This window comes from Siminovitchia sp. FSL H7-0308 (assembly GCF_037980985.1).
GTDB classification, from domain to species: Bacteria; Bacillota; Bacilli; order Bacillales; family Bacillaceae_C; genus Siminovitchia; species Siminovitchia thermophila.
On the sequence record NZ_CP150282.1, the window covers coordinates 3633304 to 3690974 of the forward strand.

At 40.2% G+C, this 57671-nt stretch carries 44 protein-coding genes and 4 pseudogenes (1 of these 48 running past the window's edge); 12 read left to right on the forward strand and 36 right to left on the reverse strand.

The features are described from left to right. Positions 1–82: 82 nt before the first annotated feature. Positions 83–1435: an aspartate aminotransferase family protein gene (locus MHB50_RS17150; protein ID WP_339164923.1), complete on the reverse strand. Its 1353-nt coding sequence runs from the start codon at positions 1433–1435 to the stop codon at positions 83–85. Positions 1436–1624: 189 nt separating this feature from the next. Here MHB50_RS17150 and MHB50_RS17155 point away from each other — a divergent pair, with 189 nt between their 5' ends. After that, the gene (locus MHB50_RS17155) at positions 1625–3274 is read left to right on the forward strand and encodes a PucR family transcriptional regulator (protein ID WP_083717638.1); all 1650 of its coding nucleotides are present in this window, start codon (positions 1625–1627) and stop codon (positions 3272–3274) included. A gap of 113 nt (positions 3275–3387) precedes the next feature. On the opposite strand, the gene MHB50_RS17160 is transcribed toward MHB50_RS17155, so the two are convergent. The 7 genes from MHB50_RS17160 to MHB50_RS17190 form a co-directional block, all read right to left on the reverse strand. Continuing rightward, positions 3388–4176: an ABC transporter substrate-binding protein gene (locus tag MHB50_RS17160; RefSeq protein ID WP_340084287.1), complete on the reverse strand. Its 789-nt coding sequence runs from the start codon at positions 4174–4176 to the stop codon at positions 3388–3390. Between the two features lie 32 nt (positions 4177–4208). After that, positions 4209–4931 (reverse strand): amino acid ABC transporter ATP-binding protein, encoded by a 723-nt coding sequence (locus tag MHB50_RS17165; protein ID WP_339164926.1) that lies wholly within the window; start codon positions 4929–4931, stop codon positions 4209–4211. A 2-nt stretch (positions 4932–4933) separates the two neighbouring features. Next, complete coding sequence (locus MHB50_RS17170) at positions 4934–5590, reverse strand: amino acid ABC transporter permease (protein WP_077112988.1); 657 nt, start codon at positions 5588–5590, stop codon at positions 4934–4936. Between the two features lie 483 nt (positions 5591–6073). Then, positions 6074–7396: a TIGR00366 family protein gene (locus tag MHB50_RS17175; RefSeq protein WP_077112987.1), complete on the reverse strand. Its 1323-nt coding sequence runs from the start codon at positions 7394–7396 to the stop codon at positions 6074–6076. A 680-nt stretch (positions 7397–8076) separates the two neighbouring features. Further along, the gene (locus MHB50_RS17180; protein WP_340084288.1) at positions 8077–9546 is read right to left on the reverse strand and encodes a sodium:solute symporter family protein; all 1470 of its coding nucleotides are present in this window, start codon (positions 9544–9546) and stop codon (positions 8077–8079) included. 263 nt (positions 9547–9809) lie between these two features. Beyond that, positions 9810–10259, reverse strand: coding sequence for a hypothetical protein (locus tag MHB50_RS17185; protein WP_077112984.1), 450 nt, complete (start codon positions 10257–10259; stop codon positions 9810–9812). 113 nt (positions 10260–10372) lie between these two features. After that, positions 10373–11374 carry a membrane dipeptidase gene (locus MHB50_RS17190; RefSeq protein WP_340084289.1) on the reverse strand — a complete coding sequence of 334 codons (1002 nt, stop codon included), beginning with the start codon at positions 11372–11374 and terminating at the stop codon, positions 10373–10375. Between the two features lie 149 nt (positions 11375–11523). Between MHB50_RS17190 and MHB50_RS17195 the strand changes: the two genes are divergently transcribed. The 3 genes from MHB50_RS17195 (at position 11524) to MHB50_RS17205 (ending at position 14295) form a co-directional block, all read left to right on the forward strand. Next, positions 11524–12423 (forward strand): LysR substrate-binding domain-containing protein, encoded by a 900-nt coding sequence (locus MHB50_RS17195; RefSeq protein ID WP_339164929.1) that lies wholly within the window; start codon positions 11524–11526, stop codon positions 12421–12423. A 197-nt stretch (positions 12424–12620) separates the two neighbouring features. Beyond that, a complete protein-coding gene (locus tag MHB50_RS17200) occupies positions 12621–13613 on the forward strand; it encodes a zinc-dependent alcohol dehydrogenase family protein (protein WP_339164931.1) in 993 nt (330 codons plus the stop codon). Positions 13614–13983: 370 nt separating this feature from the next. Next, the gene (locus MHB50_RS17205) at positions 13984–14295 is read left to right on the forward strand and encodes a DUF6241 domain-containing protein (RefSeq protein ID WP_340084290.1); all 312 of its coding nucleotides are present in this window, start codon (positions 13984–13986) and stop codon (positions 14293–14295) included. Positions 14296–14298: 3 nt separating this feature from the next. On the opposite strand, the gene MHB50_RS17210 is transcribed toward MHB50_RS17205, so the two are convergent. Further along, positions 14299–15420: an FAD-binding oxidoreductase gene (locus MHB50_RS17210; protein ID WP_340084291.1), complete on the reverse strand. Its 1122-nt coding sequence runs from the start codon at positions 15418–15420 to the stop codon at positions 14299–14301. A 114-nt stretch (positions 15421–15534) separates the two neighbouring features. Beyond that, a complete protein-coding gene (locus MHB50_RS17215; RefSeq protein WP_268920972.1) occupies positions 15535–15669 on the reverse strand; it encodes a hypothetical protein in 135 nt (44 codons plus the stop codon). 832 nt (positions 15670–16501) lie between these two features. Between MHB50_RS17215 and MHB50_RS17220 the strand changes: the two genes are divergently transcribed. Continuing rightward, positions 16502–16756 carry a hypothetical protein gene (locus MHB50_RS17220; RefSeq protein WP_340084293.1) on the forward strand — a complete coding sequence of 85 codons (255 nt, stop codon included), beginning with the start codon at positions 16502–16504 and terminating at the stop codon, positions 16754–16756. Here the strand turns inward: MHB50_RS17220 and MHB50_RS17225 are convergent. Then, positions 16737–17009, reverse strand: coding sequence for a YesK family protein (locus tag MHB50_RS17225; protein ID WP_340084294.1), 273 nt, complete (start codon positions 17007–17009; stop codon positions 16737–16739). The two genes, MHB50_RS17220 and MHB50_RS17225, sit on opposite strands and share 20 nt — an antisense overlap. A gap of 297 nt (positions 17010–17306) precedes the next feature. On the opposite strand from MHB50_RS17225, the pseudogene MHB50_RS17230 reads away from it, so the two are divergent. Further along, positions 17307–17747: pseudogene (locus MHB50_RS17230) on the forward strand (transposase); the annotation flags it as partial. Positions 17748–17854: 107 nt separating this feature from the next. After that, a pseudogene (locus MHB50_RS17235) lies at positions 17855–18007 on the forward strand (DinB family protein); the annotation flags it as partial. 876 nt (positions 18008–18883) lie between these two features. On the opposite strand, the gene MHB50_RS17240 reads toward MHB50_RS17235, so the two are convergent. Continuing rightward, the gene (locus MHB50_RS17240; protein ID WP_340085356.1) at positions 18884–19345 is read right to left on the reverse strand and encodes an Lrp/AsnC family transcriptional regulator; all 462 of its coding nucleotides are present in this window, start codon (positions 19343–19345) and stop codon (positions 18884–18886) included. Positions 19346–19689: 344 nt separating this feature from the next. Here MHB50_RS17240 and MHB50_RS17245 point away from each other — a divergent pair, with 344 nt between their 5' ends. The 3 genes from MHB50_RS17245 to MHB50_RS17255 all read left to right on the forward strand — a co-directional run bounded on the left by MHB50_RS17245 (position 19690) and on the right by MHB50_RS17255 (position 23231). Further along, complete coding sequence (locus MHB50_RS17245) at positions 19690–20778, forward strand: hypothetical protein (RefSeq protein WP_340084295.1); 1089 nt, start codon at positions 19690–19692, stop codon at positions 20776–20778. Between the two features lie 7 nt (positions 20779–20785). Next, positions 20786–21769 carry an agmatinase gene (gene speB, locus MHB50_RS17250; protein WP_340084296.1) on the forward strand — a complete coding sequence of 328 codons (984 nt, stop codon included), beginning with the start codon at positions 20786–20788 and terminating at the stop codon, positions 21767–21769. 403 nt (positions 21770–22172) lie between these two features. Further along, positions 22173–23231, forward strand: coding sequence for a response regulator (locus tag MHB50_RS17255; RefSeq protein ID WP_340084298.1), 1059 nt, complete (start codon positions 22173–22175; stop codon positions 23229–23231). A gap of 103 nt (positions 23232–23334) precedes the next feature. Here the strand turns inward: MHB50_RS17255 and MHB50_RS17260 are convergent, their stop codons facing one another. From MHB50_RS17260 to MHB50_RS17320, 13 genes and pseudogenes are all read right to left on the reverse strand, one after another. Then, positions 23335–24921 (reverse strand): glycosyltransferase, encoded by a 1587-nt coding sequence (locus MHB50_RS17260; protein ID WP_340084299.1) that lies wholly within the window; start codon positions 24919–24921, stop codon positions 23335–23337. Between the two features lie 27 nt (positions 24922–24948). Beyond that, positions 24949–26661, reverse strand: a complete 1713-nt coding sequence (locus MHB50_RS17265; RefSeq protein WP_340084300.1) for a hypothetical protein — start codon at positions 26659–26661, stop codon at positions 24949–24951. 111 nt (positions 26662–26772) lie between these two features. Next, positions 26773–28181 (reverse strand): annotated as a pseudogene (locus MHB50_RS17270) (YSIRK signal domain/LPXTG anchor domain surface protein); the annotation flags it as partial. 81 nt (positions 28182–28262) lie between these two features. After that, a pseudogene (locus MHB50_RS17275) lies at positions 28263–29285 on the reverse strand (adhesive domain-containing protein); the annotation flags it as partial. 1530 nt (positions 29286–30815) lie between these two features. After that, the gene (locus MHB50_RS17280) at positions 30816–31208 is read right to left on the reverse strand and encodes a rhodanese-like domain-containing protein (RefSeq protein WP_340084301.1); all 393 of its coding nucleotides are present in this window, start codon (positions 31206–31208) and stop codon (positions 30816–30818) included. 18 nt (positions 31209–31226) lie between these two features. Next, positions 31227–31646, reverse strand: coding sequence for a MarR family transcriptional regulator (locus tag MHB50_RS17285; RefSeq protein WP_340084302.1), 420 nt, complete (start codon positions 31644–31646; stop codon positions 31227–31229). A 344-nt stretch (positions 31647–31990) separates the two neighbouring features. Then, entirely contained in the window at positions 31991–32749 is a 759-nt protein-coding gene (locus tag MHB50_RS17290) for an aldolase/citrate lyase family protein (protein WP_340084303.1), read from the reverse strand. A 54-nt stretch (positions 32750–32803) separates the two neighbouring features. After that, positions 32804–34546 (reverse strand): L-arabinonate dehydratase, encoded by a 1743-nt coding sequence (gene araD / locus MHB50_RS17295; RefSeq protein ID WP_340084304.1) that lies wholly within the window; start codon positions 34544–34546, stop codon positions 32804–32806. A 47-nt stretch (positions 34547–34593) separates the two neighbouring features. Next, a complete protein-coding gene (locus MHB50_RS17300; protein ID WP_340084305.1) occupies positions 34594–35577 on the reverse strand; it encodes a tripartite tricarboxylate transporter substrate binding protein in 984 nt (327 codons plus the stop codon). Continuing rightward, positions 35570–36991: a tripartite tricarboxylate transporter permease gene (locus MHB50_RS17305; RefSeq protein ID WP_340084306.1), complete on the reverse strand. Its 1422-nt coding sequence runs from the start codon at positions 36989–36991 to the stop codon at positions 35570–35572. Before MHB50_RS17305 ends, MHB50_RS17300 begins: the two co-directional genes overlap by 8 nt. A gap of 95 nt (positions 36992–37086) precedes the next feature. Then, positions 37087–37587, reverse strand: coding sequence for a tripartite tricarboxylate transporter TctB family protein (locus MHB50_RS17310; RefSeq protein ID WP_340084308.1), 501 nt, complete (start codon positions 37585–37587; stop codon positions 37087–37089). 201 nt (positions 37588–37788) lie between these two features. After that, positions 37789–39111, reverse strand: a complete 1323-nt coding sequence (gene gabT, locus MHB50_RS17315) for a 4-aminobutyrate--2-oxoglutarate transaminase (protein ID WP_340084309.1) — start codon at positions 39109–39111, stop codon at positions 37789–37791. Between the two features lie 411 nt (positions 39112–39522). Next, a complete protein-coding gene (locus MHB50_RS17320; RefSeq protein ID WP_253191908.1) occupies positions 39523–41001 on the reverse strand; it encodes an MDR family MFS transporter in 1479 nt (492 codons plus the stop codon). A 1015-nt stretch (positions 41002–42016) separates the two neighbouring features. Here MHB50_RS17320 and MHB50_RS17325 point away from each other — a divergent pair. Beyond that, positions 42017–45091, forward strand: a complete 3075-nt coding sequence (locus MHB50_RS17325) for an ATP-binding protein (protein ID WP_340085357.1) — start codon at positions 42017–42019, stop codon at positions 45089–45091. A 377-nt stretch (positions 45092–45468) separates the two neighbouring features. Here MHB50_RS17325 and MHB50_RS17330 read toward each other — a convergent pair whose 3' ends face one another. The 5 genes from MHB50_RS17330 to MHB50_RS17350 form a co-directional block, all read right to left on the reverse strand. Beyond that, a complete protein-coding gene (locus MHB50_RS17330) occupies positions 45469–46950 on the reverse strand; it encodes an amidase (protein WP_077112975.1) in 1482 nt (493 codons plus the stop codon). 255 nt (positions 46951–47205) lie between these two features. Beyond that, the gene (locus MHB50_RS17335) at positions 47206–48270 is read right to left on the reverse strand and encodes an NAD/NADP-dependent octopine/nopaline dehydrogenase family protein (RefSeq protein WP_083717634.1); all 1065 of its coding nucleotides are present in this window, start codon (positions 48268–48270) and stop codon (positions 47206–47208) included. Between the two features lie 373 nt (positions 48271–48643). Then, positions 48644–49351, reverse strand: a complete 708-nt coding sequence (locus MHB50_RS17340) for a GntR family transcriptional regulator (RefSeq protein ID WP_077112974.1) — start codon at positions 49349–49351, stop codon at positions 48644–48646. 29 nt (positions 49352–49380) lie between these two features. Beyond that, positions 49381–50850, reverse strand: a complete 1470-nt coding sequence (gene argH, locus MHB50_RS17345; protein WP_077112973.1) for an argininosuccinate lyase — start codon at positions 50848–50850, stop codon at positions 49381–49383. A 206-nt stretch (positions 50851–51056) separates the two neighbouring features. Next, on the reverse strand, positions 51057–51254 hold the full coding sequence (locus tag MHB50_RS17350; protein WP_077112972.1) for a helix-turn-helix transcriptional regulator: 198 nt from the start codon (positions 51252–51254) through the stop codon (positions 51057–51059). A 163-nt stretch (positions 51255–51417) separates the two neighbouring features. On the opposite strand from MHB50_RS17350, the gene MHB50_RS17355 reads away from it, so the two are divergent. Next, on the forward strand, positions 51418–51774 hold the full coding sequence (locus MHB50_RS17355; RefSeq protein WP_077112971.1) for a helix-turn-helix domain-containing protein: 357 nt from the start codon (positions 51418–51420) through the stop codon (positions 51772–51774). A gap of 585 nt (positions 51775–52359) precedes the next feature. On the opposite strand, the gene MHB50_RS17360 is transcribed toward MHB50_RS17355, so the two are convergent. The 6 genes from MHB50_RS17360 to MHB50_RS17385 form a co-directional block, all read right to left on the reverse strand. Then, on the reverse strand, positions 52360–53853 hold the full coding sequence (locus MHB50_RS17360; RefSeq protein ID WP_340085358.1) for an OPT/YSL family transporter: 1494 nt from the start codon (positions 53851–53853) through the stop codon (positions 52360–52362). 98 nt (positions 53854–53951) lie between these two features. Next, positions 53952–54077, reverse strand: coding sequence for a hypothetical protein (locus tag MHB50_RS17365; protein WP_268920969.1), 126 nt, complete (start codon positions 54075–54077; stop codon positions 53952–53954). 32 nt (positions 54078–54109) lie between these two features. Next, on the reverse strand, positions 54110–55201 hold the full coding sequence (locus tag MHB50_RS17370) for an aminopeptidase P family protein (protein ID WP_340084310.1): 1092 nt from the start codon (positions 55199–55201) through the stop codon (positions 54110–54112). Between the two features lie 294 nt (positions 55202–55495). Continuing rightward, positions 55496–56209: an aspartate/glutamate racemase family protein gene (locus MHB50_RS17375; RefSeq protein ID WP_339164942.1), complete on the reverse strand. Its 714-nt coding sequence runs from the start codon at positions 56207–56209 to the stop codon at positions 55496–55498. A 21-nt stretch (positions 56210–56230) separates the two neighbouring features. Beyond that, entirely contained in the window at positions 56231–57493 is a 1263-nt protein-coding gene (locus MHB50_RS17380) for a cytosine permease (RefSeq protein ID WP_340084311.1), read from the reverse strand. Between the two features lie 75 nt (positions 57494–57568). Further along, positions 57569–57671: the 3' portion of an IclR family transcriptional regulator gene (locus tag MHB50_RS17385; RefSeq protein ID WP_340084312.1), read on the reverse strand. Its footprint extends 653 nt past the window's final position; the window shows 103 of its 756 coding nt (coding positions 654–756); its start codon lies beyond the right edge, outside the window; its stop codon occupies positions 57569–57571.

The following is a 57671-nucleotide window of genomic DNA, read 5'->3' on the forward strand; positions in this document are numbered from 1 at the left end:
CTTTCCGATGTTACTCGCCAATTTCCAACTTACTCTCCACTTTCAGAATTTACTTCCGATTCCTAGAATGATCAGGACTTGCTCAATTTCTTGCAAAGGCCCCCAGAAGTTCCCTTTCTACCTTCCGAAGCGCCGCCGCAAATCTCGTGACCAACTCTTCCACTTCTTCTTTTCTAATGGTAAGAGGCGGTGATAAAATGATCGCGTCACCGGTAATCCCATCTACACCAGCGTTCGCTGGATAAACGAGGAGCCCCTCTTCGAAGTTGGCCCTTACGATACGATTAACGAGGTCACATTCTCGGGAAAAAGATTTTTTCGTTAGCTTGTCTTCCACAAACTCAATGCCGACAAATAATCCTTTCCCACGGACGTCACCAATGATTTCACTCGTTTGCGCCAATTCAGTTATTCGCTTTTTTAAATAAGCACCCATACGGGCGGAATTTTCCACAACATTATATTTTTCCATATATTGCAAGACTGCCAGCGCGGTTGCCGCAGACTGCGGGTTGGCACTGAAAGTATGGCCGCTCATGATGCTTTTCGAACCGTTTAAAATCGGCTCCATTACTTTTTCACTCACGACAGCCGCAGCGATCGGCGTATATCCCGCCCCCATACCTTTTCCGGTCGCCATAATATCCGCCGTGATCCCGAAATGTTCCATTCCGAACATCTTTCCAGTTCTGCCTACACCTGTCATCACTTCATCGGCTATAAATAAAATGTCATATTCATCACAAACGGCTTTCATTTTCCGAAAGTATTGATCAGAAGGAGTCAAAGCACCGCCCGCAGCACCGACCAGCGGTTCAGCGATAAAAGCGGCGATATGTTCTTTGCCGACCCGCCATATTTCTTTCTCTAATTCCTCCGCATAATCGTCGTCACATTCCTCTATCGTTCTGCCATTGGCATCCCGATAATAGTAAGGCGCCGAAACAGATGGATAGTTTTCCAGCATAGGCTCAAAACGTTCTCTTCGCTGGATATGGCCAGACATGGACAAGGCTCCCATCGTAATGCCGTGATAGCTCATCCATCTTGAGATAATTTTATTTTTTGTGTTCCTTCCTTGTTCCTGCCAATATTGAATGGCAATTTTCATTGCCGTTTCCGTCGCTTCAGAGCCGCTGTTCACAAAAAAAGACCAGTTTAAATCTCCTGGTGATATATCGCTCATTTTTTTCGCTAACTGTTCCGCCACTTCCGTGGTAAATTGCGAACGGTAAACGAAAGAAACCTTTTTGGATTGCTCCGCCATAGCGTTAATCACTTCTTGTACACCATGTCCAATGCTGGCGGTGACAGCTCCCGAAGAACCGTCAATATATTGCTTCCCTTGATCATCATATAAATAAATCCCTTTTCCATGCGTAATGAAAGGGTATTCGTCATGTAAGACAGGCTTAATTAAATATGTTCGTTTCATATGTTTTCCACCTCAATCTTCAGTTCAATTTCACATATATTTTCATCATGTTGGAAAACGTTTACTTCGCAAAAGTGATAATATATGTATAATAAATTATAGCTAACGCCATCTGGACTATCCATTCGACTAAAATGTAAAAAACATCGGGCTTCATTGTACTTTGTGTATAAAAATGAAAAGTAGGAGTTGTCTAAAATAGCGATCAGCATTCATAAAGCACTGCAACTGCCCGTTATGAAAAAGACAAGGTTAGTGGCAGGCCATAAGGGGATTGAAAATAATATCAAGTGGGTCACCATCGTTGAGGTGCTGGAAGATATCGGCAGGCTCCAGTACGGAGAATTTTTAATCACAACGGGCTTTGGACTATTGGAAAATGAGGAGCGGATGGAAGCTTTTCATCGTTTGCTCAAATCAAAATTACTGTCGGGAATCGCCATCTATACGAGTTTTTATATGAAAGAAATCCCAGCCAGTTTTATTGATCTGGCCGATCAAAATGATCTGCCTTTAATTGAAATTCCCACAGATATAAACTTTTCCGAAATTACGAAAGCCATTTTGGAGCAAATCGTCAATAACCAAATGCACCTGCTCGAGCAATCGGAAAATATCCACCGGGAACTGACGAACCTTATCTTAAATGACCAAAGTTTAACCGATGTCACGCTCCGGCTGTCTCAATTAACCGCAGCAAACATTCTTATATACAATGAGTTTTACGACATTATTTATGCCAATCAAAAGGATGAATTCCCTGTCAACAAAACCAACATTTCCCTGAATGGCCGACAGGTTAATATATCAAAACATTTATTGGCCAGTTTAGAAAAAGAAGCCACAGTGAACGAAACAATTGAACAGCATATTTTCACCATTTACCCCATCATAGCCAAACAGTCCTGTTACGGCTGGATCGTCATGATAAAGCTGGAAGAAAGCTGGCAAGAGCTTGACGATATTGCGATTGAACAAGCCGCACCGATTTATGCTATGGAATTTTTGAAACAGCAAGCGATTGAAGAAACACATTTACGCATTCAAAGTAATTTTTTAGACGACATTTTCAGTCAAAATTATATAAGCGAAAGAAACATGATTGACCATGGATTGAAGCTGAATTACGACCTTTCGTTACAACAGGCTGTTTTTCATTTGGCATTCAAGAATTCTGAAACCATTGATGACAACTTAATAGACAGGCTATATCATTTAACCGAACAAATCCTTGTTCAGAAAAAGAAACAGCACTTGATCCAGTCAAAATTACATTCGATTATCTTTTTAACGAATGTAACGGGAGAAACGAAAGAAGACAAATATAAATATTGTATTTCTTTGGCAGACGACATATTGAAAAATTGGCATTACTATTTTCCAAATGTTGAATTGGTGATCGGGATTGGAACAGACTACAATCAAGTGGATGAATTAGAGAAAAGCGCACGGGAAGCACGGTATGCGTTCAGATTGTGTGATTTAATCGGTACGGAAGCGCAAATTGTCCATTATCAGGATTTGGGAATGTATGATCTGTTGTTGAAAATGAGGAGAAACGGGATCCATTTAACATCCATCTATAAAGACCATATTAGCGGGCTGCTCAGTGAAACGGATAAAGAAATTGATCTGATTGAGACGTTGGACAGCTATTTTAAAAATAACCAAAGCATTCAAAAAGCGGCGGCAGAACTGTATATTCACCGTCATACGTTAAGATACAGGCTCAATCAAATCGAAGTCAAAACCGGGCTTGATATAAAATCGACGGAAGATCTGATGAAATTAAAGCTTGGTATTATGGCATATAAGCTGGTTGCCATATTGGATAAATAAAAGCATTAAGGGAAATTTGACAGCCAAGCTCAAAGGCTTCACGATAAACCCCTTTATTTAGCGAAGTAAAGGACAATACATACCGTTAATGAAAGCATGTATTGTCCTTCTTGTCATTTTTGGGAAATATCTTCACCAAAGTATTTTTCACTGATTTCGCCATAGGTTCCGTTTTCTTGAATTGATTTTAAAGCCTCGTTTACTTTTTTCAATAATTCTTCATCATCTTTTTGAATGGCTATCCCCATTTGATCTAAATAAATGGGTTCACCAACTTGTTTAATTTTCAAGTTATTTTGGTTGACAGCATACATTCCAACAAGTCGATCCGTGATGACGGCATCAAGACGCCCCTTTACCAACAAATCCTGCAGCGCGGTAACATCACTGTCGTATGTTTTGACATCATCTGTATATTCTTTTGCATTTTCTTCAAAAGTACTGGAAACGACCACACCTATCGTCTTTCCTTTTAAATCATCCGCGTTTTTAATGGAATCATTGTCTTTACTGACGAAAATTTGAGCACCTGACTCATAATAAGGGTCTGTAAAATTCACTTCTTTCAATCTTTCATCTGTAATCGCCATACTTCCGATAATGGCGTCAAATTTATCTGTTTGCAAAGCGGCGATAATGGTTTGCCAGGGATTCGTCACCGGCTTGGGATTCATGCCCATTTCTTCTGCAATCGCCGTACCAATTTCCACATCAAACCCGACCAACTTATTGTTTTCGGTATAGTTGAAAGGCGGATATAGACCGCTCGATGCAAAGACAAAATCCTCTTTTTGCTTATTTTCGGTACCGCTTGCCGCTTTTTCGCTACTTTCCTTTGTACCGCAAGCAGCCAGTCCTACCAATAGAATTGCCATCATTATTACGAAAATTGATCTTTTCACGATTGTTCCCTCCCTAAAAAAATGAATGTATGTTACAATACTTTTCCTAAAAATTGTCTCGCTTTTTCGCTTTTTGGATTTGTAAAAAATTCTTCAGGAGTGCTTTCCTCTGCGATGACTCCTTGATCCAAAAATACAATTCGATCCGCCACTTCACGTGCAAAGCCCATTTCATGTGTGACAACAACCATCGTCATGCCATCTTGCGCCAATTCTTTCATGACGTGTAATACTTCTCCCACCAGTTCGGGATCAAGCGCTGATGTAGGTTCATCAAATAGCAGTACACGAGGATTCATGGCCAATGATCGCGCAATCGCGACCCTCTGTTTCTGTCCTCCCGACAGCTTATCAGGATAGACATGAGCCTTGTCCGCCAAGCCGACCTTTTCTAACAGTTCCATTCCCTGCACGGCGGCTTTTTCCTTTTCCATCTTACGGACAATAACAGGTGCTTCGATAATATTTTCAATAACTGTTTTGTGGGGAAAGAGATTAAAATGCTGAAAAACCATCCCAATTTCTTCGCGTATTTTATTTAAATTCATATTGGCCGAATCAACTTTACTATCTTTAAACCAAATTTCACCGTCATCTTTAACTTCCAAATAATTCAAGCATCGAAGGAGAGTACTTTTTCCTGATCCGCTTGCTCCGAGAATAACAACGACTTCCTGACTTTTAATTTCTAAATCAATTCCTTTGAGGACGTGTAAATCCTTAAAGTACTTATGCAAGTTTTCAACTTTTATCATACTTATACTCTCCCCGTGTCTAGGTGTTTTTCAATTTTGTTCGTAATGAGTGTGAAAATAACGATCAAAATTAAATAATAAATCCCTGCAATCGTGTAAAATTCAAGCTGTCTAAATGTGGTGGCCGCCTGGCTCATGGAAAGATTGAAGATTTCTGTAATTCCAATAAATGCTACAAGTGAAGAGTCTTTTAAACCGATAATAAATTGGTTCCCCAACGAAGGTATGGAACGCTTGAACGCCTGAGGAAAAATAACGCGCCTCATTGCTTGCTTTTTCGTCATGCCAAGAGATTCTGCAGCTTCCATTTGTCCCTTATCAATAGACTGGATGGCCCCCCTGAAAATCTCGGCAATATACGCGCCGCTGTGAATCGCCAGCGCAATCGCCCCGGCCCAAAATGCCGATAAAACCACAATTTGCGTAATTCCGAAATATAGCCACATGATTTGAACGATGAGCGGCGTTCCACGAATCAGACCAATGTAAATGTTTGCAAGCCACGACAGCATTTTCTTATGAGAGATTTTCATAAGTGCGACGAACAATCCAATTACGCTAGCCAACACTAACGAAACAACGGTAATTTGCAAAGTTACGAGAGCAGCCTGCATAAAGCCGCTAAATGTCGATATGAAACTATCCATAAATTGACCCATGATCACATACATCCTTTTTTGATTTCTTATAGGAAAACGATAGCGCATACATTACAGAGGGAAAAGTGAAGACGCTAGCATTCCAAAAACATATTTATATATTACCAACAAGATGATAACGATTTCATTATCCAATTCATCATAATGTAGAGAGTCTTTTTATACGTGCTGTATAAGTGGCATATGAAAAAAAAGATATTTGTAGTATTTTGGAAATTTGGCGAGGATTTTTAAATTTGGGTGAGGATTTCCTTAATCTGGATAGTATACCGCTCAAAGTGAAGTGGACATAGCTTGGATGTGGATAGGATTTCTAATTTATGGAAAAACCACGTATGGCTGTAAGGTTTGGGAAGGATTTTCACTTTCTCGATAGTATCCATGCCAAGTCGGAGAGTATTTCTTCTGAAAAAATCACGCCGCTCAAGGTTCTAAATAAAAGAAGGTTCGGCCAAAAGCTGAACCTCCCACTCTGGGTTATGCTTAATATAAAAAGTAAATCAAAACACTTGTTACAGCTCCAACCAATATGCTCAGCAAGATACAATAGCCCATAATATCGCGAATATGAAGTCCCACAACTGATAGAATGGGCAATGCCCAAAATGGTTGGATCAAGTTTGTCCAGCCGTCTCCCCATGCGACCGCCATCGCCGTTTTGGAAGGATCTACTCCAAGTTCAATTGCAGCTGGGATCTGCAAAGGACCTTGCAATGCCCATTGTCCGCCTCCGGATGGTGCAAATATGTTTACCAAACCGGCCACCCAATAACTGAAAACATTGAACGTCTCGGGTGTTGCAACGGAAATCATCCCATTAATCAGCAGTTGCCCTAACCCAGAGCTTGTCAATATCGCAATAATACCAGCGTAGAAAGGGAATTGGAGAATAATAGGTGAAATCGACTTTGACACATCCATAAAAGCTTTTGCATATTGCCCCAATGAACGATGTAATAATAAGCCGAGTGATAAAAAGAACAGATTAATAATGTCCAAGTCCAAGTCTCGTCCGCCTGCAAAAGAAATAATTGTATAAAAAATGCCAATTGTTCCAATCAATATTCCCAAAATAGGAGTGTATTCCAGTTTCAAGGCTGGCGTTAATTTGCTTGTATCAGTTTCCTTACGAGTAGATGGCCGCTCTTCACCATCTTTGAGTTGATAACGAATCATATTTTTCTTTGGAGACATTAAGATAATAAAAATCGACATGGTCACCACAAGCGATAAAAAGATAATGATTGTGGAAGAGTGAAATAATGTCTCTGATGTGGGAATAACCCCCATCACTTCTTCCAAAAAGTGACCTTTTGTTGCAATTGTTAATCCAATTGAGCTGGAAATTCCTCCTGGAAACAATATAGTGGCTGAGTAAGCGGAAGCTACGAGCAATGGAAAATGAGCGTTTTCATTTCTTTTCCCAATTTCTCTAGCGATAATCGCGCCGACTACAACGGCCAAGCCCCAGTTAATGTAATAGGCACCTGCTGAAACAAGAAAAGTGATCAAGTAGGCTTTCCAAGGTTTGTTTGCCAATTTCGCAAGGTTAGCCAAGCCTCTGTTCATAATAGGTACTGAAGCTAAAGTCATTCCAGTCATTAATAACAGGGCCATTTGCATTGTAAAAGCCAAATAGGCCCAAAATCCATCTCCCCAAGCTGAAACAATCTTGCCGGATTCAGTTGGATTCATTAACAAAGCAATGAAAAAAACGAATACAGTCATAAGAACAGCAATCACAAAAGCATCCGGCAAATACCGTTGAACAACTTTTGCAAAACGATCAGCTACACCTGCTAACATATTTTTCCCCCTCCATTTTCTAGTTTAGATTACATCATAAGATAAACTTTTATAATGCGTAATTATCTGAAAGTATGAAAGGGAAAAGATTTCTTATACGCGATGTATAGAATGTGACTAAAACACATCCTCATCTCCAAAAAGTTCTTATTGCAATAATAAATAAGCTCCCCGGTATTTCAACTGATAAGAGGCCGGAACAGAACCCTAAAATGAGTAAACCGCATGGAATCAAGTTTAAAAACCTGAATTCCATGCAATTTTATTGTCACGATTTTTACGAATATCAATCAGCTTTCAACTTATGTCCCACCCCCTCCTTTTTGATGTATAACTGAATATTCTTCTTTATCTGAATCTATAGACATATCTATTTCCAGTTCCCTTTCCAATGGAAAGTTCGAGCGATTCCCGCTCAGTCCAACGTTTTATTCCATATTTCCAAGCCAATTGATTGATCCCATCTTGATTTGACACATATAGATGCAAGTCTTATTTACTTTAAAAAAACCACTTGCCAATTCCTCACAATCATTCAAGCCGACCACAGGTTATTAAGAAGATAGTAACAGCAGCTATGACAGGCAGTGCCTTTTCCAATGCAAGCTGAAACTCTGATCCACCTTTCACTGCGGACAGCTTTGAAACACGTTTACTGGCTAAGCGTTAAAAAGTAAACTTCAAGAGTGGGCATTTTTATGGTATCCATCCATTTTTTTCAAAACATGTTCTGAATTTTTCTTAGTCCTGAGAGATACAACATACATAATGATAAATGATAATGGTAACGAAATTAGAATCTCGGAGTTTTGCGGCAGTTCGAAAAGTGTAAATGCAACTAAAAAGCTAATTGCCCCTGAAAGCATTCCGGCGATGGCTCCCGATGTATTGGCTTCTTTCCACCATATTCCCAGCAATAATGGGACGAAAAAGGCAGAAGCCATTAGCCCCAGAGCCGCTGTATAAAAGACCATTAAAAATGCCGGGGGATTTAGTGACAGTAACATGACAGCAATCCCAATGACCCATGTTAGTATGACGGAAACCTTTAATATTTTCTCCTTTCCTGCGTTGGGATTTATCACTCCACTGTATAAGTCATAAGCAACCGCGCTGCTTAGCGCCAATAATAATGAGTCTGTTGTTGACATAATCGCGGCTAATATGGCTGCAACGATGATTCCCATCATGACAGGCCCAAAAAACTTTTCCGCAATGAGAAGCATCCACATGTCTGAAGAATAATTCTCCATAACGGATTGTCCCAAATTTGCAACATGCGGAACGACTGTGTAAGCCGGAGCGATGACAACAAAAGCATACACGAGTGTTGTATAATTTAATGTTAATTTCGCAGACTCCGCATTATCAGATGTAAATATACGCATAATCAAGTGCGGGGTTACACTAATAGCGGCAGCCCATGTAACAAATGCCCCTATATAGGTTAAAACGGAAAATGATTCACCGAAGGTTCCCAATGTCGGATTTATTTCAGCCGCATGAGCTATAAAATCGGTCCACTTCATTGGTAAATGGGCAATTCCTGCTACAATAATGGCCAATGTTAACAGTAATGTTAGGCCTCCCTGAAGAACATTTGTCCAAGTGACAGCCAACATTCCTCCCAGCGAAACATAAAAAATAAAAACAAGTGCAATAATGACCAAGCCCCATTCGTAAGGCCAGCCCGTGATATATGATGTAACGAGACCTCCCGCTTTCATTTGTGACATTAAATACATTCCTGAACCAACAATGATGATCACTGGAATCAAAACTTTTAAAAAGACACTTCCTTCATATCGGTCAATGAGAAACTCGGAAATTGTAATTTTTCCGGAATTTCTCAATGGCTTTGCCACTAAAAGGCCAGCTAACATAAATCCTACGGAGCATCCAATTCCAAAAGAAGTAATATATGGAAGTCCCAGCTCCCATGTCGTTCCTACACTTGCCATAAAAGTTCCGCCGCTGCCGGCTGCCGAAAGCAGCGCTATCGAATTAACTACCGGCCCAATTCTTTTTCCAGCCGCATAATATTCATCAATTCCCGAATCAGAAGATGATACTTTTTTTTGCGTAATAAGACCGAGTACCACTAAAAAAATGAAATAAATCATAACAATAATCAATTCAGTCATTCTCATAAACCTTACCTCCCTTTCTAATCCTTCTCATTGGGAGAACCTTTTTTTAATAGAAAGAAAATAGGAATTCCAACCGCCGGTATGAGAAATTGTAAAAGTTGTGCTCCCCACACCCAAGATGAAATATTTAAAATTTTCTGGTGATAAGTCCATGGTAAAAATAAAATAATGATATATATAATCATCCCTATCAAAAAGATCTTTTCATAGGTTGGCAGCGAATACCAACTCCCTTTATTTTTCATATATGATTCACACTCCTTTTATTGACCAAAGTCATCAATCCGTTTCCATTTATACTTGGTAATGAGCTGTAACAAAACGGCAAACCGAAAACGGGGATGTGATGTAATGTGCCATGGATCACTTGGCGCATTGTGGACAAAGCTTTTCATTACTGAATAAAAGCTCCCTTTAGACTGCTTTTTAAACTTGCATGACAGTAATGTGATTCCACTGTGTTGCTTTGATATCCCCATCACATTTGTAAAAAGCCTTGTTAAAGGATCCGCAGAAACATAAATAAATTGAATATGAAAATCCGGAGTGCGGATCAAGATTTTTTCATGTTGATCATCATACATAAAATGGGGATGAGATGTAGATATTTGATAGGAAATACCTCTACTTTCCAAAATTTCCTTAAAAAGGCGAACAGATTTTTCTTGGGAAAGTCCCATATACACTTCCCATCTTTTTACAGTTGATAGCATCACACCACATCCAAATTGGTTATTTGGTAAAAAACGCCACATTTAGTTTTAAACACAGGATCGCTCAAGTGTCTAGAGCATATCCTGTGCTTTTTGTCCAAAGAACAAATGCTTTATTTCCAAACTTGCTTAATGACCCTTGCAAAATTTCCTCCGATAAATTTATCTACATCATCATCACTATATCCTCTTTTTTTCAATCCCATCATGACATGATCCAATTCTTTAGATCCTTTAAAATCCTTCGCATGTGCCAATGAAAAATCTTCACTTACACTTGAATAATATTTCCCTACTACTTCCGGATATAATGTAGCTTGTTCCAGCACACCAGGAGTATCAATCTTATCATCTGGAGGTGCATCGCTGCCGTACCCAACGTGATCGATTCCTGCCAAATCAATCACATATTCAACATGATCTAAATAATCATCGAGAGTCGGCTGTTGATTGATCTCGCCTTTCCAACAAAGTGGCGCCCAAGGGGTTAAACCCATCACACCGCCTTTTTCAGCAAGCAACTTTATTTCTTCATCGGTTTTATTTCGCGGAATATGACTGATTTTCTTAACATTGGCATGAGAAAACACTACCGGGCTTTCACTCTCCTGAATAGCGGAAAGTGTTGTTAATTTGCTCGAGTGAGATACATCTATTAACATACCTAACCGATTCATTTCATGAATCATCTCTCTGCCAAAATCGGTTAAACCACGGTCAATTGTTTCCGTGCAACCGGAACCAATATAATTTGCTTTATTATAAGTAAGTTGTACGACTCTTACACCCATTTCATAAAAAGCACGTAAATTATTTAAGGAATTACCTATGGGATAAGGTTCTTGAAAAGTTAAAATGATAGATTTTTTTCCGGCAGCGGCATTCTTTTGCAGTTCAGCATATGTTCTTGCCACACCTAATGTCTTTTCCTGCTGATCAACGACATTATATATGTTAGCAATAGAACGGATTGTTTCCGAAAATCCTTCAAATGAAAGCAATGTTAGAAAGAAAGCATTCATTTTAGACTTTTGGACCGATTCCGAACACCCCTCAAAATCACCTACTGGATACATGCATCCATCAATAACCAATTGTTGATTGTCTGATTCCATCACCATTCCTCCTTCTCAACTTGAACAGAACACACTCTAGCTTTTGCTAATTTTGTTTATTATAGAATGCCATTATTAATATGTACAATATTCAAATAGTTTTGTTATGATATAAAATAAATATAGTTCAAAAGAAATGAGGCATCGTTATGGAACTTCGACATTTAAAATATTTTGTCACAGTTGCCGAAGAATTGAACTTTACAAAGGCGGCAAGCCGTTTAAATATGAGCCAGCCGCCTTTAAGTCAGCAAATTAAGCAATTGGAAAACAGTATTGGTGTAAAATTATTGGAACGCAGCAATCGAACAGTGGAATTAACGGATGCAGGAAGAGCTTTTTTGGAGAAAGCGTATAAAATACTCATAGATATAGAAAAAGCGCGTGAATACACAAGGAAGATTTACAAAGGGGAAAAAGGACAATTATCAATTGGATTCACCGATTCAGCACTCTATGACCTGATTCCCATTATCCAATCATATCAAAGCGTGAATACGGAAGTAGATATAACGATGCATCAAATGAGCACCGTTGATCAGCTTAAAGCATTACAAGAAGAGGAAATCCATATTGGATTCATTTGTACCCCTATTCAAAAAAGCAACCTTCATATCATTCCTATTCGCAAACAAAAATTCGTTGTAGTCCTTCCAAAGTCGCATAAGTTAGCCCAATCAGATTCACCCATTAACATTCAGGAATTAGTAGATGATACATTTATAGTTACCCCCAGAAAAGTGAGCCCTGTTTACTATGATACGGTTATGTCTATCTTTCATAAGATGAGTTTTGTTCCAAAGTTGACCATAACGGCACATATTTCAACGGCGGTTATTGCTTTAGTTTCATCAGGATTAGGAATTGCACTGATTCCTTCTTCCATGAAAAATCTCCAAATTGCAAGTGTCGTCTTTAAGGAACTGGATTTTAGTCCCACTATAGAAACATCTGTAGTATGGCGCTTCAATGAAAAGTCTCATATCGTCAACAGTATTGTCACATTGCTTAAGCAGTATATTGCAGAAAACACATCCAAACATAGGTGATAAAAACGTTTTTATTGGCAAGCTATTCCGGTATTTTTTTCTCAAATCGGCTCTGGTACTTTACCAAAAAGCCGACCAATGTGCCCAAAACGCGCCCAACTTTATTGAAAAGCCTCTGCCATCTTTTTTGCAACTACACACTTTCATTTATTCGTTTTGTAAAGTGAAAAGATATTTGATAGAAGGAGAAAAAGCCCTTGAATGCAAAGTGTATAACATACAATGAATTTGGCAATCCGAAAGACGTATTAAAAATCGAATATAAAAGCATTGATCCCCCCAAAAATGACGAAATCCTTGTTCGTATGCTCGTTCGGCCCATCAATCCTTCTGACTTAATCCCGATTAAAGGGGCATACGCCCATCGAATTTCACTGCCGGATATACCTGGCTATGAAGGAGTTGGCATTGTAAAAGATGTCGGGTCATTTGTATCCCGGCACCTCATCGGAAGGCGCGTGTTACCTTTACGGGGAGAAGGCACATGGCAGGAGTTTGTCAAAACATCGGCGGAATTGGCTGTTCCCGTTCCTGACTCCATTGATGATATGACCGCATCGCAAGTATATATTAATCCCGTTACGGCTTGGGTCGCTTGTACCGAAGTTTTACGTTTAAAACCAAATGACATTTTACTTGTAAACGCCTGCGGTTCCGCCATCGGTCATATGTTTGCCCAGTTTGCAACCATATTGGGTTTTCGCTTAGTTGCGATCACCAGAAGCAACCAATATACCGAAGACCTTCTCCAGCTTGGGGTCTCCCATGTAATAGATACTTCCAGAGAACCGCTGTATGAGACAGTCATGGACATAACAAAGGGGATGGGGGCGAATGCGGCTATCGATTCAATCGGAGGCAAGGCTGGAGAGGAACTGGCATTTTGTGTTCGACCTAATGGCCTATTTTTAGCGATTGGCCTTTTATCAGGCATCCAAGTAAACTGGAAAAACATTTACAATGAAGCCAAATTGCAAGCAACAATGTTCCATTTACGAAACTGGAATAAAAAGGTGTCAATCGACAAATGGCAACAAACCTTCCAATTGTTATTCAAACTCTTGGAGGACCGGAAATTGCGCTTGGCAAAAGTGCATTCCCAACACGATTTATCGAATATAAAGCAGGCTATTGATGCTACGTTAGAACCTCGTAAAGGAAAAGTGTTTTTAACGAGTGATAAAAATTAACGGGCGCCCTCATGTTGGTCATGAACATTTTTTCGAAGATGCTACTGGATAACTGAAAACAATTATTCTAAGGAATCGGAGAAGGGCTTTATGAAAAAGGTATTGCTCATTGTAGCTGTTTCGGTAAGTGTAGTACTGCTTTCTTTATATGGAAGCTACCAGTATTTGGTACATAATCATGAAAAAAAGAACTGAAAATGAAGAAAAAAGCAGAAACGGCAGGTGTCCCCAGCGAAGAATTTATCGAGCAAACGCAATCAATTGGTGGTATAAGCTATAAGGTTTAGCTTGGTGAAAACCCAACACAAGAGGCCGTCATTGCTGTGTTGCATAAAATGACTCACCTCAGCAAAGTAAGAGCCGAACAGAAGTGGGGGCTATCCCTGAAACGATTAACGATGTGCTTGCAATCGTCTCAAAGAGCCATTTTGAAAGAAAAGAAGAATGTCTTGCCCTACTTGATGGAGACTTTTCAAGAGGCGACGAAGATCATAACTACCTTTGGAGTTATCAAGGTGTACGATCGGTAAAGTATATCATTATGTCGGAAAATGAAGAACAAGAGTTTATGAGAGATAATGTTAAAGAAGCAGGAACTACAAAAAAGATTGACCATATGATACAGGTAAAACAAAAAACAGCATTTGCCCAAATAGAGACAACTGCTGTCTTTTATGTATAGCTTTTACACCGTGACTTTTCTCAACGGATTAAAGGGGGTAAGATCCAAGTCCAGTTCATTGCCAAGCACAAGATTAGCCGCTGTTAGTCCGACATACGGCCCCATCGTCAAGCCCGAAGCACCCAAACCATTGGCAATAACGAGCCCCTCCATAGAAGGAACAAGTCCAATCAAAGGTGAAAGTTCTTTGCCAAATGGCCTAAACCCGATTCTGATTTCCTTCAATGTGCCGTTGGCAAGACCGGGAGCGATTGACAATGCTTTATCAAGCACTTCTTTTACACCAGATGCCGTAACACGGTAATCGAATCCCGCTCCTGTTTCCCTTGTTGCTCCCACGACTACTCTGGAATGATCAAACGAAACGAGATAATGATCATTTTGCGGGAGAATGACGGGCCAATTGGAAGTGTCGTGTCCTGGAACTTCTAAATGGATGATTTGTCCCCGTTGCGGTACGATGGATACATCTATCCCCAAGGGCTCCAGCACTTTGGAAATCCACGCTCCTGCTGTCACGACAACAGCGTCGGCGGAAATGAATTGACCTTTCACACGGACACCAACCACTTTACCATCTTTTGCTTCCAGATCGGCTTCTCCTGATTGGTAAAGGGCACCATGCTTTTGGGCTGCTCTGTTCAGCGCGTCTCTCATCAACTTCCCGTCTACCCGTGCGGCGCCTGTAACATATACAGCCCCGAGACCGCTGTTTAAAGGCGGAAAAAGCGCTTGTGCCTCGGCAGGGGACAAACGGCGAATTTCACCCACTTCCGGAGTTTCCGATTGCCGTTTTCTAACCATTTGTTCGATTGTATCCAGTTTCCCTTCATCACTATTTACGGCCATCGCTCCCACTAAACGATAGCTGATATTCGTTTCACCATCTTGTCCCAGCATGGATATAAGTGAAGGATAGTAACACGCCCCCGCATTGGCAAGCGTATACAGATCCGGATGGTTGTCATCTCCGCTTGAAATCCAAGGGCAGACAATCCCGGCTCCCGCTGCTGTCGCCTGGCCTTCATGTAGATAATCCACAACCACAACCTCCACGCCTTCCCGCGCTAAATGGTAGGCCGTGCTTGCTCCTACAATACCCGCGCCTACAACGATTACTTTCATTTGTTCACGCCCTTTCCCATTTCATGTTGCATACTCTAAGCCAGATCGTGCTTCAGCTACGACCTTACGGCTGAAACAAAGCGATTAATGTCAGATGCCTGACTAAAAAACCTGTTATTGCTTGACCAATAGATGCAATAATTCACTCGCATCTTTTAACAACTGGTTGAGTGAAGCGCCTTCTTCCTGTCCTTTTTCATAAACGAGTTGCAAAACCTCTTTAAGAATCATTTGTGACTCATCGACCATGCAAACGCACTCCCTTCTAATGAAGTGGTCCTTGTTCATTATAAAAGAATAAGAGATTATTCACAGTTTATTCATCTTGGCTTGACTTGGAACAGAAGACCCATCACCGCTTACATTATATATAAAAAAGGAGAAAATGACTAAATAAAAAGCAATGAAGCAAATTGATCACTACGATTGTTAAAAATTTCTCCCAATCTTGTTTTAGTTTTTGCAATTTAATTACACCTATTGAAATATAGCAACAATATTGAGGTGAAAAATGTAAAGAAAGACATCTCGTGTTCGTTATAGCTGTAAATAAAAATTAAGGAATGATTCAAATGGCAATACCTATTATCGAATTGGAATTTGGGCGTAAACAGTCAAAAGAAGAAACATTATTTGTATTTAATGAGCATATTAAGCCAAATGAGGAATTTCAAAAATAAAATTTTAAGATCAACTTTAAAGAAGATGCTATTGTCATTTTGGCAGCTAATAAAACAGAATTCGTTGCCCCGGTTGATGAAAATATTGTAATCTCATTACTCGTGTTGTACTGAAATTCGGCAATGCGGTCGTTTGTTAACAATTTTTACTAAAGATGATCTTAATCTAGAAGTTGTAACAGTGCGGTTTTAAATGAAGCCAAAAACAAACTAACAACTTTTATAATCCTACAAGATGAAGGTGTTGAATTAGAAATTCCTTATACTGGAAAATATATTGAATCAATGGATTTTGAAAAAGGTCTCCCCGAATAAAGCAAATTAAGTTGAAGATCAATCTTTTAAAACTCTTAAACCTTTGTATCAATGGGGCGATGGTTGTTATCCGGGATATAAACATTGTGGAAGGAACTGTGGTGATCGTGGGAAATATGGTGGCGATACCCCTAGGAATCGATATGATGTTTGCTGCCCTACTCACAATCGTTATTGGGCAACTTATGGAACTAATGACTGCCAATGTGATTGCAATTTCATTGCTCTGGCACTATGCCCCGACGGTATTACAATTAGCGTTATTAGCTTGGTTCCCTCCTAAAAAATTGCAAATGTTAATTAAAAAACAACTCCACTTATTTATAGGCGGGGTTGTTTAAGGTTTTTTGTGTTTTTAGCTATATAAAAAGTCAAGACGGTAAAAACAAAGACCGTAAAACCAGTAAAACCATATGCTGCACCTTCAAAACCTCTAACGGAAAAACTTATGATGAATACAATAGCTACTATTAATAAACCTAAATAAGATGGAATTTTAGCTAAAGATGTTGACTTTTTCTTTAGAACTAAAGTTAAAACAAGTAGTATAGAACCGATGATGATACCGACACCGACTGGAACATATAATAACAAATGGGCCACTCCCCCATTCATTTTTTAAATTAATTACTCTAATAATATCAAAGATTCACAAAAAAAGAACTGTAAATTGTTTATTCTTTTATCACCCCCAATTTATCTTTGTTTTTTATGAAAATACTTTTAAGAGGTCTCGCCCACATTTCGGAAGTTTTGTACTTTAAGTAAGCTTCTGTTCTGTTTAAAAAGATGTTCAACGGCTATTTTTTGGTATCCGTTCGGAACGTCAGCTGGAAAGAGAAATTCAAACCAATGGCATATGGCTGGTTCTCGGGATTGCGGTTGTCCGATCCTACCCAGGGACTATTTCCAAAATGGAAATTCAAGTGATGAAGAACAAAATATTTATATATGCCCCAACGGTGAAGTATTGCGCTATGCAACCACAAACCGTGATGGTTATAGGAATATAAGTCCGATTCCCAAAAAGGTGTTGCCTGCCCACTCTTGGAGAAATGGACTCGATCAAAAAATCATCAGAAAGTGGTCACTCAACATGTCCGGGAAGACCACAAAGAAAAAATGCGGTTTCATCGGTTTTCTCCTTCGGGTAAAAAACTTTATAAATGTAGAAAAGAAAAGGTCGAACGAAGCTTCGCAGATTCAAACGAACTGCATGGGCTTCGTAATTTGTCAGTTGAGGGGATACTAAAGGCGGGCGAGCAGCTGCTGCTTACGGCAGCCTGCCAGAACATGAAGAAGATTGCCACCTATCTAGACAGGCAAGTCTAGGTGGGCGGGAGTCGTTTTTCTTATAATAAATAAATATTAAGTAGATTGCATCTTCTATATACTTAGATATAAAGAAAGCTTGTAGAGAAAAAAATATTTACTTTGTCTACAAGCTGACCGGATTCCACCCGGCTTTTGGTGTAGTGAAGGTAAGAGAACTAGTATCAACATGAGTTGTTCATGATCTAAAACATATTGCGCAAATCGTTCGTGTAATGGCGGAACGGTACAGATCAGATGTAGGACCATGGACTTCCTAATTTAGGCATATTAAAAAGAATTTGATATCTCGGAAGGTACGTACAACCATTTTTTAGTAGATTGGCAGTTCCCACCTCTGGGGCTTTTTGCGGAAAAGTGATCAAGGCCGTCCCCTATGCATGTTCTTCTGAAAGACGATCCAAAACTTACTTAATAAAAAAATAACAAGCCAGAAAAGACAGCCCATCAACATTATGGTTCAAAACAGGTTATGACGAATTTTTTTGCGAATATGTGCGCCTGGAAGACCGATATAGTTGATTCATTCTTTACTTAGTTCGTCCTTTATCATCAAAAAAGTGAAAAATAGAAAAAAGAACAAATTGCTTATCAACATCAATAAATTCTTATTCTTCTTTCACTAATTCTTGCTTTCTTCTAATGAATATATTTCGTAAGAGAGCTGGATTTCTGGCCACTTCTTTTTAAAATGGTTCAGATCAAACTTGCATTTTTACCACAAAGATGAACTATTGCCTTTTTATTTATCATTGCTTCTTATACTTTGCGATCAATATATGCTTTGAAAATTGCTAACACATCATGGATTTTGACAAACAATCATCTCTCCTCCTTTTCATCGGAACTTGCAAACATCTGCTTACAACAGTAGTGATTTATCATAGCACTTGTTGTAGCTTCATTTATTCCACTTATTCGGAAACTTGATAGCCTTTATCACATTGTTTCCGAGGCTTTATCCCATGTGTTGCACCATGGCACTTATATCCAATGGTTCAGTAGGAATTGACTCTATTGATCACATGCCTCATATGTCTGCGCTACATTTCTTTACCTTCCGATATACCATGCATTTTTTTTCAAGGGCTGTAAAAAAGTCACTTCTACAAAACTTTTTTACGGCCCCTTGCCGTTTATTCCGAATGTGAAGCGCCATTTGTTGCAGTGGGTAATATGATCCGTCTTTCTATAGGGGTGCTCAACAAAATGGAGGTCCTCGTATTGCCATAAGGAACTAAACGTTCGATCAGTCCCGTCAGTTCATCCATGCCATTTAAGGCGGCTTTTATATAGTAGTGAACATGTCCGGTGGCCCGATGACACTCGATCACATCAGGTTCATCGGCAAGGAAGCGTTCAATCTCATTGAGGGGTGCCCGTATTTCACTTAACTCAATCATCACCAATAATTTTCTTCCAACAGCAGCAGGAGGAACCCTGGCATAAAATCCTTCAATGATGCCCTTTTCCTGAAGCCGTTTTAATCGTTCCGCAACACTGGGACGGCTGAGCGCCATTTTTTTCGACAACTCACTAATAGAACTTCTGCCATCCTGTTGCAGCAATGTAAGCAAATGCACGTCCAATTGATCCATCATTTATCCCTTCTTTCAAATTGAATATGATTATTGATTTATTCCTTCAAATTGAATCCCTATTCAAGATAAAATATTCTCTTTGGTATGTAATCTGTTACTTAATTGTACTATTATTATTAGCACAAATGAATTAATTGAAAAATAAAAACTTGACATCAAATGTAAGGAGGGTGATGAAAATGCTGTTGCATTGCAATGAGAGTATGTCCCTGTACAGTTTATCGAGATACAAAAGCCTGGTTAGGTTCAAAAGAAAATCGAAACAATCGTCCGGCACTCGCCACATTTTGGAAAAATTACTGTGATAAACAGACATTTTAACATGCAGAAAAGAGGTCATTATGAACAGCACTTTTAAAATAATTGTTATAGCAGGTGCATTTGTATCATTCATACTGGGAGCGGGAACAGCGACAGGGCAAGAAATTCTGCAATTCTTCGTATCTTTTGGTTACTATGGGATTGGCGCGATTATTATTGCGGCCATCTTGCATATGTGGTTTGGCGCATATGCGATGGATGTGGGACTTCGCTTAAAGATTGATGATTCAAAGGACGTTTTTACGTATTTTTGTGGCAAATATATTGGCACCTTTTTCTATTGGTTTTCGCAATTATTTATATTAATTGTATTTGTTGTAATGATCTCAGGAGCTGGCGCGACTGTTTCCGAGCACTTCGGAGTTGGCGTTGTAGCCGGCCGGGCACTCATGGCGATACTTGTATTAATCACAGCTTTATTACGATTGGAAACAATGATCAAAATATTGGGAATAGCGGGACCAATTATTATCTTTTTTGCGGTTATTGTGGGAGCCGGCAGTTTCGACCAGTCCGGATTTTCTCAAGCGGGAACAGTGATCGAGGAGCTGCGTTTACCAACAGCGACCACTTACTGGTGGCAGTCTGGACTTGTCTATTCTTCATTTGTTTTACTTGTGGCGTTGCCTTTTTTGGCAAATCTGGGGAAAGGCGAAGTAAGCAGAGGAAATGTCATTATCGGGGGAAGTTTAGGCGGGCTGATTATGCTAATTGGCGTTTTTGCAATCTATATTGGCCTCCTGTCCAACGTCAAACAACTTCACACAAAAGATATTCCAACATTATGGTTGGCAAATCAGATCAGTCCAATGATAGCACTTTTCTTTTCCATTATTCTTCTTATTGCCATTTATACAACGGCTGTGGGAATGCTTTGGACAGTTTCCATACAGTTTTCAAAAGGCGACACGTTAAAATATAGAGCGACCACCATTGCGCTAACGATACTTGGCTTTTTTGGCGGATTATTTCCCTTCGCCAAAATAATCGACTTAGTATACCCGATCGTTGGATACATCGGCTTAATATTAATGGTTGGCATGCTTTATCGCCAATTTATTAATAAGGGAAAAATTGAAGAAGCTTATGAAATAAAAATAGGAAAATGAGGGATAAATGATGAGTAAATATGCAAAAAAACCGGATTACAAAAGAGTGAAGCTGGACATGCCCTTTACAGGCATCACTTCTTTTAAAAAATACCCAATTTGTACTGATTTAGACGATTTAAATGCCGACTTTGCCATTATCGGCGTTCCAAATGATATGACAACTGCCTGGCGTTCCGGAACGCGCATGGGGCCAAGATCCATTCGGGAACAATCGTCCCTGTATGCATTTGGTGCAGGATATGACCATGAAAAAGATATCGTCTACGATAATGATGGCTGGAAAATTGTTGATTGCGGGGATGTTTCCATTATTAATGGGGATATTGAACAAAGCCATGAAAATACAGAAGAAGCCATCAGAAATATTATTGCCAAAGGCGCCATTCCGATTGTCATGGGCGGGGATCATTCCATCACCTCCCCGGTTGCCTTTGCGTTAGAAAGCCACCAAAAAGTAAACGTCGTCCAAATTGATGCGCACCTGGACTGGTTAAAGGATGCATCTGGTCAACGATTTACGTTAAGCAGCCCTATGAGAAGAATGTCCGAAATGGACCACATCCATAAAATGGCGCAACTTGGAATAAGAGGAGTCGGAAGCAGTCAAAAGGAAGACTTTGATGATGCCCGTGCATACGGCAGCACAATTTTATCGCCAAAGCAAATTCGAAAAATGGGAATTAAAGAAGCTTTAAAAGATATGCCGAATGGTGAAAAATACTATGTAACGATCGATATAGACGGATTGGACGCTTCCCTTGCTCCCGGAGCCGGCTCACCTTCACCAGGAGGGTTTAATTACGATGAAGTAAGCGAGATTTTGGAAGCCGTGGCCAAGAAAGGCGAGGTGATTGGTTTTGACCTGGTTGAAGTGAACCCATTATACGATCCTACCGGAGTCACTTCACAAATTGCCGCGAGACTCATCATTGATTTTATTAATTTTATTATTAGAGAAAAGCAACTTAATGGAGCGCAACCTTTGTAAGCCCCCAACAATGAATCAGGTGGAGAAAAACAAGTTTTTGTTTTCTCCACCTGATTTTTTATTTCTCTCACATTAGCGCAATTCCAAACATTAAACTACAGCCTTTCCCTCAACACTCCCATCTTGCCAGCGGGCCAAGCTTTCGATTTTCGCTTGCCATTGGCCTCCGCTATCAATTTCCATATATTGTCTCCTAATGAGCTATGTAGACAGTTTACCATTCAAATTATGTCAAACTTCATACGCTTAAAGTTATTCTGAGCAGTGTAGCAGTTAACCAAAATATAAATTTTTATAGCGATTTGTTCAGAAATTGTTTAGATTTACACCATACAGTATTTGTTACATATTACCATAACTGTCAAAAATCTCTGGAACATGTCTTCAAGATTAGGGTGATAGTATGCAAGCAGTGGTATTCGTTCAAGAATCAAACGAAAAAACAGTTTTAGAGGGTTTACTGCCAAAAACAGGGTTATTTCATCGCATCCTTTATATTCAAAATATTGAGCAATATTTGGCATATGCCAAAAATCATCAAATAGATGTCGTTTTTCTTGATATTGATATTTCACCAATTAATAGAATGGAACTAGCTGAAAATATGAAGTCTTATAATGAGGATATTCACATTATTTTTTTTTCCCGTTATTACCAATACGCTGTACACGCATTTGAAATCAATGCCCTCGATTATATTCTCAAGCCGATTACGTTAGAGCGGTTGCTTAAGTCCATTAAACGAATACCTGTTCATCACCATCATCATAGTCATGATGGTATTCGAATTTCCTGTTTTGGGAATCTCCATTTTTTCCAATGGAACAAGCAAGCGTTGAACATCAAATGGAGGACAGCCAAAGCAAAAGAGTTGTTCTGTTTGTTATTACAGTATCGCTTTCGCAAACTTAGTAAAGAAATGTTAATCGATATGCTCTGGCCAAATGCAAACATGAATGGGGCAACCACATTACTATATACAACCATTACGCAAGTTCGAAAAACGATGAAATCAATAAGGGCCGACATCAAACTTTCGCGTGATCAAAATGGTTATTATTTAAAGGCCAACGAACAAGAGGTAGAAATTTACATAGAGACGTGGGAACAGCTCCTCTTGCAATTTCCCACAATCAACCAAAACAATGCCGGCGTTGTACGGGACATTTTAAAAAAATACAGACCTTATTTGGAAGATGAAGGCTACTCTTGGACAGAGCCGGAAAGAATTCGGCTTCACAATATTTGGTTAACGTATTTATATCGGTTAATTGAATACTCCATCGAAAAAAAAGAGCTCGAGCAAGCAATGCAGCTCTGTTTTGACATTCAAACCATGGATCCTGACGAGGAAAAAAGTTACCAATACTTATTGACGATTTATAATAAACTGGGAGACGTAAAAGGCGCCATACGACAATATGCAAAACTGAAAGAAATTAAAAATCAACTAGTGAATTAAGGTTATCAATGTGATTGGGCATAATGTTACTAGTTGATTTTTTCATCGCTATAAAAACTCAAAGTCAGTTCTGCGAAGAGCCGCCAACTTCCATCCAGTTTTTTTAAGACTCGACAGCAAACGACGCGAAAGTATTCTCCACCTTTCTTTTGCTTATATTTTCCAATAAATGGCGCCATCTTTTCGCGCTCTCTTGCGACCTAAACTGCCGGGCGTATTCGTATGCTTGTTGACTTAACAACTCATTCAAGGACCGATTCGTCAAGACATCAATTATCCTTTGGACGAACATCTCATGATCACCGACTGGAATCAAAAAGCCGTTTTTACCGTCCATAATCATATCAGACGGACCATATTTTATATCGTAACCAATGACCGGGCACCCGTGAGACAAACTTTCCATCGTAACTAATGAAAAAGCTTCACACTTGCTTGTCAATAATGTGAATACCGCAGATTCATATACAGTGGAGGGGTTCGCTACGTATGGCTTTAAAAAAATATGCTCCTTCATTCCGAGTTGATCAATCAGTTCCAATAGTTTTCGCTTTTCCGACCCACTTCCATAGATTTCCAAAGACGCTTCCGGAACGCGCTGAACGACTTTGGAAAACATCTCAATCATGTGATCGAGGTTTTTTTCTGGACTATACCGGGAAAGAGCAGCAACCTTCTTTTCCTCACGCCTTATAAACGGAACTGGTGCTGGCAATTTTTCCAGAGCGTGAGGGATAACATGGTAGTTGCCTTGAATGCCAAAACGCTTTTGGATATCGCTTTTTTGTTTTTCGGTCAGTAGCACAATCGCATCGGGCTTCGTGACATCGGCAAATATATCGGCATAATTGGAATTAATGGCGCCAGTAAACATATCTCGCCCATTTTTTACGTGTAAACTGTGAATGAGTGTAATAATATGTACATGCTCTGATGTTAATACTTGGAGCTGTTTATAATACACTCTGTTTTTATCAATCATAAAGTAGTAGATATCAGAAGGCTTGACAATTTGTCGTAACCAGTACGAAATCAATTCACTTTCTTCATTAAAAGCTTCCATCACATCGCCTTGCCGATTCAACATCATGATACATCCCAGTCTATGTTTGTTGTTATCCCGAGTATAGTGCTTAATGATACAAGGAGTTCCATCCACTCGATAATACGTCTCCATCAAAACGTACTGTTTGTCCGGGTCCAATGTTTGAATGACGCTCAAACAACCATTACCATCGAATTTATCACGGCGAATCTTTTTACCTTGATGAAAATAATTAATATAATGCAAACGGCCTGTATCAGGTGATCGTTTTTGATACATCATTAATCGTCCATCTCGGTAAACACGCGTATCGTTCGTATGAGGGACATCTTTATACGTCCAATCCTTTCGCCGAACGCGCGATCTCTCGTCCACCCCATCCTGTCCACTTTGAATCGTCTCTTGAAAATATTCATACATATTGAGGACAGGAACCTGTTCATGCAATATGCCATTGTGAATCAAATGTTTCCGAATATCCAGCAATTGTTCATTGTATTTCGTTGTCACAACCACCGGCGTAATCCCCAACTGCTCGTGAAAGATTTTTGCGCGCAACAAGGATGCGCGCTCTATTCCGGTTAAATGATACGCCAAATCAATATTTAAAAACATATATTTCTTTTTCGGCTTTTCGTCAAACATCGTCATTTCACACCTTTCACGCAGCTGTTATATGTTGGTCAATGTGAAGTTTTCGGTTTCTCCCCATTCCGGAACACGGTACATCAAATAATGACAATACCCCGACAAGTTATGTTCTATATCATCTATTCGCACCCTGAACGCCTGGTGCCGGATAAAGAACCCATGCAATACGAGAGCAGGCCGTTTAAAGTACATGGCGATCTCCGGATAACAAAAGCCCACCCTCTGGTATTCCGCGCGCTTATCAATCGTCTGAAGGAGAAATTCTGTATCGATATATTGCAATAGATCATGTTTATTCAGTTCTTTTATCTTTTTCACCATTTTAAAAGCGGCCATTGTCAATTCAAGAAAAGTAGGATATGTCGAATTCCGGTGATAAATAAAGTTCAATTTTCCTTGGCAATTTTTTAATCCAAACATAAAGTATTTATCCTCAGGAGCATACATGGTCAGCTCATTCGCGGCATAACTTAGCCAATGATCGTGATATTGCCAATAGTCATGTTCAATAAGGTAATCAAAAGATTTCTTTACAGCTTCCAGCCATTGATCTTGACGGTCCGAACCGTATAGTCTCAAGAGGGCAAACACGGCCTCTCCATCATAATAAACCGTTCTGAATGCATCTTTTAAAGCAAATGACGGATAGTCCCATACATGTAGGAAGCCGCCGTCATCTTTTTGCATCCATAATATGGCTTTGCCCAAATCCCGGGCAATATCCAAATATTGATCACTTCCCGTCACTTCCATCAGCTTGGTTAAGGCTAAAATGGCATGAGCATTAGACCCCAACTTTATTTCACTATCGTTGGCAACATCAACGACATACGCGCGATCATCATAATAGACGATCGAATGATCAATCAAATACCGAATGCCTCTTTCAATCGCCCGCAATATGTTTTGATCCCGAAGCAACTCATACCCTTCAGCCATTGCATATAAAGTACTCGCGTGTCTGAGAATATTATACGTTTTAATCTTCTTTGAAAAGCAGGGAAAGTATCCATATGCAAATTGGCCGTTTTCTTTTATTTGGCTGGTCAAAAAATGAGTAGATTGTTTGATCAGTTGATAGATTTCGGTGTCCAAGCGTTCGACTTTACGAATGCCATTGGTCAGTTCGCCATCATAAAGTTCATACACCTCTCCGTTTTCATCAAAAAAACCCAATGTCTTAAACGGATAAATCGTTTTGTTTTGATAAAGCCGCTTGGAAAAAATGGTATGTATACCGTTATATTGTAAATAATTGTTTATATTTTTTTCATCCAATGACTGAGGACCATCATTTGTCCTTCTGATCATGGCATAACCGTTGATTTCTTGTTCCAAAAAGGCAAGGCGAAATTCATCGTCAAAGGCCAGACCTTTGCGAAAATAGTTTCTTTTGACTTTCTCCAAGTAGTTTTCAAGAGAGAAATAGTCCCATTTCTCAATATTTGAAACAATATCTGCCTTGATCCACTGTGGAACTATGTACCTTTTTTGAACAAGAGCGAGCAAGGAGCGTTTTGCTTTTTTCCAAGCGGCTTCATATTGATTTGAACAGGCCTTTATCACCCGGGCCCGAATTTCAGGATTCCCAACTGAGAGAAAAATAACATACTTTTTTTGTCCGTCCAAGTCTTTTTTCAATTGCTCGTCAACGATATGTTTTTTCTCGTCCATCTTACTTTTTAATGCTTCTAAACGGTCTTCGACTTCTTTTACATATAGCCTGGTCCGCATTTATTATCCACCTTCCTCCAATAGAGCAGCTATTACCAGAGTGAATGGAGAAGAAGCAAATGTCTTTTGATACATTTGCTTCTTCCTATCAAGCTTTGAAAAATATTGACATTACTTTCTCCGGCCAAACAATCTCGCCGCAATACCCGCCAACAATGCTCCCAATCCTGTAAGTCCCATAGTCCAAAGTGCTGTTGCAGTGTTTGGCAACTTGCTTCCATGTCCGGTTTGATTATCTGTGTCGGATATTTGACCATTGCCAGTTCCGAAGCCTGGGGCACGGCCAGGGTCGCTATCGGAATCTGAATCACTATCAAAGTCGGAGTCGCTGTCGCTATCGGAATCCGAATCACTATCAGAGTCGCTGTCGCTATCGGAATCCGAATCACTATCAGAGTCACTGTCGCTGTCGGAATCCGAGTCACTGTCGGAGTCAGAGTCGCTGTCGCTATCGGAATCCGAATCACTATCAGAGTCGGAATCGCTGTCGCTGTCGGAATCCGAATCACTATCAGAATCGGAGTCGCTGTCGCTATCGGAATCTGAATCACTATCGGAGTCGGAGTCGCTGTCGCTATCGGAATCCGAATCACTATCAGAGTCGGAATCGCTGTCGCTATCGGAATCCGAGTCGCTGTCGCTATCGGAATCCGAATCACTATCAGAGTCGCTGTCGCTGTCGGAATCCGAGTCACTGTCGGAGTCAGAGTCGCTGTCGCTATCGGAATCCGAATCACTGTCGGAGTCAGAATCGCTATCGGAATCCGAATCACTGTCAGAGTCAGAATCGCTGTCGCTATCGGAATCTGAGTCACTGTCGGAGTCAGAATCGCTATCGGAATCCGAATCACTGTCAGAGTCAGAATCGCTGTCGCTATCGGAATCCGAGTCACTATCAGAATCGGAATCGCTGTCGCTATCGGAATCCGAGTCACTATCAGAATCGGAATCGCTGTCGCTATCGGAATCCGAGTCACTATCAGAATCGGAATCGCTATCGCTATCGGAATCCGAATCACTGTCAGAGTCAGAATCGCTGTCGCTATCGGAATCCGAGTCACTATCAGAATCGGAATCGCTGTCGCTATCGGAATCCGAGTCACTATCAGAATCGGAATCGCTATCGCTATCGGAATCCGAATCACTGTCAGAGTCAGAATCGCTGTCGCTATCGGAATCCGAGTCACTATCAGAATCGGAATCGCTGTCGCTATCGGAATCCAGTCACTATCAGAATCGGAATCACTGTCGCTATCGGAATCCGAGTCACTATCAGAATCGGAATCGCTATCGCTGTCGGAATCGGAGTCACTATCAGAATCGGAGTCGCTGTCACTATCGGAATCCGAATCACTATCGGAGTCGGAATCGCTGTCGCTATCGGAATCTGAGTCACTATCAGAGTCGGAATCGCTGTCGCTGTCGGAATCCGAATCACTATCAGAATCGGAATCGCTGTCGCTATCGGAATCCGAATCACTATCAGAGTCGGAGTCGCTGTCGCTATCGGAATCCGAATCACAATCTTGATTTGGAAACTCTACCGTCGCTGAAGATTCCAAACTTGACAATAAATCAATATCGATCGTGCTGTCGCCAATAATGGCTCCTTTGATTTCGGCACTATTGACACAGGCAGAAGTCGGATTTGGCACATTCAAACCAAGATCCACTGACACATTCCCGAGCACCGAAGCTTGGGCTAAATCATTTGCGATATCAAGGGTTCCATCAGTAATTTGTCCAATCAGGTCAGTCGCTAATTGTCCAGCACCAGTAACAGTAGATAACGTTCCGTTAATTACATTATTTAATGTCTTAACAAGTTCTCCTAAGAGCGGGATATTTTCTGCTTCAGGTAAAATTTTGATCTCAAGTGCATTTATAGCATCAACCACATTTTGGAGGGTTTGAACAACAACATCCTTCACTGCTGTTTCCAGGTGATTCCCCAATCCCTCGGTGAAATCAACCGTAACGGTTCCATCCGGAGAGATACTTACCTCCACTTGATCATTGTAATCCAATAAATTAGCCAATGCGCTGTCAAGATTATTTAATGCATCCACAGCTTGCGAAAGCTCGCTTACGCCATTTATGACAAGCAATTCTTTCGGAATCAGACTGCTTTGAAGAGCATCAACCGTGCTTAACACATCGGCTACCGCACCTGTAAGTGCCCCTGTCACACCACTTAACGCTCCGCTTAAAACTGGCAACTCATCCATTGTAACGGGTAATATTTCAACAGAGACATTAGCAGGACCAGCCGCAGTTACATCCCCGGCTAGTTCATCCGGCAGTTTGAATACTGCTACACGATCAGGATTTAATACTTGTAAATTCGCCACCGCTGTTCCAGAAACGCCCACATTTAATAGATACGGCTTTCCATCAACTACCGATCCGGAAACAGTGGTGTTTTGCAAAAGGTTTACTTCTGCCAACGAAGCCGCTGAAGCTACTCTCGTTTCAAAACCAGGCAAAGAGAAACCTTTGTACCCTGCACTTACCGGGATTGTAACTAATAGCGTTGCAGCAGCAATGGTCGCTGTCCTTCTTAAATACTGTTTTCTTCTTGCATTCATCTTTTTCTTATAATCAAATGACCGTCTTTTACTCATTATTAACTAATGTCCCTCCAATTCCGAAAATTGATGAACCTCGAAACACATGAAAGCATGAAAATGGAAATGAACACCCTCCCTTCTCCACTGCTACTTCAAGAGGTTTCTTGTTCCGAACATTCAACAGTAAAGACCGAAATCTAAACACTTTGGATGTATAAAAGCGGTATGTATATAAATCTTCGATCTTAAACCCAATTATCCACGGGCTTTCTAAACCGTTTCTTAACATAAAGGGACATAATCATGTATAAAACGCTAATTTCCGCCAAAAAAAAGCTTCCAAATAAGTCGATCATTCAACTTTTGGAAGCTTTTTTGCTTTTAAATCAATATTTGATTTTATATTGTTCATCTCGTGGGAATTGCGTCCTGTTTATCTTCATCTCATTTTGCCAGGATACTCATTGGCAGCAAAAGTGGTATTGCAAAATCGCAAACTGGGCATTTCCCCAACTTTTGGATAGTTCGCATGAGAAATGACATTAAATGGACCGAATGTAGTCTTATAAAAAAGATTGATCGTTTTTAACAAAGGGATTATTTAAAATAGAGATTGATCATTTTTATAAATTTTCATAAAGAATCTTGGTTTTGAAGTGGGGGTTTTACGGCACCTTACATGCGGGATAAAGTGAAACTTCATTTCTTGGTATGCCTTTCTCAAGAAATGTTAGTTGAACCAATCGGGCATTTAGGGGCCGTTTCTCCCACTTGGACCTTTTGTATTCAACTCAAGTTGTTGAAGTGGGAGTATACGGAACCTTACATGCCGGATAAAGTGAAACTTCATTTCTTGGTATGCCTTTCCCAAGAAATGTTAGTTGAACCAATCGGGCATTTAGGGGCCGTTTCTCCCACTTGGACCTTTTGTATTCAACTCAAGTTGTTGAAGTGGGAGTATACGGAACCTTACATGCCGGATAAATTGTCCCAGAGTATAATACGCAAGCTTTTAGCGTAGTAAAAATATGTAGACTCCTGCGGGAATAGCTCGAGCTGAAGATCCCGCAGGAAAGCGATCTTTGCTTCCGAGGAAGCTGAAGCCGGGCCCGCGGAAAGCGAAATATGTTGACGTAGCGATGACAGGGATTTTTTTTACACAAATAACCCGAACAATTTTAAATGAATTGTTCGGGTTTTGCTATTTCGTATTTGCTTATGTCTTTTTTCCATTTATCATTTTTTCTGCCATTAGTTTTAAAATAGTTCCCTTTAATTTTACCAATATCCAAAATCAGAACGAAGCATCAATATTTTCCACTCTTCACAAAAGAGAGTTGAGCGTTACGTTGAAGAAATAAGGTTTACATTTCTTCGGAAAGAAAAAAATGTATTTCCCGCATCAAACTGAAAGTGAACATTTTCATAACCTAATACCAGTAAACCTTCTAGTACGGAGCACTTTCTTTAAATGTAACCTAGAGAATAATAACTAAACTCCTATTACCAGTGGTTTTTAATGACTAAGTGGTGCAAACCACCCTGATCTTCATTCATTACATCATCTCGCAAAGCAATCTAGAATCAGCACCCACAGCTATCTGAAATGTGATGAATTTGAGTCAAATCCGAAACAGGAAAGTTCATCTCCTTCCATGCCGCAATACCTCCGGTCAACTCTTTCACTTGGTAACCGTGCTCTAATAAAAAGGAGGCTACTTTGGTAGCTGTGTTACACCAAACATCCCAACAGTAAACAATAATTTCCTTATCTTTAGGTATTTCATTTAAACGGTCTCGCATCTCTTGTTGAGGAATAATATGGGCATCCTTAATTGTTAAAGTTTTTACATGATCAGGTCCATTTCTAACATCAATCAAAAAGTATTTTTCCGGCTCGATTGATACCGATTTTAAATAATCCATAGGGCTAATTGTTGCTTCTAGACGTGCATTAAAATATTCAAGTGCATCCATAATTAGTTGCCTCCGATTTTATAGAGTAGTCCAAACTTTAATAAGGATCTCCTTCAACAATTGTTTTTCTTGATCGCTTAAAGGGGCCAAAACTTCTAACTCTGTGTCAATTAAAAACTTCCAACGTGAATCTACTACATCTTTTCCTTTAGGTGTAATCAAAAGACTATAAGACCTTCTGTCATTTGGATTCCTTGTTCTCTCTACATATCCCAAACCTTCTAAGTGATCAATATGACTAACCATTGTTGTGCGGTCGATTTGTAATTTTTCAGAAATATCTTTTTGTGAAGAATAGGGGCTCTCTTCAATAAATAAAAGAACCCCATATTGTCTAGCATTAATTTTAACTGGGGAAAGGCCTTCAACAAATTTAGTTTCCATTCTTTGAAGAACTTTTCCAAGCAAAAAACCATAAGATTGATTCCACTTTTCCAATAGTTAATATACACCTCCAAATAGTCAGTTGATTATATAATCAGTATAACTGATTAATATTCGAAATTCAAGCAGACGTATGTAATAAAATGTAACACATCAAAAAAAATCGTAAAATAACTTATGAAAAAATCGGGGGCTGTAGTTTAAAAAGAAAAATGGACATTTAACCAAATAGAAAACCGTCATTTTGATCAATCTTTTTTCAAAATAACGGCTTTTTAATTGATGTTGTATATGGGGAGTTTTATGAATCTTTAATGTAAAGCTACACCTAAAGGCCTCAGCGGCTAACCGCCCTTTTTGTGCCTAAAAACCCTTTCCTATGAATAGATTTTCGTGAATCAATCGTGCGCATTATGAACAAAAGATTTCATGGCCGGGTTTATAATCGAATGAATGCCTATCCCCATATATGAAGCTCCCCATCGTTTTCTTTCCTCAAACTCTTTTAAATTGGCAACTTGTATTCCTACTTTCACACCGAGGTGCCTTCCGGCATCCATTACCTTATCCATGAGTTGCTGAATGTCTTTACAAAGATATCCTTTATCTGCTTTCCTGGATGAAACCGATAAGTCCGTTGGACCAATATAGGCAACATCGATACCTGATCGCATAATCCCTTCCACTTTTTCGACAGCTGTAGGCGTTTCCACATGAACGGCAATAAAGATTTCATCGTTGGCTTTGTTTAAGTATTCTTCTCCTCCCGCAAATCCATACTTTGCAGCACGGATAGAATACGCCGTTCCCCTGTTTCCTTGAGGAGGATATTTTGCAGCCATTACTACTCTTTCAGCTTCTTCCGGACTATTCACTTGCGGAACATGAATGCCTTTTGCTCCTCTATCTAATGCTTTTAAAATATCTATCCGATCTGAACTGGGCACTCTTACAAAAGGGACTGCTCCCGATATTTCACATGCTCTGATCATTTCCTCCACTTCGCCCCAGCTAAATGCCCCATGTTCATTATCAATCACAATATAGTCGAAACCGGCATATCCTGCCGTCTCAACCAAAGCCGGACTATACATGCCTATGAAACATCCTATCGGCACTTTTCCCGCATGTATTGCTTCTTTGATGGGATTCGACATTTTTCATCCCTCTCTTTTGTTTTTTAAAAAAGATAAAATCAAGTTAACCCAGCCCTAAAATATGGCCGGTTCATCAACTGGCGCACCGAACCCTGTTTCTAAATAATCGAAATCACATCCCTTATCCGCCTGCTGGATATGATTCAAATACATCCAACCAAAACCACGGTGAAATTGAGGTTCAGGCTGCTGCCACCGCGACCTTCTTTCTTGCATTTCTTTCTCTGAAACTTCCAGATGAATCGACCTATTCATGACATCCACAGTAATGATGTCGCCTGTTTTTACCAAAGCCAATGGACCGCCTATATAAGATTCGGGCGCTACATGTAATATGCATGAGCCATAGCTTGTACCACTCATTCGCGCATCTGAAATACGAAGCATATCTCGTACCCCCTGCTTCACCAGCTTAGTCGGAATCGGCAGCATTCCCCACTCTGGCATGCCCGGTCCTCCCTTCGGACCCGCGTTTCGAAGTACTAAAATATGATTTTCCGTAACATCGACATTTTCATCTTCCACAAAAGCCTTCATTGCAGGATAATCATCAAACACGATAGCTGGCCCGGAGTGCTTGAGAAATTTCGGATAACAGGCGCTGGCTTTGATGACACAGCCATTAGGTGCCAAATTCCCTTTTAATACAGCAAGCGATCCCTCTCGATATACCGGGTTGTCAAGATGACGGATCACATCATCATGATATACTTGCTTCTTATCAATATACTCCCCTATCGTTCTTCCCATGACTGTCATTTCCTCCACATGCAGAAAATCCTTTAATCGATTCATCATTCCCAAAATACCGCCCGCGTAATAAAAATCTTCCATCAAATATTGATCGCCGCTCGGCCTAATATTGGCGATGACAGGTACATAGCGGCTTATCCGATCAAAATCATCAATCGTTATATCAATTTCTGCTCTTCTTGCCATTGCAATTAAGTGAATAATCGCGTTGGTCGATCCCCCAAGTGCCATCGCGACAACAATACCATTCTCAAATGACTTCTCTGTCAACACTTTATGAGGGGTAACATCATCCCAAACCATATCCACGATTCGCTTTCCTGCTTGTCTGCACATCCGTTTATGATGGGAGTCTACTGCCGGTATGGATGAAGCTCCCGGTATTGTCAATCCCATCGCATCGACTATGGATGTCATCGTACTCGCGGTTCCCATCGTCATGCAAGTTCCCGGACTTCTGGCTAACCCGCCGCATATGCCTTCCAACTCCTGATCAGTAATATGATGAGCCCGGTATTCATCCCAATACTTAAATGCATCCGATCCCGACCCAAGCGTTTGTCCCTTATAATTTCCTCGCAGCATGGGACCGGCTGGAACAAAGATTGCGGGAATTTGCATGCTGATTGCGCCCAGTAACAGGCTCGGCGTCGTTTTATCACATCCTCCCATCAAAATGGCTCCATCAATCGGATATGACCGTAATAGCTCTTCTACTTCCATAGCCAGCAAATTTCTATAGAGTAATGCAGATGGTTTATTAATACTTTCAAAAAGTGATAGACAAGGTATTTCTATAGGAATTCCTCCCGCTTGGAGAACTCCCCTTTTTACATCCTCTACCCGATCTTTAAAATGATGATGACACGGGTTTATCTCAGACCAAGTATTCATAATTCCAATAATGGGTGAACCATCCCATTCTTCTATCCCAAACCCCATTTGCATCATGCGGGAGCGATGATTAAAGCTGCGAAAATCATTAGCGTCTAACCACCTTTCACTTCTAAGCGGCTTTTCTTGTTTCAATTTGTTGCTCATCATTACCACACCTCCGGCATTCTTTACATAATCTCGGTCTACAAAACGCATCATTTGGACTTTTCATATATGGCTTGATACGCTTGTTGCCGTTCTTCCATCATTTTCTCCGCTTCTTCAGAACCAATATAGGTAGGAGTAATGCCATAGCTTTTCGCTTTTTTAATATATTCTTCATTTTTACTTACTTTTTCCAAAGCTTTTGAAAAAACATCTACTACTTCATTCGGCGTTTCTGGAGGAAATGCTGTAAAAAAGAATTTTTCAAATGTTGAGTCTATATCTAACTCCTTAAAAGTGGGCACATCTGGAAACTGTTCTAATCTCTCCTCCGAAAAAACGGCCAATGGTTTCATATCACCGGATTTGAAATAATCACTGACTAGTCCAAGCTGAGTAGGAATGACATCAACTTGTCCGCCCAACAACGCCGCATTTCTGTCGCTATGATCCCCGACATCTACAAAGTTAAATTCAATACCTTCTTTTTCCTGAATATCTAAAAGCTGAATATGGGTAAACGACCCCAACAGTGATCCAACATTTATACCTTGAGGTTTTTCTTTAGCCGCCTCGATCAGATCCTCTATATCCTTATATTTTGAATCCCCTTTTACGACTATGCCATTCCCTTCATCCAGTTCACTTATTCCCGCAATCGCTAAATCTGAATATTTATTTTCACTTAACCCTAAAATATTGTTTAGTAAAATACCATTATGAAAATACAACACCCTGTAACCATCAGGCTCTGCACTTAACAATTCATCCACTGCGATCGTTCCCCCGGAACCTACAACATTCTGAACTACAATAGAAACACCTAATTCTTTCTCCAGATATGTCACTAAAAGGCGGGCGTTACGATCGGTATCTCCCCCTGCTGATGCAGGAACGACCATTTCTATTGACTGATTAGGGTATTCTTCAGAGCCGTTACCTGTAGCACCGCTCTTTCCGCAAGCCGCAAGAGTAAAAAACAAGAGGCCGATCAGAAGCAAATATGTACCGTTTTTTTTCAATATATTATTCACGTATGACAACTCCTTTTTGTTTATGACTTTTCCATATTTTGAATAGCACGGTTATCAATGCTACACTCCAAAACGCCAAAGGGATCGGGCTCGTTAGAAATGGCAAAAAATCTCCCTGAGTCGCCATTAATCCTCTTCGTAAATTTGTTTCGGCTATTGGCCCCAAGATAAAGCCCAAAATAATCGGAGTAATAGGAAATTGCGCTTTGATTAACAAATAACCTACTACACCAAAGAACAATAAAGAGCCCATATCAAATATACGGTTATTTTCCGCAAAAGCGCCTACAGCGCAAAGAACGATGATGATAGGCAGCAAAAGATGCCTGGGAACACTTAAAATGTTAATAAATGCTCTCATTCCGAAAAAGAGCAATACAATCATCATGATATTCGCGATAATTAATGCGGCAAATATCCCATAAACAATATCCGTGTTTTGAGTGAAAAACAACGGGCCCGGTTGTATTCCATGTATCACAAGTCCCCCAATCAGCATCGCCGTGACCGTATCACCCGGAATCCCCAAAGCCATCAAAGGAACTAAAGCGCCCCCAACCGCGGCATTGTTGGAACTTTCCGAGGCTACCACACCGTCCGGCATCCCTTTCCCGAACTTTTCTGGTGTTTTAGAACGGTTTTTAGCCGCGGCATAAGCTACAATATTTGCTGTTCCGCCGCCAATCCCCGGTAAAATACCGATCCCGATTCCTATCAAGCTCGATCTTAGAAAATTCCAAAGCTGACCGGAAAACTCTTTTACTGAAAAGCCGAACCCTTTGATTTTATCTATTAAAATATTTCCTGATAACGACCCTACCTTAGACTCAGAAATTTTAATGATTTCACTTACAGCAAATAGACCGATAAGAACAGGGAGTAAATTGAATCCCGCATTTAAATCACTTATACCAAAGGTTAATCGCGGATAGGAGTCGATAGGAGCGGAACCAACCAAAGCAAGCGCCATCCCCAAAAGAGCACCTAACATTCCTTTAATAATCGATCCATCCGACAAGCTGGAAATCAATGTTAATGCAAGCATCGTAATTGCAAAATATTCCATTGGGCCGAAATGCAGTGCCAATTTTGCAAGTGGCGGCGCAATTAACATTAACGCAGCAATGCTCAAAAGTCCTCCCAAGAAAGAAAAAACAATTGCCAAACCAAGCGCCTTGCCGGCTTGTCCATTTTGGGCCATAGGATACCCATCAAATGTGGTCGCTATCGACGAAGGAGTTCCAGGGAGCTTTAACAGTATGGCCGGAATAAGTCCGCCGGACACTCCTCCCATATATAATCCCATTAATAGAGCCATTCCCGCTCCCGGGTCCATTCCAAATGTTATGGGGAGGCATATTGCAATCGCCATCGTTGCGGTTAAACCGGGAATGGAACCAAATATCAACCCCATCCCCACACCTCCTAAAATAAGAAGAGTGTTAGAGATAGAAAACATGGCTGAAAATCCTGCGACAAGATCTGTCCACAAAATAAAATCCTCCTTTCTTAGCCAAGAATTCCCGAGGGAAGCCGCAGCTCAAAACCTAATTTAAATAAAAAGTATACAGCCGCCGCAATCGTTACCGATAAAGTGCCAAACAGTGGATAATGCCAATTTTTCCTTTCCCCCAATAAACAAAATTGCGCGAATAAATAGACGATAGTGCTTACAAGAAAACCCGCAGCCGGCATGGCGATGACATAAAGAGAAATCAATATGATGGTGTATAATGCATTTTTATATTTTTTAATAAAATTGATAGAAGAGGCTTTACCGTTCTTTTCCACGGTTGTGTTGCTTTTTGCTTTTATAACATCTTTTAACACATTCAAAAGAAGTATGAAGCTTAAAATAAACATCCCGATTGCTACTATTTTGGGAGCGAAGTCAGGACCCACACCAACATCTGATATTCTTTTCATGTTTGTTGAAGCGATATACAAAATAATAGAAAGTAACAAAAAGGACATAGATGATAATAAATCTCTTAATCTGCTTTCTGGCATTTTTCTCCTCCTTTAAAAGAAAAACGGAACAGAGTCGTTATGTAACCGCTTTCTCTTTAATCATATATCTCCCGAAAGTGATAAGCCCTGCGGATCAGGAGACCTGGAGTATCTCCTGAAAGCACGCTTGGCTTGATATGTTCCGCAGGTCGTTACCACGGAAATAAGGTTGAAGAATTGATTTAAACTTCCTGAAAAACATTAACAATTTCCTTCTTTTTCTAATCCGGATAAGACACTCTCCAATACAGCCAATGCTTCCGACAACTCTGCATCAGTAATGACCAAGGGCGGCAGCAGTCGTATTACATTCCCATATGCCCCGGCTGTCAGGATGATCACACCATTTTCATAACATTTTTTCACAATGTCTTTCACCATTTCAGGGTATGGTTCCATCGTGTCCTTATCTTTTACGATTTCAATTCCGATCATCGCGCCAATTCCTCTTATTTCACCAATGAACGATGATGAATGCGCCAAGCGCTTTTTGATTTGTTGACCGATTAGATTAGCTCTGTCTGTCAGATTCTCTTTTTCTATCATTTCCAACACTTTAAGGCCTGCGATACATCCTAACGGACTCCCTCCCAAAGTCGTTCCCAGTTCCTTTTGTTTTGGAGAATCCATGATGTCCGCTTTTCCAGTAACAGCTGCCAAGGGGATTCCGGCAGCAATTGATTTTGACAGTACTGTTATATCGGCCTCTACATCAAAATGTTCCATGGCGAATAATTTTCCTGTACGGGCAAAGCCCGTCTGAACTTCGTCGGCTATAAAAACGATGCCAAATTGATCACACAGCTTTCTGACTCCCTTTACAAATGTTGCGGACGGAACGACCAGTCCGCCTTCTCCTTGGACAGGCTCCATCATAATGGCCGCAACATCCCGCGGGTCAACCGTTGTTTGAAATAAGCGGTGAAAACTGTTGAGCAATTCCTCATCTGTCGTTTGCTCATCACGGTAAGGGTATGGATAGGGAACCTTGTATACATCTGTCGCCATCGGACCAAAACCTTGTTTAAAGTCTTTCACTTTACCTGTCAGTGACATCGTCATAAAGGTTCTTCCATGAAAGCTTCTTTCAAAAGAAATAATACCGGGTCGTCCGGTAAATCGCCGGGCAATTTTGATGGCGTTTTCAACTCCCTCTGCGCCACTGTTCAAGAAAATCGTTTTTTTAGGAAATGTTCCTGGGACTAAGCGATTAAGCTTTTCAGCCAATTGAATATAAGACTCATACATAGTGACCGGAAAAACAGGATGAATAAAGCAATCGAGTTGCTCTTTCAGCACCTCGACGATTCCGGGTGGTAAATGTCCAACATTTAAAGTTCCAATACCTCCAGCCAAATCAATGAAACAATTCCCATCCATATCCCTTATTAAAGCACCGGAAGCCTCAGAGACTCCGATTGGAATATTGGTGGAAATACCATTGGGAACAGCGTCTTTGCGCTTCTTCCATAAGTCTAATGAGCGCGGCCCGGGAATGGTTGTTTTTATTTCAATAAATCCCAATGAAAACTCCCCTTTCCACTTTCATTCAATGACAGCCCTTACAATTTTACTTTTGAGTATGCAATAATATGTACTCTTTACACCTACATTTCATTAATTGAAATGTTATTTCATTTTTCGAGTTAATTATAACAACGAAAATAACAAAATTCAACATATTTTTTATATTGTCTTACAATTGATATAAAACTTAAATCGCAACACACCGAATCATTTTGATGCTTTCTTTTAAAGGAAACTGGACGGAGCGCGGACTTTTACTACATCGCATCACTTCCATGCCGATATATGTTACGGCTCAAAAAAAGAGGCGCCCCAATGAACGCCTCTTTTCTTTTTCAAGTTCAATCCATATTCGTGATTTTTATTTGTCTGGAGAGGCCTTTATCAGCCCGTTTGTAAGGCCGTTATTTACTCCGATTCCTTCGATACCGGAGCGTTCATCTCTTTGGGCGTGGCCCGATACACAAAAAATGACATGATCAAAGCGATGACCGATAGGCCAAGAGCGATGAGATAGACAAATTCAACACCTTCCACCATTGATGCTTTGATCGTTGCAGGATGAGTCGGAGCCTCTGCTTTTTCCAGAAAATGAGCTTGCTTGGCATTCATCAAACTGATAAATACCGACACGCCTATCGCACCGGCAATCGGCTGCAAAGTGGTCATGATGGCCGTCCCATGGGGATACATTTTTTTCGGCAATTGATTCAGGCCATTCGTTTCAGCAGGCATCATTACAGCCGATATCGAAACCATGAGCAGCATATAACAAGCAACAATTACCCAAATTGGTGTTTGCAAGCTTAAATTACTTAATATAAACATCGTTGCGCATAATAGCATGGTGCCGGGAATGAGCAGGTTACGCGGTCCCAATTTATCAAACAGATGCCCCATTGCCGGTGACAAAAGCCCGCTTAACAAACTGCCCGGCAACAAAACCAAGCCCGCGGTCGCAGCCGTCAACGCCAACGGTCCTTGCATAAAGACCGGCAAAATAATTTCCGAAGAGAACATCGCCATCAGAATAATCAAAAATAAGATGACTCCGAGTGTATACATGGGAAACCGAAATACTCTGAGATCAAGCAGCGGTTCATCAAGCTTCAACTGCCGGAAGGAAAACAAGGTGAGTGCCGCGGCCCCAACAATAATCGGCAGGTAAACGAGCGGATTGAGGAATCCAGCATCACTTTCACCAAGCGAACTGAAACCAAATACAATGCCGCTTACGCCAATCGTCGATAACACAATGGACAATACATCCACTTTCGGCTTTGTGACTTCTGAAACATTGATTAAATACTTATAAGCAAACAAAATGGAAAACAAAGCAAATGGAATGACAACAATAAACAAATAGCGCCAACCCAAATATTCTACAATAACTCCGGATAATGTCGGCCCGATTGCCGGGGCGAACATAATCACCAAACCAACAATTCCCATTACCGCTCCGCGTCTATGAGGCGGATACAGCAATAAAAATGTATTGAAAATGAACGGTGTCAAAAGCCCGGTTCCAACTGCCTGAAGTAACCGGCCGACCAACAAAATGCTAAAATTAGGGGCAACAGCGCAAACGACCGTGCCAATTGTGAATACAATCATTGTCCCCAAGAACACTTGCCGTGTCGTAAACCATTGCATCAATACAGCTGATACAGGAATGACAATACCCATTACCAACATAAAACCGGTTGCCATCCACTGCACAATCGTCAAGGATACGCCAAATTCCTGCATTAACGTCGTTAGCGCAATATTTAACAACGTTTCATTTAAAATGGCAAAAAAGGCGCCGATGATTAATGAAAGCATAATTGGCAACACTTTGATATTGGGATCTTCTGATAAAAATTCATACTTGCTTTCCACACATATCGACTCCTTTTTACAAATATTTTTCCATCCTTGAAACATTTACTTTACAAACACAAAAAAACCTCCCGTCCTTTTCTGAACAGGAGGCAATGAGACCTTATAGCAAAAAGAAGACACTTCGCCCTTTTTAACTATAAAAGCACATAGCTAATCCTACCCAGAAAAGCACTGTTACAAACCATTCAATACCCAAATAAGAATCGACCTTTCATGCAGAAGTGATCCGAATAGTTCATAACAATGTTTTTTCTTGAAATAGGATTAGAAAATCATGTACTTTGTCCCCTTCCGATTGAAATAATATTCATTTTATACAAATTTGCCGACAAGTGTCAAGTATTGATGAGGAGCCCGGCTACATTGGTTGATTTTTCAATATTCAGCTTTCACCTTTGGGTATTTAGGTTTTGGCAATCGCAATTATACCAAATAGCCGCCGCCCTTTTTCGCATTTAACAGCAACTTTACTTATTTTTTTCTTAACATTAATAATTTCTTTTTTTGCTAATTGATCTTTCAATGATGGATAAAGTGAAACTTCATTCAGTAGGAGGTTTCTTCCTTCTCCTACTGAATGTTAGTTGAACCAATCGGGCATTTAGGTGCCGTTTTCTCACACTTAGACCTTTTGTATTCACTCAAGATTTTGATGTGGGAGGCTTACGGCACCTTACATGCGGGATAAAGTGAAACTTCATTCAGTAGGAGGTTTCTTCCTTCTCCTACTGAATGTTAGTTGAACCAATCGGGCATTTAGGTGCCGTTTTCTCACACTTGGACCTTTTGTATTCACTCAAGATTTTGATGTGGGAGGCTTACGGCACCTTACATGCGGGATAAAAAATGTTAATAAGAGGAATATTTTTTCCCGACACTTTAAACACTTTTATAGTACATTTAAATATAGATTAGAAGCTTAGCGCTCTCTCTTATCAATGTCAAGGTATACGCAGTGCAGTCAAAATCCCATTTACTTCATGTAAATGGCCCCAAGGTGATGGTTAAATTGCTCAAAATGATCAAAACAAAAACATTCTTTATTGCCTGTTTGTTTTTTCTCTTATTGACCTGTTTTAGATTGATTTGGTTATTCCATGACTCCCCATCAGATCAACCCAAAGCTGTTCAAGGTATTCTGGACCTTAGACAATGGAATATGAAAGAGGATCAAACAATTCGACTAGATGGTGAATGGGAGTTTTTTCCGAACACTTTTCTAAACCCCGATGAAAGCCCGAAGGCACCGGGAGAGATGATATCGGTTCCTGGCAAATGGAACAAGTTTTTTTCCGGGGAAACAACTCCCGCATACGGCAATGGAACCTACCGCTTAAAAATCCTAGTTCCAAAAGATCGCAAACAAGATTACGGAATGCGCCTTCGTTCTATTCGAACCGCGGCAAAACTATTTGCAAACGGGAAACTTATCGAAGAAATAGGCGTTCCCGCCACCAGCCCGGAAAATCATAAAGGAAGCGCCCTTACCTTTTCATCTACATTAAAGCCAAATGAGCTTGGAGAGATCGAACTAATCATTCATGCATCCAATTATGATCATGGTGGAGCAGGCGGCATTCATAAATCAATCAAATTTGGAAGTCAATATGCTATCCAAAAAGAGTTTTACTTTTCGGCATCCATGCAATTTTTAGTCCTTGTTATTATGCTTGTTCATAGCTTGTACGCATTTATTTTGTTTTCATTAAGGCCGAAGAGAAAAGAATTGCTCTTCTTTGCGCTTGGCAGTTTATTCTTTGGCATTTGTGTTGTTCTCGATGATGACCGCTTGCTTTTAAACATCCTGCCATTGAATTATGAATGGTATATAAAAATAATAAAATTTTCATATATGGCAATGACTGCTTGTTTCCTGCAATTTGTTAAACATTTGTTTTTTACTCAATCTCATTATAAAATTCTTGATTCCCTAACAATCATATGTGTACTTAGCGGGACTTTCACCATTATCTTTCCTTATAAGTATATCGGCTTTTCACCATTCAATTCTCTGTTCATATTCGTTTCTTTTTCCACAATCACTTTACTGATTTTTAAATTAATGATTACTGAAAAAAGGGATGTATTATTCATACTGCTTGCGGCACTCTGTATCGTTTCTAGCCTGGGGTGGGGAATTTCGCGGGGACTGGGCATCGTTAAGTATCCAGCATTCTATCCATACGATATCATATTGGCCGTTGTCTTTTTTTCAACGTATTGGTTTAAACAATTTTTTCATGAAACGGAGGAAAGAGAGGCGCTTTACCAAAAACTGCAACAGGAAGACCAGTTAAAAGACCGGTTCCTTGCTAACATTTCCCATGAGTTGCGAAATCCGCTACATGGGATTATCAATATCGCCGAATCGATTGCAAACGAGCAACATCATTCGTTGAACGCAAATACGAAAAACAATATGGAGCTCCTGATCACAATCAGCCGCCGAATGGCGCTCATGTTGAACGATTTAATGGATATTACCCGCATAAAAGAACAAGGCAATCGCTTGGAAAAGCAAAGTGTTAATATCAGAACAGTCGTTTCAGGTGTGTTAGATATGTTTCAATTCATGATTGAAAGGAAGCCTATCCAACTGGCCATTGATATTCCCGGCCGTTTTCCTAACGTGATGGCTGATGAAAATCGTTTGATTCAAATTTTGTATAACCTCATTCATAATGCGGTTAAATTTACGAGTGAAGGAGTTATTTCCATCCGAGCCGATGAAAAGAACGGAATGGCACGTATCCATGTAGCGGATACAGGGATTGGAATTGATAAACAAACCGAACAGAAAATCTTTGACCCGTATGTTCAAGGAAATCCCAGCACTGCTGAAGGTGGACTAGGGCTCGGATTAAGCATTTGTAAACAATTGGTAGAAATGCACGGCGGAATATTATCAGTCGAGTCAACCCCCGGAAAGGGTTCTGTATTTACTTTTACCTTACAGCTTGATAATGAGATAGAACATCCCGGGATTGAGTCGGTAAAAGCCACATCCGAAATCAATAAAGCGGATCAAGAAACGGCAGTTCAACTCCAGCGTTCTTCTACTTACGTAAATGCATCCAAAGTTTACACGATACTAACAACTGATCGGCCGAAGATTTTGGCAGTAGATGACGATTCGGTTAATTTGAAAATCCTGTCCAATATTCTCCCGCCAAATGAATTTGAGCTTGTTACAGTAACGAGCGGGGAAGAGGCTCTGGCTTACTTGCATACAAATGAATGGGATTTGGTGATTGCTGACGTGATGATGCCAAACATGTCCGGATATGAATTATCTCGCACAATTCGTAAGAGATTCTTAATTTCCGAGTTGCCCATTCTTTTATTAACCGCAAGAAGCAATATTGAAGATATCGTGACAGGCTTTTTATCAGGAGCGAATGATTATGTCACAAAACCGATTAATAGCTTAGAATTAAAAGCCCGGGTAAATGCCCTCGCTAATTTAAAACAGTCGATTAGCGAGCGTTTGCGCATGGAAGCTGCATGGCTTCAAGCACAAATACAACCTCATTTTTTATTTAATACACTTAATACAATTGCATCACTTAGTGAAATTGATACAGATAGAATGAGTTCTCTCCTGGAAAAATTCGGGCAATATTTGCAGAAAAGCTTTAGTCCAATCAACTTGCAGCGTTCCGTCCCTCTGGAACATGAAATTGAACTGTTAAAAGCATATCTGTATATTGAACAGGAACGTTTCGGCAACAAGCTGCAGATTGAATGGAAGGTGGATACAGTTCTTGATTTACACGTTCCTCCCCTTTCCATCCAGACACTTGTAGAGAATGCCATCCGGCATGGTGTCTTAAAACGAATTGACGGCGGTACAATACTCATAAGCATTATGAGTGATAAAAAAGATGTGGAAATAATGGTTCAAGATAATGGTGTAGGAATGGATAAAGAAAAAATCAAACAGATCCTTTCTAGCCAGGCAGAACTAACCAAAGGGATTGGCCTCGTTAATACAAACAAGCGATTGAAACAAATGTTCGGAACAGAGCTGGCGATCCATAGCACCGTCGGCAAAGGAACAACAGTATCTTTTAAAATCCCCAAGCTGCAATGAACAATGCCCAGAGCTCGTATAAACATAAGTACGAACCCAGGTGCCAAAAAGGACGATCTTCGCATATAATGATTTTCCGGAAAGGAATATGAGTAAAACGATTGAGAGCCTTGCTTTGCCTATTCCAAACAAGGCTCTTTCTTACTTCAATGCAATCCTCCAACTTCCTTAAGCTAATGATTTATTTCTAAGTAGCCAAAATAAACTTCATTCAGTAGGAGTTTTCTTCCTTCTCCTACTGAATGTTAGTTGAACCAATCAGGCATTTAGGTGCCGTTTTCTCCAACTTAGCCCTTTTGTATCAACTCAGGTCTTGAAGTGGTGTATATAGCATCTTACATGCGGGATCTAAAAGCTCATGCAAGCTTTTTTATGAATCAAGATTCGACACGGGCCCGATTATTGCAGATTTCGTACGTGCCTTTCCAAGGCTTAAGCTGTTCAAATATGGAACTGGCAGTGAATACATCCTCATCGGCCAATCTTTTTCCAATTATTTGCATTCCAACTGGAAGATGACCTGCCAAACCAGCAGGAATAGAAGCAGAGGGGTGTCCCGTGAAGTTTGTAAAGTAAGTGAGGCACCAACCAATTAACCGATTCATTTCAATTCCATTTATGTGAGAAGGCCCCTTTGTCTCCCCATCATCCGCATTATCCACTGGTAGACAAGCCAAAGTTGGCGTCATAATGAGATCATACTCGTTGAAGATCTTTTGAATGGAGTCAAAGATTTCTGTTCGGATGATTTGGTCATTGATGATATCTGTTGCTTTCATATGATGGACATATTCTGACCAGTAAGTAAATTCCTCAGGAAGGTCATCTCGATCATTCTTTAATAAATCCAGTCCTTGTCGCTTTAAAATTTCGAATGTTGCGATATTTGCGGTCATCATCATTCGACACCAGCAATCACTTAATTCCTTTTGGTCTCTTTTGATACCGAATTGCACCTCTTCTACATGCGCGCCAGCATCTTCAAACAGTTGCACAGCACTTTTCACAACATTCTTGACTCTTTCGTCTACCGGATACACATCAAAATCCGGGCTGTAGGCTATTTTCCATCCTTTCATAGATTTATGGAGGGCTCCCATGTAGTCCACCTTGCTGTTTACACTCAAAGGATCCCTGGAATCATAACCTGTCAAGGAGGCCATGCCAATGGCAGCATCTTCAACCGTTCTCGTTATCGTCCCTTCATAAAGAAAAGGACTCATACCGCCAAAAGCATTCGGCCTCATGACCATTGGAACTCTGCCATAGGACGCTTGATAGCCGTATGTGCCGCACCAGGCAGAAGGAATACGAATCGATCCACCCCCATCTGTACCTTCCGCAATAGGGATCAACCCATCCGCCACTGCAGCGGCACTTCCTCCCGAAGAACCACCACTATTTTTTGTTACATCAAATGGATTTTTTGTTGGTCCAAACAATGGATTATCGCACGTTCCTCGAAACCCCATGATAGGGCTATTTGTTTTACCTACAATAATCGCACCGGCTTTCTCCATTCTTTCAGCATACACACAATAAAAATCGGCTATATGGTCTTTTAAAGCGGGAATACCTCCATATGTGGCGGGCCAACCGGGTTTAAAATCAAATAAATCTTTTATAGCAGTTGGAATACCATGCAGAGGCCCCAACTTTTCCCCGGCCATCACCATCTCTTCAGCCTGCCTTGCTCTTTCTCTAGCTTCTGAAAAATTCAAGTAAACAAATGAATTGGTCTCTTGGTTGCGGGTCTCAATTCGCTTGATGGTCGCTTCAAGCAACTCAACAGGCGAAAGTCTTTTCTCCCTGATAAGTTGTGACAGCTCTGAAATACTTTTATACGCGTACTGACCCATGAAATGCCTCCTTTATCCGAATTTTCAATCATTATACCATACATGTAAGCGGTTTTATATAGTGAAAGCAATAATAGGTCATGAAGCATTGCTTTAAAAAATGTAACCTTGAAAATTGCCATAGTCTTTTTCTATCAGTAAGCTCTTTTTTCATATTTAGAAAGTTGTTATTTTCGGGTTTGCCCATAAAAAACTGCGGTACCAATTGTTCGCTCAACCATTAATACCGCCGTTTGTTGCTGACTCGTTTATATTTTACTCCTCCAAATACGCTACTATTTCATCCGGATTCATATCCGCCAATCCTAAATCCGACAGCCTGACAGCCCTCTCCCTCAAGTCTTCCTTTACCAGTAAGGACGCCATATCAATGAGCAGATTGCAACACCTCATATGAATACCGAGCTTTTCGCCAAGTTCAACCATCGGATGTAAACCATAAGGAATATCTTCATATATATAACGATGATTTAATGTGACGGGAGCTTTTTCGCATTGATAGACCGGGTTTTTTTGAATACTTTTATATAAGGTTGTTGCCTCCACCCGATAAAAACGGCGCAGCAAATCCAGTGCGGGAGACAATTTTATCCCTAAGTGACGTCCCATTACCAACCGCTCTTGTTCCAACTCTTCCACAACATTCACGACTGATGGTGTGGCACCTTCAAGGAAAAAGGCAAATTCCCCTTCAGATTCAATTCTCCCCGCATTTAACAGTGCGATCGGCACGTGTAAAATCGGATTGCAATTGTTCAAAGTTGTCACCAACACACTACCGGCAATCTTTAATTGCGGATATACTTCACTAAGTCTGTCTTTTACAATGGCCGAATCACTCGAAGGCAGAGCCGAAAATTCCAGAGATTCCTTGATTTTCCTAATTTGAACATGTCCCGGTGCCGTAGAGTGGCAAGTATAAATGAAAGATTCCGTTTCTGCGACATACACTTTTTTATTCATGCCCATATCTCTGAAAATACTCCTGCATTCCAAAGCTCCCCAATAACCCGGACAAAGCATAATCACTTGTCCATCTTGTAAATAAGGCGCAATCGCGCGCGCCACTGTCCGGTGTGCGCTTCCTGTTGTCGTGATCATAATGACATCCGTATTTTCCATGGCATTTTCCAGATTGGTTGTAGCCTTTACTGGAGCGAAACCTTGGATAAACCCTTCGACTTCGATTCCACCTTTTTCATTGATTCCTTCTATTAAACTTTCCTGAATATCATATAAAGAAATGTTATAACCCAATAACGTTAAATGTGCCGCCATGCTTTGACCGCTATTTCCGGCGCCAATAATTGTAAACTTCAATGTCTATCCCTCCTTAGGCAGATAACGATTCATTGGATTTTTTATTTTTTCAAACGGAAAATCCCCAATACAAGATCATCCCTAAAATAGTGGCCACTCCTTCCGGACGATAAGCAAAATGGGAGAAATTCCAAGCAACGAGCAAATCACATAGTCGCCGGAGCCTTTAGACTAGCCGACCAACATCGTTCCTATCCTTGAAAACGATCTAATCTGTCACAAAAACAAGGCTATGTCACATCTTGAAGTCCTGCATTAAATATAGGTTCCTATTTTCATTGCGGTAGCCACTCAAAAATAATGTTTGCGAAACCATCATGTGGAACTAGAAACAACTGATGCCACCCACGAAACAACTCTTTTTCCTCTTTCATTAGCTGGATTGAATAAACATTCTCACCTTATCGCCCCGGATCAAACTGTCGGTTAAAATAACCGGTTTTCCCGATAATGTTTTACCAACCCGTGTTATTTTCAACCCCGGTTTGTCCATATTCGTTTTCAACATTCCCGCTTCCGCTGAATTTAAAAGAACAGGCTCCATATCACTCTCCGCATTTGTAATGGAAATATGGTATTTCTCGTTCAACAAATCATATAATCTTCCTTCGATAGAATGGTTTGTCAAATTAGGTACACATGCTTTTTGGATATAAGAAATTTCCAAAGCTGCCGGTTCAGTATGAAAAAAGTTGATTCGTTTAATCTCATAGACGATCTCATTTAGCGCCAATCCCAATGCTTTTGCCACTGAAACAGTACAAGGCTTTTCAATTACATGAACCATTTGTTGCTTAAAGGCCCATTTGCTTGAAAAATTGAAGTTGATCAGTTCACCTTCGATTTTCGGTTGCGATACAAAAGTTCCCTTACCTTGATATCTGACAAGTACACCTTCCCGAACCAATTGAAGGATTGCTTCTCTTACAGTGGATCGGCTCACTTGAAAGATGTCCGCGAGCTCAATTTCATTTGGGATTTGGTCTCCCGGTTTCCATACACCGCTTGCAACTTTTTCTTGCAATACTTTTTTAATATGAAAATATAATGGAAGTGCCTGATCAAATTTGTTCGTTTTCAATATTTCCACTCCCGGGTTATTTTGTCATTTTACATGTAAGATTCTAACTCCTTTTTAAAACGGCCGATCGTTTCTTCGAATTGGAGCATCCACTTTTTATCTTGTTGAATCTTGTGATTCAACTTTTCCAGTTGCTTTTTCACTTCCATAAAATCCGTCTCTTCTTGCACCATTTTCGCATTTACATTTTTGACAGAACGTAAAACGTTTTCAATTTTTTCTTGAGAGATAAAAATACCTTTTCCTAGCACATCAATGGATGATTGTTCGATGAATCTGGAATCTAACTGATGGAATGTACGGTTTTGCTGTAACATATTGTTCACCATCGAACCGATTATTTGATGGGCTTGCCGAAAAGAGATGCCTGCTTCACGGACAAGCAGACCTGCCAGCTCAGTAACAGTGGAGAAATTACGGGATGATTCGCTCTGCATCTTCTTTTCCTTAAAATCAATCGTTTGTATTGTCTCTAACAACAACTCCAATGCTGTTCCCACTTCATGCAAGGAATCCCAAAAAAGCTTCGTACTCTCCCCTGCCAAGTCCTGGCAATGGGCATATGGAATGTTGCTCATGCAACCGATGGCGGAAACAAGGGCTGCCAACACATGTGATGACTTTGCTTTTATACGTTCCAAAGTAACCAGATTCTTTTTATGCAACGTTCTACCGCTGGAAGCAGTTGCTGATTCTCCGACCGTAACGATGCCATATTCATCTGTAGACCAAATATGTAAATCATGGCACAGACGATTGATATGATTCATGAGAATATTCATTGCAGATAAAGCTTCCAACATATAATCACGAGAAGCGATTCCATCCAATGAATTGGTCATTGATTCCGCGAAACCCAGTAACTCGGCAGTCTTCTTCCATTTAATCGGAAAAGCCGTACCTGCCATCGCATCTGATCCCAGGGGAGAAAGATTAGTCTGTTGCAAGGCCCTGCCCAAGCGAGTAAAGTCTCGTTCCATTGCATGAAGGATCGCCGAAAAATAATGACCCAATGTAATCGGGACCGCAGGCTGCATATGTGTATAAGCGGTAAAAACCATATGACAATGATAGTCAGCAAGTTCTAACAAGGCGCCGCGCAGCTTTAATAACAGAGCGCATAACCTTTTTATGCCTTCACGGCTGTTCATCCTCGTGACAGTCGCATACAGATCATTTCTGTTTCTGCCTTTATGCAGTTGTTCGGCAACCTCTCTCCCGACTTTATCAACCAATTTCTGTTCAATATAGAAGCAAAGGTTCTCCAAGCGATGATCAATCTCAAACTGTTCGTTTCCTTCATTATGTATTTCTTTCAGTGACCGCATGATCTCTTTACCTGTTTCTAAGTCGACAATGCCTTCGGAAATCAGCATTGATACATATGCCTTATTCACATCAAGCATATAATGAAAAGACCGTTCCGCTCCTTCATCAATAGGTTCAAATAGATAACAAATCACTTTTTCCGACAATCCCGAAGCATACCTTTCTCCCATCTCAATCCACTCCCTCTTTAGCCATTACATTGTTTGAATGACCGAACAATTTCATTAAAAAAAGGGTATTGGAACTTGTGCCTCACATCCACTCAAGACTTGCTTTGAAGTAAAACAGAATTTTTCACAGGCTAATAGATTTTCCATTCATTACATTTATCGTCTCCTTTCCGACATTTATGAATTACAAATCTTTAACCCTGCGTTTAATCCGCTTTCAAAAAAAATGTCGACACCGGCACATCTAATTTGGCAGCGATCAACTCCAGCTCGGCTGTAGTTATTGGGCGCTTGCCTCCTTCCTTCATGCTGTACGCTTGCACGGTAATACCAAGAGCATTCGCTATCACAACTTGTTTTATATTTTTGGCTGTCCTGACCTCTTTAATTTTTTTGTGCAACATTGTGATATCACCGCCTTTTCAACGTAAAGTTTAAACGGCTACTTTTATTATATATACGTACCGTTGAAAGTCAAGTACACTACTAAACTTTTTGTTAAATCTACTTAACACAGCGTTTATTTTGGGTAAACTATAAGTATAATGTATAAAATGGTGATGTATGATGAGCTTAGGATCTCGTTTGAAAAAAGAAAGAGAGAAAAGAAATTGGTCCCAAATTTATGTGGCTAAAAAGATTGGAATCACAAATGCAGTCTTATCGAACTATGAAAGGGACTATCGTGATCCTGACACTGACACACTAAAAAAGTTAGCCTTATTATATGGCGTAAAAACGGATTATTTACTCGGTATAACCGATGATCCCACTGGATCTGAAAAAGAAGATGATGATGAGTATCCAACAGTCATCAAAGACCCTGAACTTGACCGCTGGCATAAAGAACTGCCTAAATCCGATGAAGAGGATTTGCGTAAGCTAAGACAAATGTGGAAAATTATCAAAGGGGAAACAGAATAAGCGGATGAATTTCTCACGTGCTTCAATGTTGATGCCAAATCCACCATTCTCCCATTACATATGATAAGCGGGCACTTCCGCCCAAATTTGGCGAGCCACGCACTTTCTTGAAAGTAAAGAAAAGACAAGAGTGTAACAAGTTTTGCCTTTCCTTCACTTCTGGTCGCATATACACTTCGTTCATTGTTTTACCCAAAGATGGCTTTGGTCGTTAAAAAGAGAATAGAAGGAGCCATTAAACATCCAAGACCTGTATAAAATGTTGCATACAAACACCTCATTCTTTTTTAGGATGTTGAAGTACACCGAGAGAAATTAAGCGTTTATAAAATAGTTATCATCAGACCGTAGTCTAAAAGGTTTATCATAAAACAACCAAAAGCAAGCCTCATTTGCTGTTGTAGCAGATTCCCAAAATCGATTTCGTATGCTAAAAAGGCCGATTATTTTTTCCCGCCCTTCAACATCCACGCCTTCTGGGAAAGTATGGCTGTGTTCCGAAAATGACTTTCGGTTACAGGTATGTCTCTTTTATAGGTATACCGAATACAAAATATTAGAGCATGCTGCAGCCGCCGTACTAAATTACTGCTTTCCCATCTTAAAGATGGAAGAAAAAAAGCTGTACAAAGCGTCACCGGCAATAAATCCGGCGGCCATAACCGTCATCAACTGATGATCTTGGTTTCTATTGATCTTATACATCATAAAGCGGATGAAAATACCGGCAAGCACCGCCCATCCGGCAATGGGATTTATTAATAATAATCCGGTTGCAAACAGAACCCCCATCTGTCGTTTAGGGCCGCCAATCATTTGAAGCAACGCCCCGGGTATAGCCCAAATTATGAGTTGAGTCGCTATTTGGGGAGAAACACCGGATTCAATAGTAGCCGCATACACAAAATTAACAGGCGGGATTAAGTCTTTTTCAAAATAGCTTTGAAAGGATACAAAAACAACTGTAACCGTTACCAAAAAAGCCAGGACAGCGGCATATAATTGCTGCTTTCTTCCTTCCTTTTCAAAAGTTGGGTCTGTACCATTCCCCCGTAAAATGTAGCCCGTTTTTAAGTCATAGCCCATATCAGCAAAAGCAACGCCTGTTGAAGCACTATAGCCAACTAAAATAGCCAAAGCCTCTTTTGGAAAACCAATGAGAATGCCGATGATTAAAGTAATAAGCGCAACCGCAAAAGCCGGAAACCATCCTGCATGCATAGCTGCAATCCCTACGATTAATTCATGAGCAAAAGCAGCAAGCGTCGCAAACAAAATAAAACCAATTAACATCAAAATCGACATATCCTGATATATGCCAGATATCAGTGCCATCAAGACAGCAATGATAAGATAGGCAAGTGTACCGTTTCTAAATCCTTGGGCAATATCTTTTTCATTTCTTGAATACCTATTGACCGATTCACCGTTTCCCTTTTGCTCTTGTTTCTGGAATATTAACATGCATACTTGAGCCAATGCCACGATCCCGGCACCTATCATAAAACCATGAGGTATATAATAATCGTTTATATCACTTCCGAATAAAGGCACTGAATATCCCCTGAGCAAGAGACCGATACCAAACATTGTTAACGCCCAAATATTTCCTATAAAGGCGACACCAAAAGCGGACATCGGAATCTTGGCGATCGAACCCAAAATTCCAATAACAATACCTGCTCCTAATACTTTAGCCCTTTTTCCACCTTCATCACCCGCCTTAATTGCTTCGGCTGTTGCAATACCCGGTGGCCAGGCTTCTTCTGCCGGGAATATTTTTGAATCAAAAAACTTATATAATAAAATGGCATCGACAAACATCGCAAGCGTTACACCTATAAACAAGGGCAATATTAGCTCGGGCATCCCCATGACAAAGGGAATGCCAATTGGCAGCAGTAAACTGCTTGCTGCTCCAAAAGTTGCGGCCGAGATGGAAGTTTGAATCATATTCTGCCGATGGACAGATTTAAAACGAATAAAATGCTGAATGGGTATTCTGGCAATCATCATAGCGAAAATTGCTCCAATGATGGATGTATTTGCGGAAATACCTAATGTTGTGATTAATTGCATCCCGATGACTGCTCCAAAGATAGCCGTAAAAACGATTAAAAAAATCGTGATTGGGTTAAAAATAGTTGGATGTTTTTTTCTCAATATCTATCTCTTCCTTACCAATCATAATGATGAATCACCTTTTGGATCGTTTTTGTTTCCTCTTTTCCATAATGGCGGCATTTCTTCTTATCCAGAAATGCGGAACGTTTTTCCCCTGGATCAAAAGCTGATAGACGCAATGCACGTCCATCCCCTGGAAAAATAACGTCATTTATAAAACAATCAAATCATGACTGACGGTCATGACATTTTCTATTTCTGCTTCGGTTACAACGATGTTGTCTTCTATTCGAACCCCAAATTCATTTTGAAGATAGATACCCGGCTCAATTGTAAATGCCATGCCCGGACGAATCTGATCATCGTTTGTTTGCATAATATAAGGATCTTCATGGGCATCCAAACCAATTCCATGACCTAACCGATGTGTAAAGCAGTCCCCGTAACCGGCTTGGGAAATGATATTTCGGGCGGTTGCGTCAATGTCACCGATCTTTTCATCAATCTTAATAGATGCAATTGCTTCCGTTAGCGCTCTTTTGACCACATGATAAACTTCTTTTTGTTTAGCAGAAATATGTCCGATCCCGATTGTTCTAGTCATGTCGCCTACATAACCATCTACAATCGCCCCAAAGTCAATGACAATAAAATCCCCATCATCAATCGTCTTGTCAGATGCTCGGCCATGTGGCAGCGCTCCTCTATATCCCGAAGCCACAATCGTTGAAAAAGGAGTGCCTTCCGAACCTCTCATTCTCATTTCGTACTCTAATTTGGCCGCAATTTCCTTTTCTTGTACTCCAATCTGAATAGTTGGTAAAATAGCTAATAAACTCTCCTCTAAAACAGAAACAGCTTTTTTGATACTCTTTATTTCTTCTGAATTCTTATATTGACGCATCTCTTTCAATAGATTCATTGCATGAACAGTTTGCCGCATGCCCAATTCATGTAAGAATTGATATTCAAATAATCGCATCGTATTTGTTTCAACACCGACTCTGCTATAGTGTTGGGCTAAACTGCTTCTTACATCATCTAATAAGGACTGAGGACCTTCATCATCAGAATAACTTAATATACAATCATCCTCGCCCAGCATGAATTTCGTTTTTTCAACTTCCGGAACAAAGAAAATACCTCTTCCACTGCGCTCTAAAAAATATAATGTTAACCTTTCACTTTGTTTCAGTTTATTTCCAGTCATATAATATAAATTTGAACCCGGAACCAATACCAATAGCTCCATATCAAATTCCTTCATATATGCGAGAGCGGCTGCTTTTCTTTTATGAAACATTGTCTGCCTCCTTCATAGTAGATTTAAAATAGCCATGTAGAGTGCGGCAACTCACTCGTATTTTTTCAAATATGTTTCATTCTGATTTCAATCCACGACTCATGTAGAATGCGACGGGTATGATGAAAAAGGTGTGCCGATCCGCGAAAATTTCAATCCACGCAATGATGTAGAGTGAGCCGTTTCATCTAGATATGTGATTACGGCGGTGACCATTATTTCAATCCACGCACTGATACTGAAATAGGCCATCATAGCAAATAGATGTAATCGCTATCAAAATCCATATCGTTGTCAAAAATGTAAACTGTTATTTTCATAGTCATACAGTTTACTCGTTGTCAATTGAGCCGTCTTCCGCAAGCTTGCCAGCGTTTCCGCCATTTTGATGCCCGCAACGATCGGGTTAATAATCGGCATTTGAAACTTTTGAACCAACTCATCTTCTAATCCCGATAAAGCTCCACACCCTAAAATAATCACTTCGGATTTATATATTTCAATAGCTTCTTTTATAAGCTTCGAAGTAGAAGAAAGCAGTTCCGCCTGATCGATCTGATTCAATTGTTGGACAGTCAAATCTAAAGATTGCCAAACACTAATATGATCGCTAAAACCGTATAGCAACATATTATCTTTCATTTTAGGCAAGTTTTTATCCCTGCTTACGATGATGGCGCTATTATGCCCATATACTTGAGCGAGTAATATGGATGCTTGTGAAATCCCAATAACCGGTATATTTAACAATTCTCTCAGTTCCCTCACACCCGGATCATAAAAGCATGCAATACTAATGGCATCGTAGGAGTTTAATCGCTCTTTATCTTTTATCATCAGATCAATCGCCAAATGCTCATAAGTGTAATATTCCAAATCTTTCGGCCCTTCTTGATAAGTGATGATGTCTAATTGTGTATCCGGGAACAAGTTGGGGGTCAATTTGCTTTTTATATTATTGATTCTCTCCTTGCTAACATTGACAGGTAAAACATGTGCTATTTTCATAAGGTTCCCTCCTATTGTTCTTTAAGCTTTTTTAAATATATTATGGTAGAAATAATAACTAACCATACTGATGATAAAAGCATTTAAAGCTGGTATAAATACAGGAATGATGAATGCTGAAAACCCACCGATCAACCAACAAACGATACTAGGCCAGTAGAAGTCTCCTTTTTCTCTCAGTTGTTTTCCAGAAATGAAGAAATAATCTGTTATGATGATAGCGGCGACTGGTGAAACAAAAGCTGCCAATATCCCTAAAAACGGTATAAAAAATTTGATAATACCGCCTAAAGCCAAACTAGTTCCGACAACAGCCACGATAAAAGTCCACCAAAACCTGCTCCAACCAAACGCCTTTGTTAAAGCCAATCCAGCACTATAAGCAGCTACGATTGTCGTAGTCCATTGCAATAACACAACCAATATCATGGAAAGCGCCGGTAATCCCAAAGCCGCGAGCACTTTCGAAACATCCCATGGTTCATCTATTCCAATCGTTGTAGCTGTAAGCGCCATCATTGATCCGACAACAGTTAAAGCCACTTTTGGCGTTATTACGCCCAGTATCCCAGTATACGAAACATTCCTGACGTTACTGGGAATCCACCGCGTATAATCAGGTGAAAAACAAGAACCTGCCACCGAAGCTCCCAAAATAAGATTAATCCCCCAAAATAGCGACTGGGTCGTACCAGGCTCATAAGAAAAAACGCCGCTCATACTCGAAATGCTCATCACTTTGAAAAAGCCTAACAATGTAATAAGCAAGATTGCCGGTATGCTGATATAATCCAGCCATGCCATGCTTGTCACTCCAAACAATGCCGGAATTACAAATAATAATCCTAAAATGACGATAAATAACTTAGTAAAATCTCCAACATGTAACATTTGATTAAAAGCCTCTGCGGCAATCGACACTTGCACCCCATACCAGCCAAACGCCGGCAATACGGAAATAACCATCCCGGTAGTAAAGTTCGTAGCTTTCTTCCCGAACACATACTCCCCCAAGACATAAGTGTTTAACCTTTCTTTAGCGCCGATATACCCCATGGGAATAAAAAATAATAATACAAGCAACACACTTCCCACAATTGCTGAAACGATGGAGTTTGTTAAATTTAAGCCCGTTATGAGACCGCCGCCGGCAGAAAAAGATGAAATAGCGGCAGTCATTCCAAAATAGATTGCCGCTATACCAATCCAAGATTTCTTTTTAGAGTCTGGTATTCTTTCTTGCACATACATCTCTTCTTGTTCTTTATTGCTCCTCGCCATCATAAACCCCCTATTGTTTGACATCCTGGATTGGATTGACTTGACGTTCTTTACGATCTTTTTTCAGATACTTGAATGTTAGAAAAAATTATAAATGATTTGTTGAATCTCCCGCGCTCCTTCTTTTATGATGTCCAACATGTCTTCTTTACTTTTATGTGTAAGCCGATATTGAGGCCCT

Coding starts and splice junctions, on each gene's coding strand:
- araD (WP_340084304.1), bottom strand. CDS start 34,546: ATGATGAGCAACAAATTGAAACAAGAAAAGCCGCTTAGAAGTGAAAGG.
- MHB50_RS17290 (WP_340084303.1), bottom strand. CDS start 32,749: ATGTCGAATCCCATCAAAGAAGCAATACATGCGGGAAAAGTGCCGATA.
- MHB50_RS17370 (WP_340084310.1), bottom strand. CDS start 55,201: ATGTTTCATAAAAGAAAAGCAGCCGCTCTCGCATATATGAAGGAATTT.
- MHB50_RS17330 (WP_077112975.1), bottom strand. CDS start 46,950: ATGGGTCAGTACGCGTATAAAAGTATTTCAGAGCTGTCACAACTTATC.
- MHB50_RS17190 (WP_340084289.1), bottom strand. CDS start 11,374: ATGGAATCAGACAATCAACAATTGGTTATTGATGGATGCATGTATCCA.
- MHB50_RS17255 (WP_340084298.1), top strand. CDS start 22,173: ATGCAAGCAGTGGTATTCGTTCAAGAATCAAACGAAAAAACAGTTTTA.
- MHB50_RS17210 (WP_340084291.1), bottom strand. CDS start 15,420: ATGAAAGTAATCGTTGTAGGCGCGGGTATTGTAGGAGCAAGCACGGCC.
- MHB50_RS17310 (WP_340084308.1), bottom strand. CDS start 37,587: ATGCCAGAAAGCAGATTAAGAGATTTATTATCATCTATGTCCTTTTTG.
- argH (WP_077112973.1), bottom strand. CDS start 50,850: ATGGGAGAAAGGTATGCTTCGGGATTGTCGGAAAAAGTGATTTGTTAT.
- MHB50_RS17350 (WP_077112972.1), bottom strand. CDS start 51,254: ATGTTGCACAAAAAAATTAAAGAGGTCAGGACAGCCAAAAATATAAAA.
- MHB50_RS17175 (WP_077112987.1), bottom strand. CDS start 7,396: ATGTTAGCAGGTGTAGCTGATCGTTTTGCAAAAGTTGTTCAACGGTAT.
- MHB50_RS17360 (WP_340085358.1), bottom strand. CDS start 53,853: ATGCAATTAATCACAACATTAGGTATTTCCGCAAATACATCCATCATT.
- MHB50_RS17245 (WP_340084295.1), top strand. CDS start 19,690: ATGAACAGCACTTTTAAAATAATTGTTATAGCAGGTGCATTTGTATCA.
- MHB50_RS17165 (WP_339164926.1), bottom strand. CDS start 4,931: ATGATAAAAGTTGAAAACTTGCATAAGTACTTTAAGGATTTACACGTC.
- MHB50_RS17280 (WP_340084301.1), bottom strand. CDS start 31,208: ATGGATGCACTTGAATATTTTAATGCACGTCTAGAAGCAACAATTAGC.
- speB (WP_340084296.1), top strand. CDS start 20,786: ATGATGAGTAAATATGCAAAAAAACCGGATTACAAAAGAGTGAAGCTG.
- MHB50_RS17260 (WP_340084299.1), bottom strand. CDS start 24,921: ATGTTTGACGAAAAGCCGAAAAAGAAATATATGTTTTTAAATATTGAT.
- MHB50_RS17265 (WP_340084300.1), bottom strand. CDS start 26,661: ATGCGGACCAGGCTATATGTAAAAGAAGTCGAAGACCGTTTAGAAGCA.
- MHB50_RS17150 (WP_339164923.1), bottom strand. CDS start 1,435: ATGAAACGAACATATTTAATTAAGCCTGTCTTACATGACGAATACCCT.
- MHB50_RS17380 (WP_340084311.1), bottom strand. CDS start 57,493: ATGATGGCGAGGAGCAATAAAGAACAAGAAGAGATGTATGTGCAAGAA.
- MHB50_RS17170 (WP_077112988.1), bottom strand. CDS start 5,590: ATGGGTCAATTTATGGATAGTTTCATATCGACATTTAGCGGCTTTATG.
- MHB50_RS17240 (WP_340085356.1), bottom strand. CDS start 19,345: ATGGATCAATTGGACGTGCATTTGCTTACATTGCTGCAACAGGATGGC.
- MHB50_RS17355 (WP_077112971.1), top strand. CDS start 51,418: ATGAGCTTAGGATCTCGTTTGAAAAAAGAAAGAGAGAAAAGAAATTGG.
- MHB50_RS17325 (WP_340085357.1), top strand. CDS start 42,017: ATGATCAAAACAAAAACATTCTTTATTGCCTGTTTGTTTTTTCTCTTA.
- MHB50_RS17305 (WP_340084306.1), bottom strand. CDS start 36,991: ATGGGGTTGATATTTGGTTCCATTCCCGGTTTAACCGCAACGATGGCG.
- MHB50_RS17215 (WP_268920972.1), bottom strand. CDS start 15,669: ATGGTCGATGAGTCACAAATGATTCTTAAAGAGGTTTTGCAACTCGTT.
- MHB50_RS17375 (WP_339164942.1), bottom strand. CDS start 56,209: ATGAAAATAGCACATGTTTTACCTGTCAATGTTAGCAAGGAGAGAATC.
- MHB50_RS17195 (WP_339164929.1), top strand. CDS start 11,524: ATGGAACTTCGACATTTAAAATATTTTGTCACAGTTGCCGAAGAATTG.
- MHB50_RS17180 (WP_340084288.1), bottom strand. CDS start 9,546: ATGAGAATGACTGAATTGATTATTGTTATGATTTATTTCATTTTTTTA.
- MHB50_RS17185 (WP_077112984.1), bottom strand. CDS start 10,259: ATGCTATCAACTGTAAAAAGATGGGAAGTGTATATGGGACTTTCCCAA.